Origin of the sequence: Aequorivita sp. KMM 9714, from assembly GCF_011065475.1 — a bacterium.
Classification (GTDB): Bacteria; Bacteroidota; Bacteroidia; order Flavobacteriales; family Flavobacteriaceae; genus Aequorivita; species Aequorivita sinensis.
Genome location: NZ_JAAGRO010000009.1, coordinates 1 through 56,301, shown reverse-complemented (window position 1 = coordinate 56,301; position 56,301 = coordinate 1). Strand labels below are relative to the sequence as shown.

General features: G+C 33.7%; 48 protein-coding genes, 1 tRNA gene and 1 riboswitch. Of the genes, 26 read left to right on the top strand and 23 right to left on the bottom strand.

The features are described 5' to 3' along the window. The first annotated feature begins 1,092 nt into the window (after positions 1 to 1,092). From thrS to G3A46_RS13680, 5 genes are all read left to right on the top strand, one after another. Entirely contained in the window at positions 1,093 to 3,039 is a 1,947-nt protein-coding gene (gene thrS / locus G3A46_RS13700) for a threonine--tRNA ligase (RefSeq protein ID WP_165150672.1), read from the top strand. A 58-nt stretch (positions 3,040 to 3,097) separates the two neighbouring features. Further along, positions 3,098 to 3,610: a translation initiation factor IF-3 gene (infC, locus tag G3A46_RS13695; RefSeq protein ID WP_262710122.1), complete on the top strand. Its 513-nt coding sequence runs from the start codon at positions 3,098 to 3,100 to the stop codon at positions 3,608 to 3,610. A gap of 104 nt (positions 3,611 to 3,714) precedes the next feature. Then, the gene (rpmI, locus tag G3A46_RS13690) at positions 3,715 to 3,912 is read left to right on the top strand and encodes a 50S ribosomal protein L35 (RefSeq protein WP_139856717.1); all 198 of its coding nucleotides are present in this window, start codon (positions 3,715 to 3,717) and stop codon (positions 3,910 to 3,912) included. A gap of 129 nt (positions 3,913 to 4,041) precedes the next feature. Beyond that, positions 4,042 to 4,386: a 50S ribosomal protein L20 gene (gene rplT, locus G3A46_RS13685; protein ID WP_139856715.1), complete on the top strand. Its 345-nt coding sequence runs from the start codon at positions 4,042 to 4,044 to the stop codon at positions 4,384 to 4,386. 106 nt (positions 4,387 to 4,492) lie between these two features. Then, on the top strand, positions 4,493 to 5,431 hold the full coding sequence (locus G3A46_RS13680; RefSeq protein WP_165150670.1) for an OmpA family protein: 939 nt from the start codon (positions 4,493 to 4,495) through the stop codon (positions 5,429 to 5,431). Between the two features lie 19 nt (positions 5,432 to 5,450). On the opposite strand, the gene G3A46_RS13675 is transcribed toward G3A46_RS13680, so the two are convergent. From G3A46_RS13675 to tgt, 6 genes are all read right to left on the bottom strand, one after another. Next, positions 5,451 to 6,710 carry an asparagine synthetase B gene (locus tag G3A46_RS13675; RefSeq protein WP_165150668.1) on the bottom strand — a complete coding sequence of 420 codons (1,260 nt, stop codon included), beginning with the start codon at positions 6,708 to 6,710 and terminating at the stop codon, positions 5,451 to 5,453. Between the two features lie 240 nt (positions 6,711 to 6,950). Further along, complete coding sequence (gene dnaB, locus G3A46_RS13670; protein WP_139856709.1) at positions 6,951 to 8,504, bottom strand: replicative DNA helicase; 1,554 nt, start codon at positions 8,502 to 8,504, stop codon at positions 6,951 to 6,953. A 168-nt stretch (positions 8,505 to 8,672) separates the two neighbouring features. Continuing rightward, entirely contained in the window at positions 8,673 to 9,626 is a 954-nt protein-coding gene (locus G3A46_RS13665) for an acetyl-CoA carboxylase carboxyltransferase subunit alpha (protein WP_139856707.1), read from the bottom strand. A 52-nt stretch (positions 9,627 to 9,678) separates the two neighbouring features. Further along, positions 9,679 to 10,581, bottom strand: coding sequence for a DMT family transporter (locus G3A46_RS13660; protein WP_165150666.1), 903 nt, complete (start codon positions 10,579 to 10,581; stop codon positions 9,679 to 9,681). Beyond that, a complete protein-coding gene (locus tag G3A46_RS13655) occupies positions 10,568 to 11,647 on the bottom strand; it encodes an LptF/LptG family permease (protein ID WP_139856703.1) in 1,080 nt (359 codons plus the stop codon). Before G3A46_RS13655 ends, G3A46_RS13660 begins: the two co-directional genes overlap by 14 nt. Before the next feature lie 3 nt (positions 11,648 to 11,650). Further along, complete coding sequence (gene tgt / locus G3A46_RS13650; protein WP_165150664.1) at positions 11,651 to 12,781, bottom strand: tRNA guanosine(34) transglycosylase Tgt; 1,131 nt, start codon at positions 12,779 to 12,781, stop codon at positions 11,651 to 11,653. Positions 12,782 to 12,956: 175 nt separating this feature from the next. Here tgt and G3A46_RS13645 point away from each other — a divergent pair, with 175 nt between their 5' ends. Next, a complete protein-coding gene (locus tag G3A46_RS13645) occupies positions 12,957 to 13,802 on the top strand; it encodes a transketolase (RefSeq protein ID WP_165150662.1) in 846 nt (281 codons plus the stop codon). Positions 13,803 to 13,819: 17 nt separating this feature from the next. Beyond that, the gene (locus G3A46_RS13640; protein ID WP_139856697.1) at positions 13,820 to 14,773 is read left to right on the top strand and encodes a transketolase family protein; all 954 of its coding nucleotides are present in this window, start codon (positions 13,820 to 13,822) and stop codon (positions 14,771 to 14,773) included. Positions 14,774 to 14,921: 148 nt separating this feature from the next. On the opposite strand, the gene G3A46_RS13635 is transcribed toward G3A46_RS13640, so the two are convergent. Then, positions 14,922 to 15,839 carry a hypothetical protein gene (locus G3A46_RS13635; protein WP_241836905.1) on the bottom strand — a complete coding sequence of 306 codons (918 nt, stop codon included), beginning with the start codon at positions 15,837 to 15,839 and terminating at the stop codon, positions 14,922 to 14,924. A gap of 76 nt (positions 15,840 to 15,915) precedes the next feature. Between G3A46_RS13635 and G3A46_RS13630 the strand changes: the two genes are divergently transcribed. Together G3A46_RS13630 and G3A46_RS13625 are read left to right on the top strand one after the other, a co-directional pair. Next, positions 15,916 to 16,299 carry an RNA-binding S4 domain-containing protein gene (locus tag G3A46_RS13630; protein ID WP_165150658.1) on the top strand — a complete coding sequence of 128 codons (384 nt, stop codon included), beginning with the start codon at positions 15,916 to 15,918 and terminating at the stop codon, positions 16,297 to 16,299. 26 nt (positions 16,300 to 16,325) lie between these two features. Beyond that, positions 16,326 to 16,829, top strand: a complete 504-nt coding sequence (locus G3A46_RS13625; RefSeq protein WP_165150656.1) for a phosphoribosyltransferase family protein — start codon at positions 16,326 to 16,328, stop codon at positions 16,827 to 16,829. Here the strand turns inward: G3A46_RS13625 and G3A46_RS13620 are convergent. Next, positions 16,821 to 17,342: a shikimate kinase gene (locus G3A46_RS13620; RefSeq protein WP_165150654.1), complete on the bottom strand. Its 522-nt coding sequence runs from the start codon at positions 17,340 to 17,342 to the stop codon at positions 16,821 to 16,823. The genes G3A46_RS13625 and G3A46_RS13620 overlap by 9 nt on opposite strands. A 228-nt stretch (positions 17,343 to 17,570) precedes the next feature. On the opposite strand from G3A46_RS13620, the gene G3A46_RS13615 reads away from it, so the two are divergent. Then, a tRNA-Lys gene (locus G3A46_RS13615) sits at positions 17,571 to 17,643 on the top strand. Positions 17,644 to 18,115: 472 nt separating this feature from the next. Then, a complete protein-coding gene (locus G3A46_RS13610; protein WP_165150652.1) occupies positions 18,116 to 18,862 on the top strand; it encodes an N-formylglutamate amidohydrolase in 747 nt (248 codons plus the stop codon). Between the two features lie 58 nt (positions 18,863 to 18,920). Here the strand turns inward: G3A46_RS13610 and G3A46_RS13605 are convergent, their stop codons facing one another. The 13 genes from G3A46_RS13605 to G3A46_RS13545 form a co-directional block, all read right to left on the bottom strand. Continuing rightward, a complete protein-coding gene (locus G3A46_RS13605) occupies positions 18,921 to 19,499 on the bottom strand; it encodes a hypothetical protein (RefSeq protein ID WP_165150650.1) in 579 nt (192 codons plus the stop codon). Positions 19,500 to 19,589: 90 nt separating this feature from the next. Further along, positions 19,590 to 20,585, bottom strand: coding sequence for a hypothetical protein (locus G3A46_RS13600; protein WP_165150648.1), 996 nt, complete (start codon positions 20,583 to 20,585; stop codon positions 19,590 to 19,592). 119 nt (positions 20,586 to 20,704) lie between these two features. Continuing rightward, positions 20,705 to 21,379 (bottom strand): HEPN domain-containing protein, encoded by a 675-nt coding sequence (locus G3A46_RS13595; RefSeq protein ID WP_165150646.1) that lies wholly within the window; start codon positions 21,377 to 21,379, stop codon positions 20,705 to 20,707. 26 nt (positions 21,380 to 21,405) lie between these two features. Beyond that, complete coding sequence (brxL, locus tag G3A46_RS13590) at positions 21,406 to 23,454, bottom strand: protease Lon-related BREX system protein BrxL (protein WP_165150644.1); 2,049 nt, start codon at positions 23,452 to 23,454, stop codon at positions 21,406 to 21,408. A gap of 12 nt (positions 23,455 to 23,466) precedes the next feature. Beyond that, entirely contained in the window at positions 23,467 to 25,701 is a 2,235-nt protein-coding gene (locus G3A46_RS13585; RefSeq protein ID WP_165150642.1) for a hypothetical protein, read from the bottom strand. A gap of 2 nt (positions 25,702 to 25,703) precedes the next feature. Next, complete coding sequence (locus tag G3A46_RS13580; protein WP_206736027.1) at positions 25,704 to 27,797, bottom strand: DUF262 domain-containing protein; 2,094 nt, start codon at positions 27,795 to 27,797, stop codon at positions 25,704 to 25,706. Then, positions 27,784 to 31,476, bottom strand: coding sequence for a BREX-1 system adenine-specific DNA-methyltransferase PglX (gene pglX / locus G3A46_RS13575; RefSeq protein WP_165150640.1), 3,693 nt, complete (start codon positions 31,474 to 31,476; stop codon positions 27,784 to 27,786). The genes G3A46_RS13580 and pglX overlap by 14 nt, the downstream gene beginning before the upstream one ends. Before the next feature lie 6 nt (positions 31,477 to 31,482). Then, on the bottom strand, positions 31,483 to 35,079 hold the full coding sequence (brxC, locus tag G3A46_RS13570; RefSeq protein ID WP_165150638.1) for a BREX system P-loop protein BrxC: 3,597 nt from the start codon (positions 35,077 to 35,079) through the stop codon (positions 31,483 to 31,485). A gap of 3 nt (positions 35,080 to 35,082) precedes the next feature. Further along, complete coding sequence (locus G3A46_RS13565; protein WP_165150636.1) at positions 35,083 to 35,646, bottom strand: hypothetical protein; 564 nt, start codon at positions 35,644 to 35,646, stop codon at positions 35,083 to 35,085. Continuing rightward, on the bottom strand, positions 35,624 to 36,403 hold the full coding sequence (locus G3A46_RS13560) for a BrxA family protein (RefSeq protein WP_165150616.1): 780 nt from the start codon (positions 36,401 to 36,403) through the stop codon (positions 35,624 to 35,626). The genes G3A46_RS13565 and G3A46_RS13560 overlap by 23 nt, the downstream gene beginning before the upstream one ends. 252 nt (positions 36,404 to 36,655) lie before the next feature. Then, on the bottom strand, positions 36,656 to 37,018 hold the full coding sequence (locus G3A46_RS13555; RefSeq protein WP_165150615.1) for a hypothetical protein: 363 nt from the start codon (positions 37,016 to 37,018) through the stop codon (positions 36,656 to 36,658). Positions 37,019 to 37,061: 43 nt separating this feature from the next. Next, positions 37,062 to 37,775, bottom strand: a complete 714-nt coding sequence (locus tag G3A46_RS13550) for a hypothetical protein (RefSeq protein ID WP_165150614.1) — start codon at positions 37,773 to 37,775, stop codon at positions 37,062 to 37,064. Between the two features lie 137 nt (positions 37,776 to 37,912). Next, positions 37,913 to 38,074, bottom strand: a complete 162-nt coding sequence (locus tag G3A46_RS13545) for a hypothetical protein (protein ID WP_165150613.1) — start codon at positions 38,072 to 38,074, stop codon at positions 37,913 to 37,915. A gap of 195 nt (positions 38,075 to 38,269) precedes the next feature. On the opposite strand from G3A46_RS13545, the gene G3A46_RS13540 reads away from it, so the two are divergent. The 4 genes from G3A46_RS13540 (at position 38,270) to G3A46_RS13525 (ending at position 43,104) form a co-directional block, all read left to right on the top strand. Then, the gene (locus tag G3A46_RS13540; RefSeq protein WP_165150612.1) at positions 38,270 to 39,181 is read left to right on the top strand and encodes a WYL domain-containing protein; all 912 of its coding nucleotides are present in this window, start codon (positions 38,270 to 38,272) and stop codon (positions 39,179 to 39,181) included. Between the two features lie 22 nt (positions 39,182 to 39,203). Then, positions 39,204 to 40,514 carry a hypothetical protein gene (locus G3A46_RS13535; RefSeq protein ID WP_165150611.1) on the top strand — a complete coding sequence of 437 codons (1,311 nt, stop codon included), beginning with the start codon at positions 39,204 to 39,206 and terminating at the stop codon, positions 40,512 to 40,514. 158 nt (positions 40,515 to 40,672) lie between these two features. Then, complete coding sequence (locus G3A46_RS13530) at positions 40,673 to 42,595, top strand: DUF2779 domain-containing protein (protein ID WP_241836904.1); 1,923 nt, start codon at positions 40,673 to 40,675, stop codon at positions 42,593 to 42,595. A gap of 14 nt (positions 42,596 to 42,609) precedes the next feature. Next, the gene (locus G3A46_RS13525) at positions 42,610 to 43,104 is read left to right on the top strand and encodes a YqiA/YcfP family alpha/beta fold hydrolase (RefSeq protein WP_165150609.1); all 495 of its coding nucleotides are present in this window, start codon (positions 42,610 to 42,612) and stop codon (positions 43,102 to 43,104) included. Positions 43,105 to 43,363: 259 nt separating this feature from the next. On the opposite strand, the gene G3A46_RS13520 is transcribed toward G3A46_RS13525, so the two are convergent. After that, positions 43,364 to 43,774: a hypothetical protein gene (locus G3A46_RS13520; protein WP_165150608.1), complete on the bottom strand. Its 411-nt coding sequence runs from the start codon at positions 43,772 to 43,774 to the stop codon at positions 43,364 to 43,366. A gap of 47 nt (positions 43,775 to 43,821) precedes the next feature. Beyond that, positions 43,822 to 44,433, bottom strand: a complete 612-nt coding sequence (locus G3A46_RS13515) for a CHAP domain-containing protein (RefSeq protein ID WP_165150607.1) — start codon at positions 44,431 to 44,433, stop codon at positions 43,822 to 43,824. Positions 44,434 to 44,615: 182 nt separating this feature from the next. Continuing rightward, positions 44,616 to 44,712, top strand: a riboswitch (TPP riboswitch). A gap of 126 nt (positions 44,713 to 44,838) precedes the next feature. Between G3A46_RS13515 and thiS the strand changes: the two genes are divergently transcribed. From thiS to G3A46_RS13460, 11 genes are all read left to right on the top strand, one after another. Further along, the gene (gene thiS / locus G3A46_RS13510; RefSeq protein ID WP_206736026.1) at positions 44,839 to 45,045 is read left to right on the top strand and encodes a sulfur carrier protein ThiS; all 207 of its coding nucleotides are present in this window, start codon (positions 44,839 to 44,841) and stop codon (positions 45,043 to 45,045) included. A gap of 44 nt (positions 45,046 to 45,089) precedes the next feature. Then, positions 45,090 to 46,949: a phosphomethylpyrimidine synthase ThiC gene (gene thiC / locus G3A46_RS13505; protein WP_165150606.1), complete on the top strand. Its 1,860-nt coding sequence runs from the start codon at positions 45,090 to 45,092 to the stop codon at positions 46,947 to 46,949. Positions 46,950 to 46,952: 3 nt separating this feature from the next. Continuing rightward, positions 46,953 to 47,549: a thiamine phosphate synthase gene (locus G3A46_RS13500; protein ID WP_165150605.1), complete on the top strand. Its 597-nt coding sequence runs from the start codon at positions 46,953 to 46,955 to the stop codon at positions 47,547 to 47,549. Next, on the top strand, positions 47,536 to 48,300 hold the full coding sequence (locus G3A46_RS13495) for a hydroxymethylpyrimidine/phosphomethylpyrimidine kinase (protein ID WP_165150603.1): 765 nt from the start codon (positions 47,536 to 47,538) through the stop codon (positions 48,298 to 48,300). The genes G3A46_RS13500 and G3A46_RS13495 overlap by 14 nt, the downstream gene beginning before the upstream one ends. Next, the gene (gene thiE / locus G3A46_RS13490) at positions 48,297 to 48,920 is read left to right on the top strand and encodes a thiamine phosphate synthase (RefSeq protein ID WP_165150601.1); all 624 of its coding nucleotides are present in this window, start codon (positions 48,297 to 48,299) and stop codon (positions 48,918 to 48,920) included. Before G3A46_RS13495 ends, thiE begins: the two co-directional genes overlap by 4 nt. A gap of 26 nt (positions 48,921 to 48,946) precedes the next feature. Continuing rightward, positions 48,947 to 49,720: a thiazole synthase gene (locus G3A46_RS13485; RefSeq protein ID WP_165150599.1), complete on the top strand. Its 774-nt coding sequence runs from the start codon at positions 48,947 to 48,949 to the stop codon at positions 49,718 to 49,720. Next, positions 49,713 to 50,831 carry a 2-iminoacetate synthase ThiH gene (gene thiH, locus G3A46_RS13480; RefSeq protein ID WP_165150597.1) on the top strand — a complete coding sequence of 373 codons (1,119 nt, stop codon included), beginning with the start codon at positions 49,713 to 49,715 and terminating at the stop codon, positions 50,829 to 50,831. Before G3A46_RS13485 ends, thiH begins: the two co-directional genes overlap by 8 nt. Before the next feature lie 3 nt (positions 50,832 to 50,834). Continuing rightward, positions 50,835 to 51,908: a molybdopterin-synthase adenylyltransferase MoeB gene (gene moeB / locus G3A46_RS13475; RefSeq protein WP_165150595.1), complete on the top strand. Its 1,074-nt coding sequence runs from the start codon at positions 50,835 to 50,837 to the stop codon at positions 51,906 to 51,908. Between the two features lie 133 nt (positions 51,909 to 52,041). Further along, positions 52,042 to 52,260, top strand: coding sequence for a hypothetical protein (locus tag G3A46_RS13470; protein WP_139856339.1), 219 nt, complete (start codon positions 52,042 to 52,044; stop codon positions 52,258 to 52,260). A gap of 523 nt (positions 52,261 to 52,783) precedes the next feature. After that, positions 52,784 to 54,343 (top strand): helix-turn-helix domain-containing protein, encoded by a 1,560-nt coding sequence (locus G3A46_RS13465; protein ID WP_165150593.1) that lies wholly within the window; start codon positions 52,784 to 52,786, stop codon positions 54,341 to 54,343. A 241-nt stretch (positions 54,344 to 54,584) separates the two neighbouring features. Beyond that, a partial coding sequence (locus G3A46_RS13460) for a hypothetical protein (RefSeq protein ID WP_165150591.1) occupies positions 54,585 to 56,301 on the top strand: 1,717 nt, incomplete at its 3' end.

The following is a 56,301-nucleotide window of genomic DNA, read 5'->3' as shown; positions in this document are numbered from 1 at the left end:
TCCTGAGCCAGGATCAAACTCTTCATCGTATAATCTTCAATAATATTGCGACCATACTTCCATAAAGAGCTCGACTCTCAAAAAAATCTCAGAAAATCTCACTTAGTTTAGTTTCTTTGTTGACTAACTTCCTTTCGAAAATTAATCTACGCTGTCAATTTCAATATCTCAATGAACTTACCTTTATCCGAAAATAAAGATTCAATTTTTGGTGATGGATCGGAGTCGAACCGATGCTTATTTAACCTCTCATCCTGTCTATGAACTCGCTTATTCGCTAAGCGGGTGCAAATATACAACTCTTTTTTAAACCTACAACACTTTGTAGAAAATAAATTAAAAAAGATTTGAAAGAACTTTTACGCTTCACCCTAAAACTAAAAAAAACGTTTTCCAAAGCGGGGTGCAAATATAAAACCATTTTTGATACCTGCAACACTTTTGAAAAAGTATTTTTATAAAATTTTAAAGAGCGATTTTTTAACACTTAAAACAAGCAATTCTGTTTCGTTAAGCGGGTGCAAATATAACCCCGTTTTTTAACCCCACAACATTAATTTAAACTTTTTTTAATACCAACTTAATAATAAATCATAACACACTGAAAACTCAGAACTTAAAATGAAAAATAAATTTCACCCACTTATACCTTAATATATATACTATTGAAAATACCATCAAAACCAAACGCCCCTAAAGCCCCATTAACCCTAGTAATTACAAGTGAAATCACATCACCTAAACTTCCGAAAAATAGGATAAATAATAATCAGTTTCTTATAATTCATACAGCTAAACTAAATAGATCACCATTCTATAACAGACAGAGAATTGCGAAATTCACTTCGGTTATAAACCAACAATTCAGAAAATTAAATTACTATTAGATTCTACTCATTAAACAATTCCCAAGAAAACACCTAATAACTAGTTTTTAATTCAAAATAATGATTTGATTATTCTCTGTTTACTTCGACACAGCAAATAGTAACGCTACATCAGAATACTACTGTTTTCTCACAAGAAACCATAAAACGAATATTGCAAAACGGTTAAACTAATAGTATCTTTGCAGCCTAAAATTTTCAACATATGATAGCCATTACCCTACCAGATGGAAGTGTAAAGCATTTTGAAGCAGGAGTTACTCCAATGGATGTAGCTAAAAGCATAAGTGAAGGATTTGCACGAAATGTAATTTCGGCTTCCTTTAATAAACAAACCGTAGAAACTTCCACCCCGTTAACACAGGACGGAAACCTTGTACTATTTACGTGGAAAGACGACCAAGGTAAAAAGGCGTTTTGGCATTCTACAGCACATATTCTTGCACAAGCACTAGAACAATTATACCCTGGAATCAAACTTACTATTGGTCCAGCAATTGAAAACGGATTTTATTACGACGTAGATTTTGGAGACATTACTATTTCCGATAAAGATCTGAAAGGGATTGAAAACAAAATGCTTGAAATTGCTAGAGGAAAGCACGAGTTTTCAATTCGCGAGTCTTCTAAAGCCGATGCGTTGGAATACTATAAAAAACAAAACAACGAGTATAAAGTAGAGCTTATTGAAAATCTTGAGGACGGAAGTATAACCTTCTGCGATCACGATAACTTCACCGATTTATGCCGCGGGGGACACATTCCAAATACTGGAATTGTAAAAGCCATTAAATTAATGAGTATTGCAGGAGCGTACTGGAGAGGTGACGAAAACAACAAACAGCTTACTCGTGTTTATGGAATTAGCTTCCCTAAACAAAAGGACTTAACTGAATACCTTCAGTTACTGGAAGAAGCTAAAAAACGTGACCACAGAAAACTTGGAAAGGAATTAGAACTTTTCACCTTTTCACAAAAGGTTGGACAGGGTCTGCCATTATGGCTTCCAAAAGGAGCAGCTTTACGTGAAAGACTTGAGAACTTCCTAAAGAAAGCTCAGAAAAAAGCTGGTTATGAAATGGTAGTTACACCACATATCGGTCACAAAGAATTATATATGACATCCGGTCACTATGAAAAATATGGTGCAGATAGTTTTCAGCCTATACTAACTCCGCACGAAGGGGAAGAGTTTTTGCTTAAACCAATGAACTGCCCTCACCACTGTGAGATATTCAACAGCAAGCCGTGGTCTTATAAAGATTTACCAAAGCGTTTTGCAGAATTTGGAACAGTGTATCGCTACGAACAAAGTGGAGAACTTCACGGTTTAACCCGCGTAAGAGGATTTACTCAAGACGACGCTCACATCTTCTGTACACCAGATCAACTTGATGAAGAGTTTAAAAAAGTAATCGACCTTGTACTTTACGTATTTGGTTCGTTAGGATTTGAAAACTTTACAACACAAGTATCGTTAAGAGATCCAGAGAAGCCTGAAAAATATATAGGAAGACCTGAACTTTGGAAAAAAGCAGAGCAAGCTATCATCAATGCTGTTAAAGACAAGAATCTGGATTACGTAATTGAAGAAGGTGAAGCTGCGTTTTACGGACCTAAACTAGACTTTATGGTTAAAGATGCTTTAGGAAGAAGTTGGCAGTTAGGAACTATTCAAGTAGATTACACACTACCAGAGCGTTTTGAATTAGAATACAAGGGAAGTGACAATGAAATGCACCGACCGGTAATGATTCACCGCGCGCCATTTGGTAGTATGGAACGATTTGTGGCAATTTTATTAGAACATACGGGTGGAAATTTCCCTCTTTGGTTAATGCCAGAACAGGTAAGTATCTTATCTTTAAGTGAAAAATATGAAAAATACTCCCAAAAAGTTTTAAATTTGCTTGAAAATGACGAAATTCGCGCCCTTGCTGACAACAGAAGTGAGACCATCGGTAAGAAAATTAGGGAGGCAGAAATGAATAAAATCCCTTATATGCTGATTGTAGGAGAACAAGAAGAAAAAGATGGTACGGTTTCTGTACGAAAGCATGGGGAAGGTGATTTAGGGACAATGTCTATAAAAGCCTTTTCAGAATTGATTCAGAAAGAAATAAAAGAAGAATCGATAGAATTTAATGTTTAACTAAATATTTTAAGCCATAGCAATACGAAGAAAAAGAAGTAGAGGACCTGCAAGGGTAATTAAGGAAGATCAACACAGAATCAACGGAAAGATTCGTGCTGAAGAAGTACGCCTTGTTGGAGACAATGTAGAGATAGGAGTTTATCCTTTAAAAAAAGCTCGTGAGATAGCAGCAGAGCAAGAACTTGATCTTGTTGAAATTTCACCAAATGCAAATCCACCTGTTTGTAAGGTAATAGACTATAAGAAGTTTGTTTATGAACAGAAGAAACGTGAGAAATCCTTAAAAGCAAAAGCGTCTAAGGTTACCATTAAGGAAATTAGATTTGGACCAAATACGGATGATCACGATTACGAATTCAAAAAGAAACACGGTATTAAGTTTTTGGAGGATGGTGCTAAGCTAAAAGCTTATGTATTCTTTAAAGGCCGCTCAATTATTTATAAAGACCAGGGTGAGATTTTACTTTTGCGTCTTGCGCGTGATTTAGAAGAATACGGTAAAGTTGAGCAAATGCCAAAACTTGAGGGTAAACGAATGATTATGTTCATTGCTCCTAAGAAGAAATAATCAATATTAAGTATTGATTTAAATTAAGTGACGTAAAACTTCGGTTTTTTTTTAATATAAACCGAATGTAATAATAATGCGAAATAATAATTAAATAAGAAAACATGCCTAAACAAAAGACAAAATCTAGTGCTAAGAAGCGTTTCAAGCTTACAGGTACTGGTAAAATTAAAAGAAAGCATGCGTTTAAAAGCCACATCTTAACAAAGAAGAGCAAAAAACGTAAACTTGCATTGACTCATGACGCGTTAGTGGACAAAGCCGATGAAAGTAACATTAAGCAAATGCTTCGTTTGAAGTAATAAGCTTAACCGGTTAAAACAAATTATTTAAACCCTGGAGTAGTGCTTTTATAAAGAATTCAAAATTCAGTCCCGATAGTTATCGGGATCAGAATTAAAGAATCGCCTGCTACAAAAAAAATTAAAATTATGCCAAGATCAGTAAATTCAGTTGCGAAGAGAGCCCGCAGAAAAAAGGTTCTTAAACAAGCCAAAGGTTACTTTGGAAGACGTAAAAACGTATGGACTGTTGCGAAAAACGCAGTAGACAAAGCAATGCTTTATTCATACCGTGACCGTCGTGTTAAGAAGAGAAATTTTAGATCTCTTTGGATTACTCGTATTAATGCGGGTGCAAGACAGCATGGAATGTCTTATTCACAATTTATGGGAAGTTTAAAGAATAGTGGAATCGAATTAAACCGTAAGGTTTTAGCAGATTTAGCTATGAATCATCCTGAGGCTTTTGCCGCAATCGTAAAGAAAGTAAAATAAGACAATAACTATATTATTTCGTATGAAAACCGCTTCAGCAATGAAGCGGTTTTTTTATTTTCACAGCTATTGTTTTATAATGTTTATCTTAGCTAAAAGCATTTTAATGAAACTTTTTGTCAAGATACTTCTTCTCTTCTTCCTGTTTTCGTACACCGAAATAAATGCTCAATTTAAAACCACTTATCACGACTCTAATGGTTCGAGTGTATATGTTCCGTTAGGCCAAATTTCTTTTGCTGATGAAGTCGTGTCCTTTACACTCGGCAATCCAAAACCATTTAAGGAGTTTAGAGACAGTTCTCAAGCCCTTCACGAACCAAATTACACCAAATATGAAAAAGCAGACTTTGTGTCTTTAGGATGCGGAGGTGTGTTGGTGGTAAAATTCACTAACAATGGGTTTATGAATCTAGAAGGAGACGACTTGTATATTTTTGAAGTTGGACCTTCCAAAGAAACTGCTACGGTTGAAGTTTCGTCAGATGGGGAGAATTGGATTTACGCAGGTAAAACAAAAGGCGGAAAATCTAGCATCGACCTATCCGATGAAGGGATAGACAACAATACTATTTTCTATTATTTACGGTTGACAGACCTTAAAGATTTATGTAGAAGTAAAACCGCCGGTGCTGATATTGATGCTGTAGCCGCGATAAATAGCGTTGTAAAATTAGATATCGCAGCTGATGTACTTTTTGGAGTGGATAAATTTGATTTAAAAGAATCAGCCACTAAAACCATAGATTCTATTTCTAAAGTTTTAGATGAAATTCCAAGTGCTACTATTTTAATTGAAGGACACACTGATAGTGATGGGACTGATGAGTATAATATCGAATTATCGAAAAACCGATGTATGTCTGTTAAAGATCGTTTAAAAGCAGCAAGTAAAAACTACGATAGATTCAATTTTGAAGTAAAAGCTTACGGAGAAAGCAAGCCACGAGTTCCAAATGATTCCCCAGAAAACAAACAACTAAACCGTAGAGTTGAAATTATGGTTCTTCCTCCTAAAGAGTATTATGAATCACTTTCAAAATAAAACTCTCTAAAAAACTATATTAGGTTTTCTGTTTTTTCTTCTTTGCTGCAGGAAATAATACGTTATTCAAAATAAGTCTGTATCCAGGAGATTTAGGGTGTAATGCTAATTCTGTAGGTGCATCCCCTACTCTATGTTGATAATCTTCGGGATCGTGACCTCCAAAAAAAGTGAAAAAACCTTTTCCTTTTATTCCGTGTATGTAACGCGCTTCCCCATTCGATTTATTTTCGCCCATTACAAGCACGTTGGATTTTATTTGATCTCTTGCAAAAGCCGTAGTTTGCCCCATAAATCCTTTCACTAAAGAGGTGTGGTTTTGACAAAGCATGGTTGGAATTGGATCCCACTTTGCTGAATAATCCATAAGGGAGAAATAATCTGTTTCCTTTTTAACCTTGCGCTTGGCAGTCATATCAATACTAGAAAACTCATAAACCATAGGGCTGCGCTCTAATACAAAATCGGTAAAAGCAAAGGTCTTACTATAATCAATTTTACTTTGATATCCTGGTTCGCTTGGATCACCATCAAACATTGGCTCACATATATCTACACCTTCAGCAGAAAGTGCTATATCAAAACTATCAGTAGCACTACACATTGCAAACATAAATCCGCCACCTATAACGTAATCTCTAATTTTTTTAGCGACAGCCAGTTTTTGTTCAGACACCTTATTGTAGCCTAATTTTGCTGCAAGCTCTTCGGCTTTTCTCTTTTCTTCTATATACCAGGGAGCAGAACGATACGCTCTATAAAACTTTCCGTACTGCCCAGTAAAATCTTCGTGGTGTAAATGCAGCCAATCGTAAAGTATCAATTGGTCGCTTAAAACTTCTTCGTCATAGACAGTGGTATAAGGAATTTCGGCATAAGTGAGCACCATAGTTACTGCATCATCCCAAGGTAAATTTCCTTTGGGGGTATAAACTGCAATTTTTGGAGCTTTCTCAAGGACCACAGCGTCCATGTTTTTTGAAGGGCTACTGATGTCAAGCAGAATTTGTTCTGTTTTACTGTCGGATAATACTTCATAAGAAACCCCTCTAATCTGACATTCTTTTTGAGTTTCTGCAGTATCGGGAAGTAAAAAAGATCCTCCTCTATAGTTTAGCAACCACTTTACTTTTTGTTGTTTTTCGAGTACCCAATAGGTAATCCCATACGCTTTTAGGTGTTCTTTCTGACTTTCGGCATCCATAGGAATAAGGATATAAGATGCAAAAGCATTTATAGAAAATAAAAACAGAAACAGAAAAGAGATTTTTTTGATCATAGCTCAAATATAGTAACAAATTTTAAGCCAGAGAGTTGATAAAATATAATATCGTATAGTTTCAAGAAAGAAGCTTTGTGTCTAAGGAAATTGAATTTCAGACTAAGCAGCTATCTTTTTACTATTAGTAATCTATGAAAGTCGAAGCGCGGATATTAATTGGGTACCCTGAAAAGAAAAAGGATGGAACATAAATTGTGTTCCATCCTTTTTTGTTTGTTGTAAAGTTTTTAATAAGTCTTAAAAAGGAACGTCATTATCTTCTAAAGAAGAAAAATCATCGTTCATCGAGCTACCAAAAGCTTCATTAGGAGATGGAAGGTTTTGTGGATTAAAACTATCGTCATTTGCTGCATCGTTCATTCGCGAATGAATTTCTGTAGGTGTGATAAACGACTCTAGATTCTCAAACTTACCAAGATGTCCTACGAACTTAAGACGAATTTCATCTAAACCACCGTTACGGTGCTTAGCCACGATAAATTCGGCCTGTCCTGCAGTTGGAGAATGCTCATCGTCATCCCATTCGTCAATTTTGTAATATTCTGGACGATAGATAAAAGATACAATATCGGCATCCTGTTCAATCGCTCCAGATTCACGTAGATCGGAAAGTAAAGGACGTTTACTACCTCCACGTGTTTCAACAGCACGAGATAGCTGAGAAAGTGCAATTACAGGAACGTTCAATTCCTTAGCTAATGCTTTAAGGTTTCGAGAAATTGTTGAAATTTCCTGCTCACGGTTCCCTCCTTTTTGAGTTCCCCCGGCAGTCATTAATTGCAAATAATCTATTATTATAAGTTTAATTCCGTGTTGAGATGAAAGTCTTCTAGCCTTCGCACGCAAATCGAAAATAGATAATGAAGGCGTATCATCAATAAATAGCGGTGCCTTCTCTAATCCTTTTACTTTTACGTTAAGCTGTTCCCATTCGTGTTTTTCAAGATTTCCTGTTCTTAGTTTTTCTGAACTAAGTTGTGTTTCAGAAGAAATAAGTCTTGTTATAAGCTGTACAGACGACATCTCCAGCGAGAAAAAGGCAACAGGTATATTGTGCTCAACAGCCATATTTCGTGCCATAGAAAGCGTTAGTGCCGTTTTACCCATACCAGGACGAGCTGCAATAATAATTAAATCACTAGGCTGCCAACCCGAGGTAAGTTCATCAACTTTTGCAAAGCCAGAAGGTACACCAGAGAGTCCTTCTTTATTTGCTATTTCTTCAATTCGTTTTTTAGCTTGTATCACAAGGCTCTGAGCAGTTTCGGAAGAACGCTTAATATTACCTTGAGTTACTTCGTATAATTTTGCTTCCGCAGTATCTAAAAGATCAAAAACATCTGTACTCTCGTCGTATGATTCTTCAATAATTTCATTTGAAATTTTAATCAAGCTTCGCTGAATATATTTCTGAAGAATAATACGTGCATGGAACTCAATATGTGCCGAAGAAGACACTTTTTGAGTTAGTTGAATGAGGTAATATTCGCCTCCAATCATTTCTATTTTTCCATTCTTCTTAAGTTGGCTAGAAACGGTTAATAAGTCGACTGGCTGACTGTCTTCAAACAGTTCATATATAGCTTCAAAGATAAATTGGTGGGCTTGTTTGTAAAAAACATCTGCGTGAAGAATATCAATAACCTCATCGACTCCTTTTTTATCAATCATCAAGGCGCCCAGCACAACCTCCTCTAAATCAACAGCTTGTGGCGGTATTTTCCCCTTTTCAAGAGAAATCACTTGAGCAGATCGTTTTGAAAAATTAGTTTGAGATTTGATTTGTTCCATTATGCGAATGTAAATAAAATGTTAAGAGAAAGGAATGATTTTATAAGGTACGATATTAACTGTTCATCAACAATTTAACTGTTGAAAACTATGTTTTGTTGTTGATAACCCGTAAAAAAATCCGAAGATTGCACTTCGGATTTACGGTATGCTAAGCTATAGTTAGTTTTAACTTTTAAACTCACCCATTTCTAAATATTTATCCATTCTCTTTTTTACCAAATCGGTTGGGGATAACATTTTTAAACCATCGTAAGTCTTTACAATTGCTTCAGAAACGGTTTTAAAAGTCTCTTTTCGATTACTATGTGCGCCACCTAAAGGTTCCTTCACAATTTCATCGATAAGTTTTAATTTTTTCATGTCTTTGGCTGTAAGTTTTAAAGCATCTGCTGCTTGTTCTTTAAACTCCCAGCTTCTCCATAAAATAGAAGAACAACTCTCTGGAGATATAACAGAATACCAAGTGTTTTCAAGCATTAATACTTTATCACCTACTCCTATTCCTAAGGCACCACCACTTGCACCTTCACCTATAATAATTACGATGATTGGCACTTTTAGGCGTGTCATTTCTAAAATATTTCTAGCAATCGCTTCTCCTTGACCTCTTTCTTCAGCTTCAAGTCCTGGAAATGCTCCTGGAGTATCTACAAAACAAACTACAGGTACATTAAACTTTTCGGCCGACTTCATAAGTCGTAAAGCTTTTCTGTATCCTTCAGGATTTGCCATCCCAAAGTTTCTATATTGACGTGTTTTGGTGTTGTAACCTTTTTGCTGACCCACAAACATAAAACTTTGGTCGCCTACTTTTCCTAAGCCACCTACCATTGCTTTGTCATCTTTAAAGCCACGATCACCGTGAAGCTCTAAAAATGTATCACCGCAAATAGCATTTATATAATCCATTGTATATGGACGATCTGGATGACGAGAAAGTTGTACACGCTGCCAAGGCGTAAGGTTTTTATATATTTCTTTCTTAGTATCGTTTAGTTTCTTTTCAATCTGCTTGCAAGTATTGGATACGTCTACTTCGCTCTCTTCTCCAATAAGACAGGCTTTTTCATACTGCTCTTGCAATTCTTTAATAGGGAGTTCAAAATCAAGATATTCCATAATATATTTCCTTCTTTTTATAAAGGTTGGTGTACAAAGATAAAATTTTGTTTTAGAGGTTAGACAATCTTCGTCTTTTTCTTTCTTGTGTTATTTTAATGATGCCATTTGCAACTACTGTAATTAAGATAATTAAAGCTCCATAATAAAACTGAGGGCTCATATTTTCTGAATCACCTAAAATAATGAGTGCTAGAATAATACCGTATACTGGTTCCATATTAATGCTAAGCATAACCGTATATGGACTTATCCATTTCATTACGTGTACCGATGCAATAAAAGCATACGCTGTACACACTGAAGCTAAAATTAAAAGGTACATCCAATCGTAGGCAGATACCTTGAAAAAATCGGCTGTAAAACTTCCTGAAAAAGCCAAATATATTGTTATTCCTAAGACGCCAAACATCAACTCATAAAATGAAATAGCCGATGCTTTGTGTTTTAGTACAAATTTCCCGTTGATAACCGAAAACAGGGCACTTAGAAATGCTGAGATTAGCGCCAATACAATTCCTAGTGTATAGGAAGCTTCCACATCGAAAATAACATAAAGTCCTGCTACAACTACCAACCCGAATAATACTTCGTATAAAATTACTTTTCTACCATAAATTAACGGCTCTAAGATTGATGCAAAAAAAGCTCCAGTTGAAAGCACAGCAAGCGTTACCGATACATTCGATGCCTTTATCGCTCCAAAAAAAGTGAGCCAATGCAAGGCTATAATTACACCTCCGAGTGCAAAGCCTGAGAGTGTTTTAAAAGAAAAGTTGAGTTTTTCTTTTTTAAACTTCAGAAAAGCAAAAATTATTAGCGTAGCTAACAACATTCTGTACCATACTAGTGGAATAGCTTCTAAGGAAATCAAAGCTCCTAATACAGCTGTAAACCCCCAAATAAATATTATAAAATGAAGATGGAGGTAATTAAGTAGCTTATCGTTTCGCATTTCTCAACAGATAAATGGCCAATATTGCAAATACAAAGTTTGGAAACCAAGTGGCGACTAAAGGAGAGAAATCACTTTGCTCGGCCATAGTACCAAACACCTTATCGAAGAAAACAAATATCATCCCGATACTAATTCCAATTGCGAGGTTAAGCCCCATTCCTCCACGTCTTTTTACAGAGGAAACTGCTACAGCAATAATGGTTAGGATATAAGCTGAAACTGGTAAACTCCAACGTTTGTAACGCACTACTTCATATCGATTAATGTAGGAAGAACCACGTGCTTTTTCCTTCTCTATAAAGTCGTTTAGTTCGAAGAAATTAAGTGTTTCTGCTATATAGGTTACAGGCGTTAAATCTTCCATAGTGAAAGAGAAAACCGTATCTAATTTATGTTCCGTTTGTAGGATGTCTTCATTTTCTCCTATTATACGTTTTCGGTAGTTAAACAGAGAGTAAGTACTATCTTCTTCATTGTACTTAATTTGTCCAGCCGAAATTTTGTAGGTCATTTTATTCCCTTCAAAATGCTCTAAAGTGAAGTTGCTACCAATCTTTTCAGCAACATTAAAGTAGCTTACATAGATGTATTCGTTCTTGTTTATTTGTGTGTAAACATTGCTTTGATCTCGATCTTTTCTTCCTTTCTTCAAGTATTCATAAGAAAACTCATTGAATCCCTTACTCGCTTTTGGCGCTAGGTACATACTAAACCCCAAGGCTGCGATACATACGATTGTTGCACCAATTAAATAAGGTCTTAGAAATCTAGAATACGAAACTCCACTACTTAAAAAGGCAATAACCTCGGTATTATTGGCAAGTTTTGAGGTAAACCAAATTACTGAAAGGAATAGAAACAGCGGAAAAAGTAAATTGGCAAAATAGATTGTAAAGTTATAGAGATAGATTAAGACCTCCATTAGAGGCACTTCATTCTCTAGAATTTTGTCAATTTTTTCAGCCAGATGGACTGCAATACCGATAGGGATAAATAGCAATAAAAGGAGCGTAAAAGTGCCCAAATATCTTTTAAGTATGTATTTATCCAGTATGCTAAGCATTGTTTAGAGTCTTTGAGCTAGTTTTTTAACCATACCGTTTTTCCAATCGGCAAATGTTCCCGCTAAGATATGTTTTCTGGCTTCGCGAACCAACCACAGGTAGAATCCAAGGTTGTGGATAGTTGCAATTTGTCGACCTAACATTTCATTTACAGTGAATAAATGACGAAGGTAAGCCTTGCTATATTCAGTATCTACCCAAGTGATTCCCATTGGGTCTACCGCTGAAAGATCGGCCTCCCATTTTTTATTTTTAATGTTTACTATTCCTTCAGAAGTAAAAAGCATTCCGTTACGGCCATTTCTTGTAGGCATAACACAATCGAACATATCGATTCCAAGGGCAATATTTTCTAATATATTTACTGGCGTACCTACTCCCATAAGGTAACGAGGTTTATCTTTTGGAAGAATATCGGTAACGATTTCGGTCATTTCGTACATTTCTTCAGCAGGTTCTCCTACCGAAAGACCACCAATAGCATTACCTTCTGCCCCAACCGAAGCAATATATTCTGCAGATTGTTTTCGTAAATCTTTGTATGTACTCCCTTGTACTATTGGGAAAAACGTTTGGTCGTAATCGTATTTTAAAGGAGTTTTATCTAAGTGTTTTATACATCTATCCAACCAACGATGCGTCATATGCATAGAGCGCTTGGCGTAGTTGTAATCGCAAGGATAAGGCGCACATTCATCAAAAGCCATTATGATATCGGCCCCAATAGTACGCTGAATTTCCATCACGTTTTCAGGAGTAAAAAAATGATAGCTCCCGTCTATATGACTTTTAAACTTAACCCCTTCTTCTTTAATTTTTCTATTAGCTGAAAGCGAATACACTTGATAACCCCCACTATCGGTTAAAATATTTCGGTCCCAGTTCATAAATTTATGAAGTCCGCCTGCTTTTTCAAGAATTGGCATTTGTGGACGTAAGTACAAGTGATAGGTATTACCAAGAATAATATCGGGATTTATATCTTCCTTAAGTTCACGTTGATGCACTCCTTTTACGGTACCCACGGTACCAACAGGCATAAAGATTGGTGTTTCAATAACACCGTGATCTGTAGTAATAGTTCCAGCTCTTGCGCTGCTTTGTGTATCTGTGGCTTCTAATTTAAACTGCATTCAGCTATTTTTATTGAGGATGCAAAGATAACTTTATAATTCTGAAATCGGGATTCTGAATTCAGATTTGAATGGCATGTTAACAAAACTGCTAAATCGTTAATAAAAGGTTATACTACTATTTTGCTTCCCTTATTATATAGGTTACTTTTGAAGCTGAAAATTAAACTATGTTATGGCAGATTACAAAGCACTTGAAGATTTAGTAATTCAGGTACGAAGAGATATTCTTCGACAGGTACACAAAGTAAATTCGGGACATCCGGGAGGTTCATTAGGGTGTGCAGAATTATTTGTTGCACTTTACAACGAATTAATGGATCACAATAATGATTTTTCTATGGACGGTGAAAACGAAGATATCTTCTTCCTTTCAAACGGACATATCTCTCCAGTTTTTTATAGTGTCTTAGCGCGTTCTGGGTATTTCCCAGTAGAAGAACTAAACACTTTCCGCCTTTTAGACTCTCGTTTACAAGGTCACCCAACTACTCACGAAGGGTTGCCAGGTATTCGTATGGCTTCTGGCTCTTTAGGTCAAGGGATTTCAGTTTCTATTGGAGCTGCTCAAACTAAAAAGTTGAATAACGACAATCACATTGTTTACACACTTTGCGGTGATGGTGAGTTACAAGAAGGTCAGAACTGGGAAGCTATTATGTATGCTGCAGGAAATAAAGTGGACAACCTAATTGTTACTATCGATTTAAACGGACAGCAAATTGACGGTTCTACAGAAAATGTACTTCCTTTAGGAAACATGAAAGCTAAGTTTGAAGCTTTTGGCTGGGATGTAATGGATATTGAAGAAGGAAATAACATTGAAGCTGTAATAACTGGAATGAAAAAAGCCAAAGAAAAAACTGGAAAAGGAAAACCAGTATGTGTGCTTTTACATACAGTAATGGGTAATGGTGTAGATTTTATGATGCACACTCACGATTGGCACGGGAAAGCGCCAAACGACGAGCAATTAGAAAATGCACTTTCACAGAATCCTGAAACCTTAGGAGACTATTAAAATTGAAAAAAATCGAGATGAAAAAATATACAGATTCAGGCAAAAAAGATACACGATCAGGTTTTGGTGACGGACTTACCGAGCTTGGAAAGAAAAACAAAGACGTAGTTGCGCTTTGTGCAGATCTTACAGGTTCACTTAAAATGGATGAATTCAAGAAAAATCATCCTGAACGTTTCTTCCAAATAGGAATTGCTGAAGCTAATATGATAGGAATTGCAGCTGGAATGACTATTGGAGGCAAGATACCTTTCACTGGAACTTTTGCTAACTTTTCTACAGGAAGAGTTTACGATCAAATTCGTCAAAGCGTTGCCTACAGTGGTAAAAACGTAAAAATTTGTGCTTCACACGCAGGTATTACTTTAGGTGAAGATGGGGCAACACACCAAATTTTAGAAGATATTGGTTTAATGAAGATGCTTCCCGGAATGACTGTAATCAACACTTGCGATTACAATCAGACCAAAGCAGCTACTATTGCCGTTGCCGAACACGAAGGACCTGTTTACCTTCGTTTTGGAAGACCAAAAGTGGCCAACTTTACTCCTGCCGATCAAAAGTTTGAAATCGGGAAGGCTGTTCAGCTACAAGAAGGAACCGATGTAACTATTATTGCTACAGGGCATTTAGTATGGGAAGCTTTACAAGCTGCTGAAACCTTACACGAAAATGGTATATCTGCCGATGTAATAAACATTCACACCATCAAGCCTTTGGACGACGAAGCGATTTTAAAGAGCGTTAAGAAAACGGGCTGTGTAGTTACTGCAGAAGAGCACAACTACCTTGGTGGATTAGGAGAGAGTGTTGCTAGAGTTCTTTCAACTCAGCATCCAGCACCACAAGAGTTTGTTGCTACTCAAGACACTTTTGGTGAGTCTGGAACTCCAGAACAACTAATGGATAAATACGGATTAAACGCTTCAGCAATTGTTGCTGCGGCTAAAAAAGTTATTGCTAGAAAATAGCAGTCGATACAATCAGAAACAAAAAATCCCCACTTGCTTAAAGTGGGGATTTTTTTATTTGTAATTGTCGTTAGAAAAAGACGTGAAACTTGATGTTACATAAAGAAGCTATAAGCATCTATTATCTTTGTCTAAACAATTCGTTGTTTTAGATTGTTGGATCTAAATAATCTGGGATACCATTTCCATTAGTATCTGGGAAAAAGATTTCGCCATCAATAATTTCAATCTCGTACTCTGTAAGTCTACCGTCGCCGTCATCGTCATTATCTAGATAATTTGGAACTCCGTTGTCGTCAGTATCGTCATCAGTTAAAATCTGATTGTTGTTTAAGTCTTCCATATACGAAGGGATTCCATCGTTATCGTGGTCTGCTACTTCAGAAGCAAATAATTCAAATGAGAAAATTAATTGCTCATAAGGAAGTAAATCTCCTGCTGGTGGATATTGAAAGTACCCTAATCCAGAAGGTACAAACACAGCTCCAATACCATAGTCTTCAAAAGTAAGCGTTCCGTCAGGGTTTGAAATTATATTTCCAGCCCCTTTAAACTCGATGATAGCCTGTTGTAATCCTCTAATAATCCCTGGACTGCTTGGACCATCTACTAAGCTAAAACGCACAGGAATTACTGAGTTATCAAACAGCTCAAGATTTAAAAATCTTCCATCGTAAGTATTGATAGTATAATCTGAGAAGTTTGGTCGCTCCCCTGCTCCTTCACGAACTTTTAAATAGTATAATTTATACTTTACGTCCATATCCACAGCATCAGTTACTTCTTTATATGAAACTTGTTCAATTAAAGGAGTTTTTGAAGCGTTATCACCAGCGATAGTATCAAAAACTAATTTGAAGTTTTCTGGATCGGCTTGAAAGTCTTCGTAGTTATAAAAGTGTGTTTCTAGAAACTCTTCTATTTCAGCTTGTGCTCTAACAGCTTCCTCTCCACGATCTCTTGGCGGAATTGGCTGTGGGCCATCGTCTTCATCTTTTTTACAAGAAACAGTAATAGTTAGCATTGCAATTAAAATTGCAAGTCCGTATTTTATTTTTGTCATCATCTAAATTTTGTGGGCGCAAGATACAATTTTCCCCTATTTTTGTATATCATATTAACGTTGTTTTTAGGATAAATGTATGCGGATTGATAAGTATTTATGGTGTGTTCGGTATTTAAAAACCAGAAACATGGCTACTCAAGCTTGTAAAAAAGGAGCGGTACGTGTAAATGGTGATATAGTAAAACCCTCTCGGGATGTTTATCCGGGGGATGTTATTACGCTACGAAAAAATCAGATAAACTATCAAATTGAAGTGTTAGATTTACCCCCAAATCGAGTTGGGGCTAAGCTTGTAGGACTTTATAGAAACGACACCACCCCAAAAGAAGCTTTTGAAACAAATGAATTGCTTCAATACGCTAAGAGTTATTACAGAAAAAAAGGCGTAGGAAGGCCAACTAAAAAAGACAGAAGAGATTTAGATGATTTTATAGAATCCCCGGAGGACGAAATAGAATAGTTATAATTTTGAAAAACAAATAGTAGATGCAAGAAATAGATACAGTTATTTTGGATAAGAAGCAGATTGCTCACAAAATAAAAAGAATAGCATATCAAGTATATGAAACCAATGTAAATGAAAAAGAAGTGGTGATTGCTGGAATTATGAGCAATGGGTATGTACTTGCAAAAAAAATAAAAACCGAATTAGAAAAAATCTCTCCTATAAAAGTTATTTTATGCGAAGTGAATATCGATAAGAAAAATCCTATTTCGAAGATTGAAACTTCATTAAAACCAGAAGAATATAAAGACAAGTCGCTTTTGCTAGTTGATGATGTATTACACTCTGGTACAACACTTATTTACGGGATAAAGCATTTCTTAGAAGTGCCTTTGAAGCAATTTAAAACTGCAGTACTAGTAGACAGAAACCACAAGAAGTACCCTGTAAAGGCAGATTTTAAAGGAATTTCGCTTTCAACGTCTTTAAATGAAAATGTTTCTGTGATTTTTGAAAAGAATAACGACAGAGCTGTTTTAGAATAAGGTTGAAGTTATTTCTTTAACCACTTCATCTATACTCCTATTTTCAACCTCCACTATTTTGTTGGCTTGATTGTAGTAATACACTCTTTCAAAAAGGTGTTTACGAATAAAATCGTTTAACAATTCTTCTGTTTCGAGGTGCGACAATAATGGGCGACTGTCTTTTTCTAAAAATAAACGCTTAGTAAGCACTTCTAAGGGCGTTTTTAAATAAACCGATGTTACATCATCTTGATTTGTAAGAACCGCAATAGAGTCGGCGTAACAAGGCGTACCTCCGCCAGTTGCCAAAACAAAGCTTTCATCTAGGGCTAGGATCTCTTTTAAGATAGTATTTTCAATTTTTCTGAAATAGATTTCTCCTCTGCTTGAAAATATTTCGGATACGGTAGTTCCTTCTCTATTTTCGATTTCAGCATCTAAATCTTTAAAGGGAACTTTTAAAACTTCTGCTAGTTTTTTACCAATTGCAGATTTTCCACTTCCCATATAACCCATTAAAACAATTTTCATTTGCTTTTTAAATTTAATAATTAGCATTTTCAAGGGTGAAAAACGTTCAAAATTTAGGTTTCCCACTTTGAATCGACAAAATTAGATTAAAAAATGCATTTGTGAGCCTCTGAATTTCAGGCATTTTAAAATTTATTTAAAATTTTATTCGATTTCGTTTTGAAAGTACAAATTAATGATAGTATATTTGCACCCGCCTACCGAAAGAAAGGCAAACAACAAAAGGACGACTTGGTAGCTCAGTTGGTAGAGCACCTCCCTTTTAAGGAGGTGGTCCTGGGTTCGAGCCCCAGCCAAGTCACAAATTAAAAAAGAAATCTCGATGTAAAGTCGGGATTTTTTTGTTTATACAAATATCTATTTGGCGAGAAGTTTATCCCGAGCGAAGTCGAGGGAAGCCCCAGCCAAGTCACAAGTTAAAAAAGAAATCTCGATGTAAAGTCGGGATTTTTTTGTTTATACAAATATCTATTTGGCGAGAAGTTTATCCCGAGCGAAGTCCAGGGAAGCCCGCTACCGCATGAAATGAAATTCGACGGAGTCAATCCTCTCGTGTGGTTTCCTGCAATTCAATAGAAAGATCAACTACTCGACCGAAATACTGAAAAGCAATAGCGGATATCGAATAAACAAAAGATAAAAATTATATTTTTACTACATTAAAGCCTAGGAGACCAAGCGATGCATTCGCGCAGGAAAATAGGGAATCAGTGCAATAGCCCTTATGAATTTCAGTTTATTGAGTATTGCACGAAGATTAATTAATTGTATAAATGATTTTTAAAAATTTAGAAAAGCGCCAATTTTTATTTCATATTCCACACAGCTCTATATCCATACCGAGTTATGATGGATATATTTCTGAGAGTATTGTAAATGGAGAATTAATTAAATTAACAGATTGGGCCACTGATGTTATTTTTGAAGTAGATGGTATTGACAGAATTCGCACACCATTTAGCAGAGTTTTCTGTGATGTAGAAAGATTTAATAGTGAAGAGGAACGGATGAATAAGTTTGGTCGTGGAGTTATATATACTAAAACTGAACAAGGAAAAAATTTAAGGTTATCTCCTGATAAAGAGTCCATACTTCAATACTATCACCAACATCATATAAAGCTAGAAAGAATGGTGGATGAAAAATTGAAAAAATATAATCAAGTTTTCATTATAGATTGTCATTCATTTCCTGACGAACCTATTACTGGGGAAATAGAAAGTTTTAATCTTAATATTAAAAGACCCGACATCTGCATCGGTTTTGATATGGAGAATTGCGAGGAAAGATATTCTAAAAGTGTAATTGAGTACTTTCTTAGTCTTGGCTATAGTGTTTCGGTAAATACGCCATTCAGTGGAAGCATTGTGCCTCTAAAACACCTTGGCAATGCCAAAGTTCAATCTCTGATGATAGAGATCAACCGAAAGTTGTATATGGAAAAGCACTTCATTAATACTGAAAAATTAGTGAAGTTAAATAGAGAAATCAATAAAGCCTTTGGAAATTCACAAGGGTAAATGGATGCAAATTTTCCTATGAATTATAGTCTCTATAATAGAAAATACTAAGCTTTAATTATTCAATTGTTTTAAGCTTTACCAGTCTAAGCTCCTCAACTCTGTATAAGAAATGCTTTGTATCTGCAACATTACCATCAGGAACACTGCGAACTTGCTTTTTAGCTTTATTAAAATCCTTAATTCTTAAATAGTCCCATTCTTTCTGATGTGTAAAGATTTTGGTTTTAGGATTATATAGGTAGTATTTATCATAACAAGATCTACCACAACTAATCGGAACTGTAAAGTCTAAATAGCCATCCATATTGTAATCGAAAAAAGTAAGATGAACATAGCCTAAAGCAATATAATCTACAATATTCTTAATTGTTTGAATATGTGTTTGTCCCTTATAAACGTGCAGTTCTGAAATTCCACCGTATGCATATTCTTCATTAGGGAGATCCAAAGCCTCCTGCCAAACTGCTTTAAATGTAAAGCCATTAATACTTTTCGAAATATCCGTATTAGTAAATTTAAGAGTGACAGTCATGTCATCTTCTAAATTAACCCACCCTGACTCCTTACTTTCCTGAGAATAAAGTGACAAATTGAAAAGAATAAACAGAAATGCTAAATTAAATCTTGATTTCATTGGTTTGGCATTTAAAGAGTTTGGGAAATATCGGTTACTAAAACTCTATTTAATTCAGCCGCTATCTTCTAGAGTTTAAACATTTAAATTTTAGAATGCAGAATCGCCATATTTATCTACAATATCTATATATTTATTCTGTAACCTTAAGAAGCTTTCAAGTTTATATTGAACGGCACCATTGGGAGCCTGTTCAATATGTTCTGGAAGAGGTTTATATTTTTCCATAAATTCATGGTACAACTCATTCAAATGCTTAAAATAATCCAATACATATTCATAACCTGAAACATCAATATCAATATTTAAACATTTAGATGTATATGTTATAAATGGATCTTTTTTTAGGTCATTAGGAATTGATATGTGGGATAAACATAAACTTTCTTTTCTATTCTTAAAGTACCAAATTAGTTTCTCTCTTTCAGTTTTAGCTTTTTGAAAATCAATTATTGCGTCAATTGCAATATGTTCTTTTCCCTTTATTTGGAATAGATCCTCGATTTCCATTATCAAATTGTATGCTTTACTGTATAGCCTGTATTCAAAAGCTATAAAAAGACCGAACTTATCTAAAAGCTTTTCAAGTTTTTGATAAGTTGGATACAAACGCTCCAAGCCATCAAGATTTGTCGTTGGCTTCAGAAGTTCAATTTCAGCTAGTAATTGGTTGTATTCATCGCGTATAGCTAAATAATCTAAATTCGGGATAAAGCCAATTTTTTCATCATGGCAGAAACAAAATCCTAAATCATATTCTTTATCAAGCTCAATGAAGTTAACCAAGTCATGACATACATAAATGTCGTTTACAGCGCCATTCTTCTCTTCTATATAAAGATCTAAATAAAACCCTTGGTTGGTAATAAAAGTCATTCCTTCCCCTTTCTTATAGCACGATCGAGATGCGCCAAAAAAAACATCATCGAATGCGTTATAACCTTCTTCCCTAACAGCTTCAAATGATTTCGCTAAGCGTTCTAAGAATTGCGGTTTAGAAACTTGCATATAAGACTTACCGTCCTCTAGCAAAGTATCTAGCTGGTTGATATCGAGGTTTTTAATGGCTTGGATTATTTTTTGCAACATTATATGATTTGAAACGTGTTATTATTAAGAAATGTTCAGATTGTTATTTTTTTAAACTTTAAAAGACTTTCAATTTTAATTCAATTTGCCCGAAGATTCGCTATAGCGAATTAACTCTAATCAATAACCGGATAGTTTATTACTCCCCAATCTTCTCCACCGTTGCTTATCATGATATCTATGATAATTGGTAAAAGAAATTCTAGTATCTGACTAGCATCCTTAACCTGAGAGCGATTTAGTTTGCTTTGATAGGTAGCTCCACCGTGAATTAATTGGTTTCGAACTGTATATAATCTATCTAAAACTAACTCCAATAGTTTAGACACCTGTTGGTGTGCTAGATAATTTCTTGAATCTATTTGAGATTGTTTAAAACGTGACTCCCAATCTATTGAATCTCCACGTTGTGCGTCCCAAAATTGCTTGTATGCATATTTATTATCAATTAACAATCTTACAGGGCCTGGGAACTTATACCATAAAATTTTAAAGAATCTTTCTTCAGCATCGAAATCCACCAGCTTAGAAATAAAATCTCTAAACCGTTTCTTTTCAGACAACTCAAAATCATGTGCGTCATTATCGGCATAACAAGCATTAAAGGCAATCCACAACGTAATAAATTTTAAATCTGGATTGTTGGCTTGTTCTTCAGCACACTTCACCCAACTTATTGCACGATGTAATCGAATGGCATTATTTTCATCTAAATCGCCTGATAAAGATTTAAGTTTATTTTTTAAAAGTGATGCTTTTATTATCTGTATTTCGGGTGCTTTACCTTCCATTAATTTTTTATTACAACCAATTTTATCTAATCCAGTATTCCTTTTTGCATCAACATTTGATTATTTGAATAAAAAGGCACATCTGTATTACCTAAAATAGATGCAGGTACATTTGTTAACTCGTTGAGATTATCCATAGGAACTATTACTGTTTTAGCTCCATTTTCAGATAACATAGTAATTTTATCTGCAAAATTAATCGCTCGCTCTACTGCACCTCCAACCGATAAATTTCCTAGAACTGCTAAACCTGGCTTTAAATTCTTTTTATAAATAGCAGACACAATAGCTAAGTAAACAGCCGACCCGATTCCTGTAGATATACTTGCTCCAAGCATATTTGTTACTTGAATAGTAACATCAAAGTTTTTTAACGAATGTTGTTCATTTAAAATGCTCTTTTCATTTGCCTTGATATACTGAAATGTATTTTTAACATTTTCTTTGACTTGGGTGTTACTAATCCCTGAAATATTAAGTTTACCTGATCCTGAAGTAATAACAGCTTCTATCCTTACTAAGGCCATGCTTTCCCCATCACTAGTAGAAGTATAACAAACTCCCGGAGGTAATGGGTTATTATCTATTAAATGAGATCCTTTTTCTTCAGGAAGTCCTACGTAATGTTCCTCTTGTGTATCTTTATCAATATACGAGAAGTTAGTATCCCAAAACTCCATACCTCCAATCTTCTTAAGCTGTTCTTTCACCCTTCTCCTCATTTCAATAGCTAACTCTAGATATTCACGAACATCTTCTTTCGTGTATACACCATCAGGATGCATAAGCTTTATAAAGCCCGAGACTGTTTTCTTAACTGGCTTTGTATCTCTTTGCTTTAAATGTGATCCTAAAGTAAAATAATCTTCAATTACGTCTGTGTAAGTTGTCTTTCTAAATGATTTTAAACATTCTGAAAAATAGTCAGTACTAAACCCAAAACTACTAGTAAAATTACTAGGTGAAAATTTAATCATTTCCCAACCTGGCAAATAAAAGTGTATTCTATCTAAAAATGCTGTATCATTGTTAACTTCATCAGACAGTGCACTAAATAAATGGCTTGTTTTTAAAACTGTTTCTATAGGTTGATTTATATTCCCATTTAGAATAATTGATGCTACTCCGGTAATTTCACCACCAGCCCCTGCTCTTGAAAAAGAACCTGACTCTAAATAATCTTTCATTAAGGGTATTGCATCCTTTTCTTTAAATATCTTATCTGTAGCCTCATCAAAACAGATTGCATCCCATTGTCCTACTGCTCCTACTTTGCCGGTACCACCATGCACAAACAATTTAGCCACAGTACCTTGACCACCTGAAATTAACACTGCATAAGGGGTTAGTTCTTTATATACGAAAGATTTACCTGTGGAACGTGGCCCTAATTCAATAAAATTGAAGTTTGACTCCACCATTGGAATCAATCTTGAAAGCAAAAGCATTTTTAATCGATCCGTCATACCTTCAGATTCGGGTTCATAACCACAACTTCTTAGCAAAACATTTAACCACTCTTTTTTGTCGAATAGATGACGATTTTCTATTATTCTTGAATTATCAAAAGTTGATAACTGAATTGGTTTAATATCCTGAATTATAAAAGGAGTTCCTTTAGTACCATCTTTAGAAAAAGCATCATATTCAATATCTATAATTGCCCAAATACCACCCATTAACATTTTATCGTGAGTGGTAACCATAGCATCAGAAATAACACCTTTTTTAATATTACTATTCTGCAGTTGTGCCCAATACACGTCTTTAGAGGTGTCTAGTTTAACCGATATTTTATCAATAATCTTATATGTTCCTTTTTCCCGAATTTTAGATTGAATTAAATCACTCTCTTCAGGATTTACATAATGTTCAGAAAGTATCTTCTTAACATTATTCATCCCTTCTTTTATCTTACCCTCGTCATCTGTAGAACATGAATTGGCTATAAGATATTCTAGAACGAAAACAGGTACATTTGCACCAATCTTAACCTCTCTTACGAGATCCTTTTTCACAACGTAACCTCTAAAGATATCTAACAATTTATTATCCAGATCATCTAATATTATCATAACTATTGGGTATTAAAGTAAACCTCCTAAATCGCGGGCTGCACTTTGTGAGACAGTTGCTTTATCTAATTGTTCTTTTGTAGTAGCATCTAAAACTTTAATTTCAATTGTTGAACTGGAATCAAATTGATACTCCTTTTTAATTTCTTTATCTTTTTCGATTGTAATAATATCACTTTTATTTACTTCTTTACCGTTTGCAAAAAACAGTAATAACACTTTTCTTTGAGAAGCAAACAACCCATCGGATTGAGAGTTACCCTTAAGTTTTATTGAATAAAAATTACCTGTAATATCTTTTAAATCACTTTTGTTTGAAATTACAACCTCAAGCATCTCATTGGAAGACTCTGTGTTCGACCATTTAAAATATGGAATAATCGTTTCTTGTGGCGACATTCCTCCATGACTAAAACCATAAACCCCAGGTGACTTAAAAGGCCCTAATCGCTTAGCAAAATAACAATAATCATATTCCTTATATACAACCTGCCTTTCTATCATCAAATCAGTGTTAATAGTCTGTTTATCCTTGCTTCTAATATATCGTTCACTTTTACTTATAGCTCCTTTAAAATCGACTTCTATTTTATCTGAATTTTCAAGCACTCCCGTCAGGGTATAACCATGATCCGTAATTAAGTAAACCTGCTTATATCCATTATTCAATAATTGCTTTATTTTATTGGAATAAGTTTCAGCGACTTGACTAAAGTATTTTAATGCTTTTTGCTGATAAGTTTCACCTAACTTATCTGGATCTTTGTAACTACAAATAAGATAATCCGCCGAGTCTGTTGTTTCATTAACATTTTCTAAATCAATAAAACCAATATCTTTATTCGAATTAGTAAGAGTTAGATATTGTTCTCGCTCTTTTTTAGTTGCTAAAACCTCTCCTGTATTTACATACAATTGACTCATATTGTGCTCCGTTTCTGAGGGCAACCCGGCAAACAAATATTCCTTATGAAGCTTATAGTTCGACTTTCCAAAAGCTGAAATAATGTCCTGTGCAAATTCCCAAGAAACACCATCTCCTACTATGATCGCTGTTTTATTATTATGTTTATTTAAAATATCTTGAATGATTCCTGTTTGATTGCTTTCATAAGTATCAATATACTTAAACCACTTATCTAAGTATATAGTTGATAGATTTTTGTAGAAGTTCTGGAAAGGTTCAATAATCTCCTTTTGATTTAAGAACAAACCATATAGTTTACGAATTGCCCCATCAACTTTATAAAAATGCTTTATATAAAAATCAACAGCTTGATCAAATGAGCTAATTTGATTAATGTTTTTTTCATCAAATTCTAATAGCACTTTAACCTCATGCCAAAATGTAATACCTATAGCTAGTGCAGCCTTATTTGAACTTCGTTGATTTATTTTAGGTAATATGCTCGAAAGGAATTTTTTATCGTTAATTTTCAATCCAATTTCTTTCAGCCAAATTTCATCTATACTCTTAAACGGATGAGATGCGTGGATTTCAAATGCGTTAGATTTTTTTCCCGGTTTATATTTATCTAAATAAGTAAAAAAGGAAGCCTGATAGCTTAAACTATCCAACCATGTTTTATAAACATTGAGCAGCAATTCACTAATATTATTATTCCATAATCCATCTAACAGCTTATTAGCAACTTCTCCCGCTAAAGTTTGAGCCGGCTTTTCTATATAGCTTTGACCAATAAGTTCTGATACTTTTTTATAAAATATTTCTTGAGTCCCTTTATCAAACTTCTTTACAAATGCCTTAGGATTATCCAGAAAAGGGAGTAGTTCTTTCTCTAAATCAAAAATCTCTGAAGCTCCTTTATGACTTAAATCCATCCAATACGTTTGGTCTTTACCAACACTTACCTTTGCTGCAGAAATCAACTCTTCTTTAGGTAAATTGATATTTATATTAAGAAACTGGTTTACTTTTTTCTTTATATAGTGATCAAAATACTTTATTTCTACACTACCATTTGTTTCACAATATTCTCTAATGAATTTAAGTTTACCCTTAGGAGTATTAGTATAAATTAGAAATTTAAGATCATTTTTATCTAAGCCCTCAATATCGTATTTAACTTTTAACTCCTCTATTTCATTAGCTGTTCTATAAACTTGAATATCATCATCTAGTTTATCCAATAAAAAATTAGCATCTCCTGATTCGTCTACAAAAACTACAATTTGATGATTTTTATATATTTTTTCTAAATCTTTTTTAAACCAGTTGTCTATCATTGTTAATTTTCTATAATATTTGATTCTTCAATTTCTCGAGTCTTTGGTTCGAGCATAAATTCAAGCCCTAATACTTTATATTTCGTTTCTTCACTAATTGAGTTAAAATCTTCTCCAATATGCTCACATAAAAACTTGAGTATTTCCAAACCTCGCTCTAGAACTTTTTTAGGTGTCCAATCTTTTTCATTTGCTACTAACATCGCACTCATAGAGTCATATTTATAACCTCGCTTTAGATACCCCTCTCCTTTATTGCTTTGATCTACTTTATACAAAAAAGGATCGTTTTGAAGTGATGAATTATCACTTTTAGATAATGCTAAAAGATTTCCTAAACTATTCGCTAATTTTCTACGTTCTTCAGGTGTATACTGGGCAAAATCGCTCCAATTGTTTTGAATTTTATTATAATCTTCCTGTACTTCACTTTCTTTCTTCCCTCTGTTTTCAGCATACGCTTTTAAACTAACTGCGGCACTTTTGGGGTAGATATGCTCAATACTATCATTCTTAACGAAATCTCTCCAAGATATGGCAGAGCTCTCTGTTGAAGTTTTGTTTACCTTTCGTAGATATATGTCGTACTGATATAGTAAATAAAACCTGCCAGACCATCTATAAAAACCTTCTTTATGCCCTAATTCAAACATTTCATAGGTTTGATTTACAAACAAATTGAACCTGTAATACCAAGAGGTATAGGTTTCAATAGAAGCTTTGGTTTGCTCAGGAGTTTTGCTGCAAATATATACTTGATGGGCAAGTTCATAAATTTTACTATCTCCAGTATTTCCTCTTTTACCTGATAAATTGAAAAGTTTGAAACTAAATTTTTCTAAAGCTTTAATTGCTTCTACAAATTCATTTCTGTCTTCTCTGGATAAAATGGCTAATAGCAATGGTTTAAATGAAGCTTTAAGTCCAACATGATGAATACCTTGAATTGCCTTACTTATAACTTTTTCAGATTCGTCAAAATAATGTAGATTATGTAACTTATTAAACCAAATAGCACATTTCTGAAGAGATTTTATATAAGCCTTTATATCTTCTCTACTTAAATTGCCATTATATACGTTATCCAAACTGAAGTATTCATCAAATAAAAAATTGGCATATACATTGGCTTCTTTTCTGCTATATTCATCAAAGTATGTTATCCAATGATTCTTAATAAAGTCTTCATCATCTAAAGGACGTGTTTTATTTTGACCTAAAGATTTATATATGGTTATCCAGGCAATGTTTATTGCTTTTTCCAAGTCTATTTTTTCAGCATCATTTAAAACTTCACCTTCTGCTGAACCATCATCTACAATATATTTATCATTTAGATATAACAATCTATTCTTTAACTTTTCTAATTGAGAAAGTGGCTTCCCTCTATTATTCATAGTTTCAAACACCACATATTCATCTAATTCTTCGGGAAGAATATATTCATTAAGTTTGAGCTGGCTTGTTACTCTATTGAAAAGTAATTGGAGGTCGTGTTCCTCGTATTGAAGATATAGCGACACCATATCTTCAAAGAATATTTTTGCTTTTAATAAGTTTTCTGTGTAGATGCTTTCTTCGCTATCATCCTCTATTTCATCTAAAGCTAAAATATGTTTTCTAAAAAATTTATCGCTAGGATTATCTTTATCATAACCAAAGATATAAGCATTTACACTTTTATTGATATATAAATATTGCATTTCCACATCACCCTCTCTAATACCTAATATTATATTTGAATCTTTGGCTCTTTTAATGATAACACTTAACAATATTAGAATTGATGTGATTCTTTGCTGTCCATCTACAATGGAATATTGTTTATGATTTGGCAACCAATTGTACTCACAAGGCTTCACCTCAACTAAAGTTAACAAACCCGTATAATGCCATTTGCCTTCTGGAATATTAATAAGATCATTCCATAAGTCTATTAACTGTCCTTTAATATTCTTGAGCGGTTCATTCTGCTCTATATTGACTTGTTTATTATTAGACCATGCATAACCTCTTTGATAAGCAGGAATCCTTAATATCCTATTTGTAAATATGTCGTGTATTGACTTTAAATCCATAACCCTACCAATCCGCATTTAAATACTTCTTTAACTGTCCTTTGTTTAAAACCTCATAAGCTAGCATGCCTTTATTTTGTAGCGGAGCTATGTTTTTTCCTACTCCATCATCTAAAATAGGATCATAACCTTCTGCCAACAACTCATCTATCTTTTGTTTAAAGCTTTCTATTTCTTTTAGCTGCTTGTAGATTTTATCCAACTCGTTTTGCTCTGAAGCTGTAAGTACAGATTTTGCTCTTAAGTCACTTTGGCGATTCTCTAAAGCGCGTTCTCGTTGCTCAATATAGCGTGAGCGGATACTTAATAACTTATCTCTGTTCCATTTGTAGATAATAATGTAACAATCAAAACCTTGTTCTGGACCAGACGTTAAATGCCAAATAAATGGTGTTTTTGGCAAGTACATAAATAAGTTTAAGTGGTCTGAAAATGCTTTAAAGAAGTGATTGTTAATGTACTCGTTCAATTCTCTTCCTAACACAGAATCAAAAGAAGAATATTGTGCCATAGAAAAACCTTTTTCTATAAACTTTTCTTCTATACGATCAAGCAACACTTTTTCTCCAGCATTTGGTATTAATGGAATAATACCATCTTCATCTTCCATCAATATCTCACGCAGCATATCAGCTAGAAACTCCATGGCCAAATCATTCATACGTTGTTTTGGGATAACATTACTTTCTTTAAACCAATACCAAACATTGATGGGATTAATTTGATGACGAATACAAAATTCTTCTAAATCATTATTGCTTTGGTAAAGCTGTGGAAACCCACTTTCTATTACCTCTCGTTCTTCCGATGTAAATTCTTTTTCTGGTAAGTGTTGTATATAGTCTCTCATATGAGCTAAAGGAAAATCCTCAACTTCGCTTTCTAAATAGGCTTGTTTTGCTTTTTTACTGACAGCTAAACCTCCAATACTTTCACCTTCTTTAGCCAATACCATAGCTTTATCGGCTTCTGTCAACTCATATACCTCAAATATTTTTTCGTTGATGATAGCTTCGTTTATTAGTACTTGTGTAGTTAAAGAATTTTCATAAATAAAGAATTGCTTTAATGAATTGTTAAAGGCTAAATTTGGGTTTGTTAAAATAAAAGAGCTATTAAAATTTTCTTCATAAATTATATAACTACAAAGCTTTTTCTTAATGTCAATATTTCTATTTGCCAATTCACTAACTTTACTCTTAATATTATCTGAAGGTAACACAAAAGGTATTCTTTTTAAATCACCAGGATTTGTATTAACAGTTGGATTGAGGCAATCAATTATATAATAGCATAAACTTGAATTAAGCAGAGCTAATGCATAATTGATGTCCTTAAAACTCTTTTCCAAATAAACCCCTGAACCTGCTGCATCTAAAGTATAATTTTGAGGCATATATCTAAAAGAAGCTCCTTTAGAGCCAGCAGAAGAATAAGTCAAGCCTTCATTGAAGTACATTTTCTCATTTCGGATAACTGAATTGGGAAGGGCTTTGATTTCAGCTGCATTATTTTCCCAGTTTATTACTGTCCAATTATTTCCGTACCACTTTTCAAAAGGACCTCCTTTCGTGTGCCTTGTCCATTTCAGCCCATCTTCTTTGTAATCCTTTGAAATTGAATTTTCATCTATTTCCCACCAAAAACGAATAAATCTATTATTATCGCCGGATTTGCTTCCTGTGCAAAAATTTAAAAATTTTTCTGCACTATCTTTCATAAACTTCTCTCTAAACTCATCACTAATCCAATAAATAAATGGATAAGATTTAATGATTTTTAGTTTGGATTGAGAAATAGAATGGTTATTTATATTGTTATTACCGGCAACATAATCATTAAGAGCTTGTAGCGTAAAATCTTTTTTGAATTTTTCTTTAGGTGTTCTAGTATATTGATCTAATGAAACAAACCACGAATCCTTTGTGCTCTTAATTTCCTTTTCTAGCACATAGAATGCTGGGTCAACCATTATAGGTCCGAAAATATTCCCCAAACTAAAGTCTATAAAAGCATTTATATGCGTTTTTTCAAGAATAAACTTTCGAACATCTTCAAATGTTTTAATAAACATAAAAGTTCGTGGATGTATCAAAGCCAATTTTCCATCCACTTGTGTTAACTCATAACAGCGTTTAATAAATGTAGCATATAAGTTAGTGTGAAACTTATATGGCTTCTGATAATTGCTATTGATAAACTTTTTCAATTCAGGTCCAAAATCACTACTATCTGTGTAGGGAGGGTTGGCTGTAGCCACGTCATACTTTTGAGTAATTAAACGTAGGAAAGTAATAGCATCTTTTGTTTTATCGGTTAAAAAAGAGTTGCCTTGTTGCGTAGCATAACGTAAAAAGGCTTTTTCTAAATTGGATAAAAACTTTTCTTTAAACTGTGCGCTTTGCTGTCCTTCTTGTTCACTGAACAATTGAGCATCACTATTTTTTAAGGCGGAAATATGTGCATTAACTTTTTCGTTAAGCCTTACTAAACTTCCAAACTTATGGGCGTTTTGTAAATCGCTCCAGATAGATTCAATGGTTTCCATTTCCTTGCTATCTCTAATGTCTTCTTTGAAAATAGGGTAAACAAAATCAAAATCAGGTAAATAGAAATCAGAAGAAACAACATTAAAGTTTAGATTACCAATGCTTCTTCGTTTTTGTTTGGCTTTAATCCATAAGCCAAGCTGTGCTAATTGTATGGCACGGTCGTCTAAATCTACTCCGTGTAAATTGTTTTCTATAATGAGCTGCGCAATATCATCTTCATCATAATCAGCACCATAATTATCTATTTGATCTTCGTACAATGTATAGAAAAACTCAAACGCATATAATAAAAAGTTACCCGAGCCCGATGCTGGGTCTATGAGTTTAATTTCGTGTAAAGGTTTGGGGTCTCTTATGCGTTTCTCAGGGGCATTAGCAATTTTATACTTGTTCTTAATATCAGAATCAGGGTACATTTCCAGGTACATTTTACCCAAAGAATTTTCAACCAAAAATTCTACTACCCAACGTGGTGTATATACCTGCGATTGTAAACTTACTTTATGATACTCCGTTTTAGCCTTACTATCTTTGTGTTCTTGCTTTTTTACATTGTTATAGCTTTCATATAGCCATCCTAAAATATCATCACTTTGCCAGATATCATCTTCCACCTGACTGTCTTCAGCTACAGCATTAAAAGCTTCTACAATCTCATTCAATTCTATCACATAAGGTAATAATGCATAAGGATAATCTTTATGAAACAATGGAATAGACGCTCCTAATTGGTTGAACTCATATTTAAAATACTCACGCAAGCCTTCTAATTCCTCTTGGCGCATATTTGGGTTTTGCTCTAACCACATTTTATGTCCGAAAGAACGATCACCATGTTGTTCTTCCTTAGTTACAACGGGCGGAAACAATTGATGTGCTTCCATCACTTTAATAGCTGCCAAACGATTGAACAGTGTAAAAGTAAGTTCGTCCAATGCTTTTTCTCGGGCCTCAGCATAACTCCCTGTTTCATCGGTATGGCTATTGACTAATACCTCTATTTTCTTACGTTTACTTTGTAAGTCCGCAGGTATTTTGTCTAGATCCAATATCTTGTTTGCCCCAAATCCTAAACGAGAAAACTGATTGTTAAAGGCTTTATATATATTAGAACGTATATGTTCTACGTGATCGCTTAATTTCATGGATAATTAGTTGTTTAGTGTTACTTCCACTTCCTCATCATCAGGCATTCCCGCCATTGCTTGTATTTGTGCTGCTAATAATTTTCTATACTCTCCTGCAGACATTACTTTCTTAGTAATACCCAATTGTAATTTTTTAGGCTGCTTAGGCTCACCTTTTTTTGGTTCTTCCTTTAAAAAGCTATTCTTAATCATTTGTAGCTCTGCATCCTTGGAAGGTGCCAAGTCTATATAGTTTAAAATATCAGACAAAGAATATTTCGAAATTTGACACTCCGTATGATATTCTAACCGAACACCATCTACAATTTTATTGCTAGCATACTCCAATAAATTCAACAGTTTTTGTGCACTGCTTTTATTTAATTCAGAAGGATAGTTGCTTTTAAGCTCATGCTGTGATACCTCTATGTCAGATTTTAGTGTTTTATAAGCGTTGCTCATTATGACTGCGTTCTCACTCATTAAATCGTAATAGGCATCTTTAATAGCTTGTGCTGCGGATTGAATGTCTTGAAATTTTTCAATTACATCAGTTTTCATCGCAGCGTTAAAGTCATCCGTTTTGCTACTAATAACAGTGTTCTGGATTCCGGCTTTTTGTAATTCTCTATTCACCGCAACAACAAATCGTTGAAAACCATTTATCTTACTTAGATTCTTCTTTATGAATTTCTCAGCTTTTACAATTGCTTTTATTGCTAGCCTATATTCCTCTTTAGAGTTTAAAAAATCTTCAGCCTTTTCTATATAATTGGCTTCCGTAGTTTTTGCGGTGTAGCGTTGTAGAATATCTTTCTTGTCTCCGACTTTTGAAAACAATCTGTCGAAGTCCTCTTGCGTATTTTTTAAAACATTTAAAGAAGTTATAAAGTGTTCAGCTAATTGGGTGATAGCATTAGATGCTTCAAAATCACTAACATTCCATCCTAATTTCTTATCTGTATGCTTTTCAAAGTCAAGATCTAACAAGGTCTGTATAAGTTCGTTTTTTTGTGAAGCACTTAATGACTTTGTAATTGACTTGTAACGTGCAGATCTAAACTTTGTACTTGAAGTAAATACTTCATGAGCTGCTCTATCTGTATAAGAAAAATATTCCGTATCATTATGTTTTATAACTAGACGTCCAGCTCTAAATAGAACCGCTAAAGCTGTTGAGATAGTACCATAAGAATATCCCCATGGTGCTATTGATAATTCTTCTTCTAAACTTTTACCATCAATATACCTCGATTTAAATTTAGCCGTTATTTCTTCTATTATTTTTAAATGATCACCAGTAAAGTTTCCTTTGGTGTCGAAAAATTTAAACTCATCTCCTGAAAAATATTTGTGTAATTTTTCATCATTAGTCTCAGTTACTAATTTAGTACCAATTGCTTCAGACAATTGACTAGATAATCGTTTCGTGTATATGTTCTTAATAAGTTTTCTCTGAATTTCATTGATGGAACCTTTAAAACTATCTTTATTTAATAGGTTTTCGTCAAATAAATAAATTACAGAACCGTTTGTATAGGCCGCTTCAATTAAGTTTAAGAGATCTTTTTCCTTCTCTTCTTTAATGATTACAAACTCCCTAATAATTTGACGCTTATTGGCATCATCATCATTAGCATATTTTTCTTCCATGTAACCATAACGCTTTACTTCATCCAAAAGCTTGTCAATTTTACTAAAACTGCTGTTATCTGGCACTAAAGTGATCAATTCTTTGGTGTATTGCGTGTCTAATTTCAGGCCCTCTATAAAATCTTGCCTATCTTCATTGATATTAAATAAGCTATAAACCGTAAGTCTTAAATTTCGATTGTTTGAAGCTATTATTTCATCATCTAAATCTGTAAGTATATTAAAATTATAAGCGACAGAATCTTCATTGATTAATGCCACTTGGCGGAATATAGATAGTTTTTTAAGGTAGCTTACTAGCTCTCTTTTTTTGATAAACAATTCCACATCAAAATCTTTCATCTCCTCTAATAACTTACCTTCTAAATTTGAAGTGATTTTGTAGTTATTATTAGATAAAAGGAGGATTTTAGCCTCTACCAACAGGTTCAATGCTGCCTCAACTTTTGGTTTTACATCGTAATACGTAGATATATCTTCAATGTAAGCTTTGGTTATATTCTCAATAGTTGGAGAAGCCAGTTCAGATTCATTAATAAAATGAAGGGTTTTCATCAATTTTTCACCATTTAAACCTACTATCTTATTTTTAACTATACTTTCGGCTAAACTATATTTGTTAACTAAATCAACAGGAGGTGCTGCTTGAGCATTTTCACATAAATCATGAGAAGTCGTAAACTTATATAATTCACGATCTCTCAAAACTTTTTTTAATACATCAAAAGTTGTAATTATCATTCCACGTGCAGCAACTTGAGATGCAGCTAAAGCATTTGAACTAAAAAGAAACTTCTGTAGTAAATCAAACTGATATTTATGAAATGGATAATAAGTAGCAAATTGCTCTGCTGATTCTGTTTTTGTAGGAAATGACGACTTTAAATTAGTAACATCGCTAACTAAGCCATCATTATTTTTGTAATATAAAAGTAAGTCTGTAAAAGACTTATTCTTTTTCAACAATAGTCTATTGCGAATAATAACATCTACTTCTGTAGATTCTAAGTGTATTTTGGTTTTGAATCGATCAGTAACTTTAGTTAATTGACTCTTTTTTGCATTGGCATTAGTTATAACGGAGTCTAGTTTTTCTTGAGCAATTGCAATTGTCCATACTTTATTTTGAATACTTGACAAACTTTCCGCAAGACCCTCTAAATCTAAAAGGTTAAATTTATTTTGACTTATTGCTTCACTAGCTTCATCAAAAACAAATACCAAATTCTCATCTTGAAATTTATTTATATATTTTTCTAATTCTACTTTAAAACTTCCTGCATCAAAATTTTTTATAGCGAAACTATAGGTGTTCTGAGTATCCGCAAATTCAGCATCAGTATAATCCATTGCTGAATAAATTCTTCGCATAACTTTTGCTATCTCTCGATTACTTTTCTTTATCTCATCCCATTCTTTTCCAAATAACTCTTTTGCTTTTTCTTGTAAAAATTCATACTTGTCATCGATAAAAAGATCATACTCCATATAACCATAACGATCTTCACGAAAACCAAGCTTTTTTAAAAAATTAGAAAACAGAGTAAATGCAAGTCCATTGTCTGTGTTTTGTTTAGCAACATCTAGAAAAATCACATTACTCTTAATAGAGTCTAGCTTTCTAATATTATTTTCTATTATACTTTGATTAGCAACACCAGCTAATCGAGGTATAAAACGATCTCTTGCGCTTGTTCCATTTATAATAGGGTTTTCAATTAAATACCCTAACATTTTCCCGAAATAGGATTTACCAGACCCGTAAAATCCTGACAACCAAACCCCTGTTTCCTTTAGATTCCCTGTGTATTCAGAGATAAACTTAGACAAATGCTTCCCTAAGCCATCTGTTATAATATAGGACTCTATCTCAGACTGTATTTCATCGTGAGATTTATCTTCTAAATTAATAACATTTTTTATGTCCTCGTTTAAGTCGAGTTTTAATATATCTTTAATTGTTTTCATATTTTATTCTATTACAATACATCTGTAGTTACTTGCCAACTTAAAATTTAAAAAAAGAAGAGTATCTGTATCCTTTATATATTTACTTGGATAACCAATAACTAATGGTTTTTCAAGTTTTTTAACTAAATCATGCTCCATTATATTATGACTGTCAATCCCAGTTCCATAAAGCACACCTGTTCTTATTAAAAAAGGAATCTTATTATTCTCTGACACTTTTTTTATTTCACTAATAATTAAGTCCATCAAATCTGGACTAGGATCTTCTGATTTAAAAACTAAATGTGGTGTATCTTTAAAATCTAAATAATAGCTTTTAAAATCATCCCAACTATCTTGATTAATAAAACTCACTAACAAATCTGCTATATTTATAAAAGTAAACTCATTAGAATCTAATTCATCTTTTAATTTTTCTAAATACAGGCTTTCCTCACTTGGAGGATAAGTAAATAAAACACTCCTACCTCCATTTGCAGAAATTGATAATTGTGTTTGATTCTCTGATAGTAGAGCTATTTTCAAATTTTGAATTTTCGCTTTATGATCTTCTAAATAAGCCATCTATTATATTTTTTGATTTGAATGCACTTTCAACTCTTAAATCTGTTCCATTATAATTTATATATACCCATTCCTTTTTAGCTATTTTCTTAACCCTTTCTAATATTGATTCTTTTGAAATAAACATCCAATTTGCAAAATTATGTTGAAGAAAATTAAATTCTTGTTGATCTAACAAGCTATAAAGATGTATCAAGCAGACAATTAATTCATCTGAAACTCGAACAAAACAGAATGTTTTTTTTCTACTACCTTCTAAGAGATTTAATTTCTTTAATACTGTAAGGTACTTAGAAGCTATTGTCTTTATAGTTACTTCTGACCACTTACCTTTTAATTCGGGAGTTCTACTTATCAAGTCCTTTAAATATGCTTGAACATCAGACGAAGGTAACTCTGCCCTCCCTTGATAATAGTTTTTCAAAAAAACTTTATTATTTAATTCATTAAACAATTTATTATTGATGCTGAAAAGCCAAAATAGAACGATTTCTTTTGACCTATCATCTATTCTATCATCTATCAATAATTTACCTGCAAAATCATTCAACTTTTGATTTTCATTTACGAATGCTGATGATAAAACAGAAAGAAAACGTTTTCTAGATTTTTCAGTCCGTAAATTAAATTCATTATCTGTGATTAAAATTTTATTTAATTCATCATCCTCATTATTATAAAGCAAAGGAAGCGCCTTAATTATTAAATGATAATCTGGTATACTTCCTACTATATTTATGTCTGTATTATATTTCAAAATTAAAATTGCTGTTTTTCATTTGAACAATGTATATTAAACTCTAATACGAATTTCTACGCATAGAATGAGTTTAAAATTCTAGGAGAATTTCAAATATAACATTTATTTAAGGTTGTTTTGAAACAGTTAAGTGTCAATCGAAAATTTTAAATTTTGGAATATTTTTAACACCGCTCAAACTTTCATTCTTTGTTTACTTTGCGTATGTACAGTAGTACCTATGAATCTGAATATTAAACAAAAGTTCTATTAGTTACAGGCACACTGATAATTAAATATGTACTTATGAAATCTTTCGCCATAAGAATCGCTATCTCCATAACCACCATTTTTAAAATTGGACCAATTACTAATTGGGATATTACAAAATATATATGATTTTGAGCCGTAGCTATATTTGTTGGCTTTAATCTCGGCAATTACATAATACTTCAAATCATAACTATATAAAGTTACATTTTTAAGCCAACTGGAGTCTAGTGTATAACTACTTATGCCAGAGCTATACATCCCTTCAGATTTAATAAAGCCCATAAGCTCTCCACAACTAACAGTTTGTGCAGAGGCAAAACAAGAAAACGAAAATAGAAATACAAGTATATATCTTCTCATACTTTTAAATTTAATAGAATAATTATAATGGTAAAACAGAATATTATTCAGAATAGAAGAAATCATGGATTTTAATAATATCGTTACGTCCTATTTGTACCAAATCAGACGTTTGTTTTAAATATATTCCTAAAGAACGTTCATTATATACAAGTTTCATTGATTCATTATAATCTCTAACAGTATACATATCTCCATCTAGCTTATAGAAGGATATCGATTCATTAGTACGACTATTAACACCTCTATTTACAATTTTACCAGAACGCAAAGTTTCTTTGATTGAGGTATCATCTCTTTCACTTGAAGCTGTTTTTACGTAGGCAGTCATCATATTCATCCATTCATGTGAATCTATTAAATACCATCGTACTTTACTAAAATTAGCGCCATACTCATTTATCCATCCGTGACTGGTGAAACCAAATAACACGTATTTCTTTCCATCCAATTTAGGTTTTTCCGCTAGCTGAAATTCTTGTATTTTATAAGTAATAAGACTAACGGCTGACATATCCTTTGCTTTTTTACCGTCAAAATCCAATGTTTTTAAAGAGAAGCTTGTTATATCTGGACGATTATTCATAAGCCATTCTGTAGCTGTTAGTTCAGCTTGTTCTTTCATGTTATCAACACTAACAATAGCCGCTCCTACAGCAGCTAGTCCAGCTGCAGCAGCGACTAGCCCATCATTTTGAGCAAAAGTTTTAGGGACAAAAACAAGAGTAACTAAAGAAAATAGTAATAGTTTTTTCATAAGGTAAATTTGTTGTTAATTAAAATTTTACAGAATACAGGTATCGTAATCTTGTTACAGTCTCTAAGTAAGACAAGATTAAAATTCTGGGGAGAGTTTCAAATATAATATTTATTTAAGATTTTTTTAAGAAAATTTTAATCACTTGATAAATTCTTAGTTTGGCGTGTGGTAGTTGTTCCGAAATATCGATTCAAGATATGAATTGTTTGGTCTGCTTCAATTTTCTCTAAATCTAACTTACACCCTTTTAAAATCTCTGAAGCTTTTATAAAGGTTTTTATTATTAAGGTTTTCATAGTAATAATGTTTTAAGCAAATATAATTTAGGTATTCGCCACATTATGTCGGAGTTAAAAACAGAACTGGAAAGGAAAATTATTGGAGGTTCAAAAAATATTCTTGGTTATTCATATTGAAATGTACTAAAGTCTTTATCTTGGTCCGACATAATTTGGCGGACACATACTTTAACTTTACAATATCAAATACAAATGGCAGGATATAAACCTTTGAGAAGATTAGAAATAATAATAAGCATTTTACAACAACAGCCAGGAATATCGAAGGCTTTAATCTTGGACAGATTACGAAACCGCTACGACAATATCACAAGCGAACGTACATTAGAGCGCGATTTTAAAGCCTTAAATGATGAATTTGGGATTGATGTAAAATATTCAAAAGAGGTAAATGGATATTCCCTTGACACAGAAAACCAAGAACGGGTACAGAGCCTTTTAAAGTTTATTGAATTGATCCACATTGGGGAGCTTTTTAAAGAAGGTTTGGACGATTTTGATTTATTAAAAGATAAAATTGAATTGGAGGATTCTTCAAAATTTAAAGGTATAGCGCATTTAAAAGATATTCTATTGGCTATTAAAAAGAATAGACAAATTCAATTTACACATGAAAATTATTGGAAAGAAACAGAAAAAGAATACATCATTAGTCCTCTCTTATTAAAAGAATATCTAAACCGCTGGTATGTGGTTGGAGTTCCCTTAGGTGGTGATGAAATTCGCACTTTTGGCATTGATAGAATGAAGAATTTTAAAATTGGAAAAGTTTCGAAAGTAAAAAAGAAGAATTATGAAAAACAACTGGATCAGTTTGTAAATATTATCGGTTTAAATTATACGGCACATCCTAAAGTAGAAAAAATCACCTTAAAAGTTTATTCAAAACAAATAAAATATCTGTCGAGTTTGCCCCTACACCATTCTCAAAAAATTAAGATTGATGAAGGAGCTGAATATGGTTTAGTGACCTACCATCTTATTCCTAACTACGAATTTGAGATTGAAATTTTAAAAATGAATAGTATGGTTGAGGTATTAGAGCCTGCTTGGTTTCGAGACCGAATAAAAAATATGATTGCGAGTATGCTTTCTAATTATTAATCAAAAATAAAATAGCCAACTTATGAAAAGTCATTTAAATATTTTTAATACACACACCAACGTTAACCAAATCTTTCAACCAGAAAATGATTTAACTAAAGCTTTTGCAATTTCACTACAGGAGGACCCTTTATTTTTTCACGAAGTATTTAAAGAAATAGTAAACGATACAAACATATATAACGAACTATTTGAATCGTTAAACAGTGAAACCTTCATCAACATCGATATTCAAAAAAGGGCTAGCCAAATATTAAACTTCGACCACATTTTCGCGATTTCGTTAAGCGATTCGGAATTTGGTGATTTTTGGGAACAAAATTATAACCAATCTTTTGATCCAATATGCGATTTGGTAATTCAAGTTAACAATATAGTACTAGTTTTCGAAACGAAAAGAGATAATATTAACTGTACGGCACAGCTTTACAATCAGATATTAAATATTATAAATTCAGAAAACGCAACACAAGATTTCAATAAAAAAAACTATGGAAAAATAATTACACCTATCGACTTTAACTGGTCAAAACTTATGGCTATCGCCTATAAAGTTTCCAATTTTGAAAGAACTATGAATAGCCAAAACAGGTTTTTATCTGATTTTATTTCCTTAGTAAAACATCATAATTTTCGATGGTTACCAGAGCAATCGATTTCTACTCTAAAACCGACAAATAAAAATGCGATAGAAAGAAGACTTGAATCTACTATTGAAGAAGTTGCAAAAACCACTGAAATAAGGAAGCTAAATTATAATGATAGAATAGGACTTGAATTTTACAAACCGTGGGGTAAAGAAATTCTCTTCAGTATAAATTACGAGGGAAATTTAGGTGTGTATATTTATCCAGGAAACACGAAAAAAGAGGGTTATCACTTATTCGAAAATAATCCGAAATTTAGTGAGACGCTAAATATTTTTGGAACTGATTATAAGGTGAAATATAATTATCACATTAAATTCACGAGTTTTCAAAAATATTTTCAGGGCCTTTATTTTTCAGAAACCGACTTAAAAAAACCAATTTACACCACGGAAAACTTTAGAAAATATACGGGGAGGAAAAAAAGAGGAAAACAATGGGACCAGTTGGAACTATTGTTCGATAAAAATCTTAATTACAATTGGAAAAAACAATGCGATTGGAAAAATTCAATTGTTGATTCGGGTAAGAATCAATTCGACATTTCATTCGGGTACGAGGTTTATATTCAAATTCCCTTTCAAAAACTACAAGAATTAGATCAAAATCAATATGATTTGACTAATTTGATAAATTTAGTGTTGGAAATTCATCAAAGTTTTAGCAATGATTTATTATTGAAATAAGCAATAAATCCAACTCATAAATAAGTTTACGACAAGGCGAAAACTATATTAATCTATAAAATGACTATTTACACTTGCAGGTAAAAAATCATTAAAATTATAAAAGCACTAACTAACAAATGTCCAAACCACGCTACCTGACCAAATCCCGCTTTAAGTTGGCTCTAGATTGCCCCACAAAGCTTTATTACACCCGCAAACCCGAATACGAAAACCAAAGTGAGACTGATACTTTTTTACAAGCTTTAGCTCAGGGTGGATTTCAAGTAGAAGAACTTGCGCGAATGCAATATCCCGAGGGAATTGCCATTTTGGGCGATGATTATAATTACGATTTACTAGCAACTCGTACCAACGAACTATTAAAACAAGAAAATGTCGTGATTTTTGAACCGGCTTTTTTAGTTGATGGGTTGTTTATACGGGTAGATATTTTAGTGAAAAAAGGAAATGCTATTCAGCTGATTGAAGTGAAAGCAAAATCCATCAAAAGTGCACATCACACTTCCTTTATCAATAACGAAAAACTAGCAGGAGGCTGGGATGCTTATTTGTATGATATAGCTTTCCAAAAACATGTAATGCAGTTGGCATATCCAGAATGGCAAATTTCATCGACACTGCAATTAGTGGATAAAGATGCCATCTGTACTGTAGACGGATTAAACCAATTTTTTAAGATAGTTGAAAATAGTGAAAATCGAACGGGTATTGTAAAGAAGGATGGAATTACATTAGCTCATTTAGGAGAACCTATTTTATGCAAGATTTCGGTTGATGCCGAAATGGATCTAATTCATAAAACAAATCCTATAAAACCCGAACAATCTTTTGATGAAATGGTCAATTATTATAGAGATCACTATGCCACAGACACTAAGATTTTTTCCGAAATAGGAAAACATTGTAGAAATTGTGAATTTAGATCTGATACGACCGATTCTAATTTAAAAAGCGGTTTTCACGAATGTTGGCAAGAGCAAACTAAACTCACTATTTCCGAAATAAACAGGCCCAAGATTTGGGATGTTTGGAATTTTAGACGAAGTACCAAACTCGCAAAGGAAGGAAAGTATTTTATGTGCGAAGTCACTGAAGCTGAAGTGGGGGTGCAAGCAGAAGCTGGAAAGATGAGTAGAACCGAGCGCCAGTGGGCCCAAATAAAAAAGCAAGTTTCAGGAGACCCCACACCCCTAGTAGAAGTTGATGATCTTCGCAATGAATTATCTTCGTGGAAATTTCCGCTCAATTTTATAGACTTTGAAACCACAGCGGTAGCAATTCCCTTTACTGCAGGACGAAAACCGTATGAGCAATTGGCATTTCAGTTTAGTCACCATATAGTTTATGAAGATGGAAAGGTGGAACATTACAATCAGTATCTAAATACTGCCATAGGAGTGTTCCCAAATTTTGATTTTATAAGAGCATTAAAGGCTTCGTTGGAAGTAAATGACGGAAGTATATTTAGATATCACAATCACGAAAATACTATTGTAAATGTTATCTACAATCAACTCAAGGTTTCCAACGAATTAGACAGAGACGAACTAATGGATTTTATAAAAAGCATTAGTCATAACACTGGAAGTAATGCCGACAGTTGGACAGGTGAAAGAGATATGATTGATTTATATCAAGTGGTAATGAAATATTATTACAATCCAGCTATGAGGGGCTCCAATTCAATTAAAGCGGTATTGCCAGCTGTGTTAAACTCAAGTGACTACTTAAAAGAAAAATATTTAAACCCCCTATCAAATATAAACGTAAGCAGCTTAAATTTTGAAGCTGACTATTGTGTTTTAAAAAATAAAAACGGCAAAGTCATAAGTCCTTATAAATTATTACCTCCCATTTTTGACGGATGGGACAAAGAGAGTCTAGATACCGCAATTACCGACATCGAAGGCATAAGTGATGGTGGCGCTGCACTAACTGCATATGGAAAACTTCAGTTTGAGGAGGTCTCAGAAGATGAAAAGGAGGCTATCCGTGAAGGCTTGTTGCGCTATTGCGAATTGGACACCCTTGCAATGGTTATGATCTATGAATGCTTTAAGGAACTTTGTAAAAAATAAAAAATATAACTGAAATGAACATACTATACCTACACGGACTGGACAGCAGTCTTAATGTTGAAAAACGAGCTATACTTGAGAAATATGGAACAGTTTATTCCCCTCAAATCGACTACCGAAATGATGAAAGTAGTATAGAAAGTTTAATTAATCTATACAAAGACAAAGACATCGATTCAGTTATTGGTAGTAGCATGGGAGGTTTTGCGGCATATTATATAGCAGACAAGTTTCAGCGCCCGGCATTACTATTTAATCCTGCCCTCGCCTACCGTTCTGTTCACCAAAATATTCCTGACATTAAAAACCCTCTATCCAACTTAAAACATCTGGTTTTAGGAGCAAAAGACGAGGTTGTTGATCCAAAGTCAACTTTAGAGTTTTTATCGAACTCAATTGGGATAGACAATTATAATATTAAAATCAGACAAGATTTACAGCATCGAATACCTGAGGAAATATTTGAAGTTGAAGTGAAAGCATTTTTTAAGAAGTTGCTATTGAAATAAAGAAGTATATAATATCAATACTAGAAGTTCTTTGCTATTATCTTAATACAAGCCATAACGCTTTTTCAAACTTCGCAACCTAAATTTCAGGAATACAGCAATTACAGGTAACACAATAATTAGGAAAGGAAAAAGTACACAGAAAAAGAAAAAATTAATTTCGTAATACGAAGTTCCAGTCAAATTTGCGAGATTAATTGTGAAGTCTGTGCAATAGGCATAAATCACACCGCCTATATACATTATCGTCTGATATAGATTATTTAGATTTTCCATTGTACTGTTTTTTTAGTGCTTTAATTTCTAAAGTGTAATCAATAACTTTCACTAATGAATACCACATTATAAGTGGAAATAGGATGACTAAAAAAATCACATTGGCAGCACCATAATTTCCAGTGGAATGCAAAGCACCTATCGCTCCAAAATAGATTTTATCAGTTATATCCATATGATTCTTGAGTAGTTTTACGTGGTTTTGCTTACAATATGCAGTATCGCTATGTGCCGCCCATGTACATTTATCAGGCGTTCTTACATCTGAATTTATAGCTGTAATTCCTCTCAACGAATAGGGAGTTTCTTTTATCGTCGGGCGATAGGCTTCATTGATAATTATCATCAAGAGATATGGAAGTAAGAGAAGTGCTATATTTCTAAAAAATCTCATTTACTAGTAATATTAGGTTATCAAATCTAAAAAACAAAAACCAACGGTTACTCCTTTCGCAACCATCCCATGGCTTTATTAGTATCAATTTTCCACTTTCCGTTGCTGTGTTTCAGTTTAAAAGTTTCTCGTGAGGGGCCATAGGGTCCCGGATTTTGTTGGATAATTTCTATTTTAGAATCTGTTACTTTTGAAATAATAGCTACGTGTCCGTATTTATTGGTAGTTGTGCCATCAAAAACTAAAAGATCATCCACTTTAGGTTTACTATTGCTTGGGTTGGAATATTGAATTAAATTTCTTCGCTTAGTTCTTTTTCCATCTCCTAATCCCTTCTGATAAAAATCTTTTGCATGCCCATAACTATCTGGCATTTTATGATTTAAATGTTGGTAGTAATACCGTTTTACAAATTCAACACATTGGTATTTAAGTCCGATGTTGTATCCATCGGCAGAAGTGTTCCTTCCTTTTACATTTCCAACATTGGCGTTGTAGAAAACATAAACGCCATTTAGGCTATCTACTTTATCACCAACCTGCAATCCATTAGAATTCCATTTACGATATATGCGTTCGCAGGAAGTAAATATCGTCAGTCCAAATATTAATAGAAGCGATAGGCAAATTGCTTTATTGAATTTAGAATATGTTTTCATGAACTGCTTTTTGAAATTCGATATTTAGGTAAAATTATTTCGAGACTCACAAAAGTAACTTCACTTTCCGATTCCACAAAAAATCATTCTATAACTAAATGCAACCTTTCACACTACACCGGTTTAAAATATTTTAAACAAGCTTAGTTAGTTTTAAAAAGAATTTATTGATAAGTTTGTGGGGTAAACTTTAGGGGTGTTCTAAATATTTAGAACTGAGAAAGACCCTTTGAACCTGATCTGGTTAGTACCAGCGAAGGGAAAAGTTAGCAATACATCAACCAAATCGGTAGATGTATTTATACACTTTTTATAAAAGTACAGTGTCTTTACCTGTGCTTTCATTTCAAATAATTCCCTTCTCAAAAACCTTTATCGTTTACAGCATAATTAAAACGATACTGTATGATGATTACTATTTTGGTTAACGAGAAAGCTATTGAAATCAATCCCGATTTCAATATCCTACAACTGCTAGATAAAATAAATTCACCTCAAGATGGTATTGCGGTAGCAGTAAACCATACCATTATTTCAAAACATTTATGGAGTGCCACAAGCTTGTCTGCCAATGACGAGGTTTTAGTTATTCAAGCTACTCAAGGTGGATAATCTCTTCAATTAATAAACTAACACAACTGCAAAAACTTTTCGATATGAAAAACAAGGACACTGCTCCAAAACAAGGAACAATCACAAGACAACCATTTCCAAATTCAAAAAAAATATACGTGCCGGGCAAATTGCATCCACAGATAAAAGTTGCTATGCGTGAAATTTCCTTAAGCGATACAAAAGACTCCCTAACAGGAAAAATAACCCCTAACGAACCTGTTACTGTTTATGATACTTCCGGACCTTACACCGATCCAAATAAGGCGATTGACGTGCATAAAGGGATTGAAAGAATTCGCGTACAATGGATTTTAGACAGAAATAATGTGGAACAGCTAGAAGATTTCTCATCAGAATACGCTCGGGAACGATTAAACGACAAAAGTTTAGACCATATGCGTTTTTCTAGCTTAAAGAAACCGTTGCGAGCAAAAAAAGGTCAAAATGTTACGCAATTACATTATGCTAAGCAAGGCATTATTACACCAGAAATGGAGTATATCGCCATTCGTGAAAATCAGCGTATTGATGAAATGACCGAAATTAGAAAGCAACATAAAGGGGAGCATTTTGGTGCTGCTATTCCTTCTAAAATCACTCCGGAATTTGTACGAGATGAAGTTGCTAGAGGTCGTGCTGTAATTCCATCGAATATCAATCACCCAGAAGCAGAGCCTATGATTTTGGGGAGAAACTTTTTGGTAAAGATTAATGCCAATATTGGGAATTCTGCCACTACTTCTTCCATTGAAGAGGAGGTTGAAAAAGCAGTATGGGCTTGCCGTTGGGGTGCAGACAATATTATGGATTTATCTACTGGTAAAAACATACACGAAACCCGCGAATGGATTATTCGCAACTCTCCTGTTCCTGTTGGAACGGTTCCTATTTATCAAGCTTTAGAAAAAGTAAACGGCGTTGCAGAGGATTTAACTTGGGAGATTTTCCGAGATACTTTAATTGAACAAGCCGAGCAAGGAGTAGATTATTTTACCATCCACGCAGGGGTTCTACTGCGTTATGTTCCTATGACGGCAAACCGAGTAACTGGTATTGTTTCTCGCGGTGGTTCTATCATGGCTAAATGGTGTTTAGCGCATCATAAGGAGAGTTTCTTATACACACATTTTGAGGAAATTTGTGAGATTTTAAAGCAATATGATGTAGCTTTTTCATTAGGAGATGGTTTGCGTCCAGGTTCTATAGCCGATGCAAATGATGAAGCACAGTTTGCAGAGTTAGAAACCTTAGGCGAACTGACAAAAATCGCACGAAAACACGAAGTACAGTGTTTTATTGAAGGTCCTGGTCACGTTCCTATGCATATGATTAAAGAAAATATGGAGAAGCAAATCGAAGTTTGCGACGAAGCTCCATTTTATACTTTAGGACCTTTAACTACAGATATTGCTCCAGGCTACGACCATATTACATCTGGAATTGGTGCTGCTATGATTGGTTGGTACGGATGTGCCATGCTGTGCTATGTAACGCCAAAAGAACATTTAGGCTTACCAAATAAAGAAGATGTTCGTGTTGGAGTAATAACTTACAAGCTAGCTGCTCACGCTGCCGATTTGGCTAAGGGGCATCCGGGAGCACAACATCGAGACAATGCTTTGAGTATGGCTCGTTTTGAATTCCGTTGGGAAGATCAGTTTAATTTAGGACTTGATCCTGAGCGCGCCCGAGAATACCACGATGAAACCCTACCTGCTGCGGGAGCTAAATTGGCTCACTTCTGTTCTATGTGTGGTCCTAAATTTTGTTCTATGAAGATTTCACAAGAAGTACGGGACTTTGCTGCTGTAAACGATATTGTAGATAACGAAGTAATTAAAAAAGGGATGGAAGAAAAAGCGGAAGAGTTTAAAAACAAAGGTTCTGAAGTCTATTTATAATTTATGGTAATTATTATTGCTCCCGAAGTAGATATTTCTGCTGAAACAAACACGCTAAACCAACTTTTTGAAGCTGGTTTAGCCTGTTATCACCTCAGAAAACCTAAGAAGAGTTTCGAGGAACATATTGCTTATTTGAATGAAATACATCCAAAATTTCACAATAGAATTGTAGTGCATTTATTTCATGAACTAGCAAGCGAATTTAATCTTAAAGGTCTTCATTTTCAGGAACAGAAAAGAAAGACATTACTAAGAAACAAAACGGCAAGCTATTTTGATAATCTTAAAGTTAACGGTTTCACTATAAGCTCATCTTTTCATAGTCCCGAGGATATTTCAAATTGTAATATAGATTTCGACTACCATTTTTTAAGTCCTGTATTTACTTCTATATCAAAAACGGAATACACCGGTCGCGGATTCGATGTAAATAGTATAAACAAAACCGTAATTGGACTAGGTGGTATTAGTGCTGAAAACATTAAAAAAATGAAAGCACTCGGTTATAATGGTGTTGGCGTGTTAGGAGGTGTTTGGAACACTGATAACCCTTTACAATCCTTAAAAAAAATAAAAGACAGTTTTGAACAATCATAAATACATTCTTAGCATTGCAGGTCACGACCCCAGTGGAGGTGCTGGAATTACTTCAGATATAAAAACATTTGAAGCCCACGGACTTTATGGACTAAGTGTTTGCACAGCAATTACTATACAACATGATAGTGATTTTAAACATTGTATTTGGCTTGATACGGAAATTATTTTGGCGCAAATAGCTATTCTTTTTGAACGCTTTACTATTGATACCGTAAAAATTGGGTTAGTAGAATCTTGGCAGTCATTGCTTCGTATTTTAGAAAAACTTCACAGTATCAACCCTTCAATAAAAGTTGTTTTAGATCCTATTTTTAAAGCAAGTGCAGGGTTTGACTTCCATTCAGAAGAAGATCAAAATAATTTAGATGAAATATTAAAGCACTGCTTTATTATCACGCCAAACTACAATGAAATTATAAGCTTATATCCAAATTTAGATTATGAAGAAACGCTTCAGTATATGAAGAAATTCACAAATATCTATTTAAAAGGAGGGCATAGATTTGACAAAAAAGGTTGGGATGAACTGCATCAAGCAAATCAAAAAACATATCACTTCCCTCCTATTGCCGATAGTATTTCTGAAAAACACGGAAGTGGCTGTGTGCTTTCTTCGGCTTTGGCGAGTAATATTCGTTTAGGAGATACTTTAAAAACTGCTTGTGATAAGGCAAAGTGGTATACCGAACAATTTTTAAACTCATACCCTTCATTATTAGGAGTACACAACAAAATCGAAATTAAATGATTCCTAATTTACACTATATCTCTCAAGGCGAAACTGCAGGACAACACCAAGAGAACATTCTAAAAGCTTGTTCGCAAGGAGCTGAATTAGTCCAACTTCGACTTAAAAACGAAGATGAGAACACTTTGTTGAAAACAGCTGAAAGGGCAAGGGAAATCACTAAGAAATTCCAAACGAAATTAATTATAAACGACCATTATAAAATCGCGAAAGCTGTACAAGCAGATGGCGTGCATTTAGGCAAAACAGATGCTTGTCCTACTGTAGCGAGACAGCATTTGTACGATTGGCAAATTATTGGCGGAACAGCAAACAACCTACTAGACTGCCAAGAACTTATGGATAAAAAAGTGGACTATATAGGATTAGGTCCCTTCCGATTTACAAGCACGAAAAAAAATCTGAGTCCGATATTAGGCTTAGAGGGTTACGGATCGCTTTTAAATGAATTGCATTCAGAAACTCCCATTATCGCCATTGGCGGCATCACGTTATATGACATTCCAGAATTATTAAAAACAGGGATATATGGAGTCGCAGTTTCGGGAGCAATTACAAATGACTTTAATAATATAAAAGCCTTCCAAAAAATATTAAAAACCCCTGTTGACCAGGTGTAAAATTTAAAACTTAACAAAGCACAAAAATGACAGACACGCTAAAAATAGCAGGTAAAACTTTCCGTTCAAGATTATTTACTGGAACGGGAAAATTTAGCAGTTCCAAATTAATGCAAGAGGCCATTATAGCTTCAGAAAGCGAATTGGTAACCGTGGCTTTAAAACGGGTAGAACTCCACAAAGAATGTGACGATATATTAACCCATCTGAAGCAAGATCACATTAATCTATTACCTAACACCTCGGGAGTACGCACAGCTAAGGAAGCTATTTTTGCTGCGCAATTGGCAAGAGAAGCATTACAAACAAATTGGATAAAGTTAGAGATTCATCCAGATCCAAAATATCTATTACCCGACCCCATAGAAACACTAAAGGCCACCGAAATTTTGGTAAAAGAAGGTTTCATAGTAATGCCATATATACACGCAGATCCCGTGTTGTGTAAACGATTGGAAGATGTTGGGGCGCAATGTGTAATGCCACTTGGAGCTCCAATAGGCAGTAATAAAGGACTTATAACTAAAGATTTTCTGAAGATAATTATTGAACAAAGTAAGGTCCCAGTAATTGTAGATGCGGGAATAGGCGCACCTTCACATGCAGCTTATGCAATGGAATTAGGTGCCGATGCAGTTTTGGTAAATACAGCAATAGCAGTTTCTAAGAACCCAGTGCAAATGGGGATTGCTTTTAAGATGGCAGTGCAGGCTGGAAGGTTGGCATACCAAGCAAAATTAGCCGCAGTTAATCAATATGCAGAGGCAAGTAGTCCTTTAACTTCTTTTCTAAATGAGTAATTTTAAAGACATATTCAATCAATATAATTGGGATACTGTAAAGCAGAAAATCTATAGTTTTACTGCTACCGATGTTCAACACGTATTACTAAAAGACGAAATAACCTTAGAGGATTTTCAAGTATTAATTTCACCTGCTGCCAAACCTTTTATCGAAAACTTGGCGAAACGAAGTCGAGCGCTAACAAGAAAGAGATTTGGAAACACCATACAAATGTATGTCCCGATGTATCTCTCTAATGAATGCCAAAACATTTGTACCTATTGCGGGTTCAGCTTAACTAATAAAATCCCCAGGAAAACCCTTACTGACAAGGAAATTCTCAAGGAAGTAGCATATATTAAACAGTTAGGCTACGACCATATTTTATTGGTAACCGGAGAAGCTAATAGCACCGTTGGAGTTACTTATTTAAAAAACGCCATAAAATTAATTCGAGATCACTTTTCTAATATTAGTATAGAAGTACAGCCACTAAATCAGGATGAATACGAAACTTTGATTGACGAGGGACTTTACGCAGTATTGGTTTATCAAGAAACTTATAATAGAGCTACCTACAAAACCCATCACCCAAAAGGGAAAAAATCTAATTTTGATTATCGATTAGACACACCCGATAGATTGGGGAAAGCTGGTATTCACAAAATCGGTTTAGGCGCTTTGTTTGGCTTGGATGATTGGAGAGTGGATAGTTTTTACACCGCCTTACACCTGAAATATTTACAGCAAACCTATTGGAAAACCAAGTATTCTATTTCATTTCCAAGACTGCGACCACACGAAGGAGAAGTACAACCCAAAGTGGAAATGACCGATGCGGATTTTGTTCAATTAATTTGTGCATATAGATTATTAGATGAAGATGTGGAATTATCTATGTCTACAAGAGAGAGTGAGACTTTTAGAAATAACGTCATAAACTTAGGAATCACTTCTATGAGTGCTGAATCTAAAACAAATCCAGGTGGGTATGTTGTGGATCCGAAATCGTTGGAGCAGTTTGAAATTTCGGATGAACGGGGTACGAATAAAATTAAAGCTATGATACAATCTCAAGGTTATGAAGTAGTGTGGAAAGACTGGGATAAATCGTATTCTAAAAAGTAAAAAATGAAATTAACCGCAGAAGAATCATATCAATATAGCAGGCATCTTAGTCTTGAAGAAGTTGGAGAAAGAGGTCAATTAAAGCTGAAGCAAGCAAAGGTTTTAGTTATTGGTGCTGGTGGCTTAAGTTGTCCGGTGCTGCAATATTTAGTTGCGGCAGGGGTTGGCACCATAGGGGTTGTTGATAATGATAGCGTGGATCAAACCAATCTGCAAAGACAAATTCTTTACACAATTGAAGATATAGGCAAGTATAAAGTGGAAGCAGCTGTGTCCCGATTGAAAAAATTAAATCCTTTTACTCAACTAAACAGTTACATTACGAAATTAGATAGTGATAATGCCCTTGATTTATTTGAAAACTACGATATCATTGTAGATGGCACCGATAATTTCCCTACTCGTTATTTAATAAATGATGCTGCCGTAATTTCGGGAAAAACGGTAGTATTTGGGTCGATAAACAAATTTGAAGGACAGGTTTCTGTGTTCAACTATCGTAACGGACCCACATATAGATGCCTATTCCCAACCCCACCTTCGCCGGAACTAGTTCTTAACTGTTCAGAGGCAGGAGTTTTGGGGATTTTACCAGGTATTATTGGAAGCTTACAAGCAAATGAAGTATTAAAGATCATTTTAGGCTTAGGCAATATATTGTCCGGGAAGCTATTAACTTTTAATGCGCTTACATTAAAACAAGAAATATTTCATTTTAAAAAGAATCCTTCCCTTGTAATAGGATCTTTAGCGCAAGATTATCAAACGTTTTGTGGTCTAGATGATGGGTATGAAGAAATAACATATCAAGATTATCTGCAACAGGCAGATACTTTTAATGTACTAGATGTAAGAAACAAAGAGGAACGAGAGGAACTTTATATCGAAAGCATCCATATTCCTTTAAATGAATTGGAAGTTAGATATACCGAACTAACAGCTAACAAACCCTTATTGGTCTTTTGTAAATCTGGAGTACGCAGTAAGCTTGCAATCAAAGTTCTTAAAAGTAAAAACTTCGAGAATAAACTAGTAAGTCTAAAAGGTGGCATTAACAATGCAGTTATTAATTCTTAATGGAACAGTTTTAGCATAAAAATTATAGCAATAGAGAATGTATATCCTAAAATAGAATAATCAATTACACTCAACAATCTTTCTATATCTTTGCAGATGTACAACAACCATTAAGAAAATTAAAAATTGCTTTATGTTTAAAATTAAGAATATTAAGAAATTAGGTTTCCTTTTAGCAGCAACCGTTTTATTAGGCTGTGGTTCTGATGACAACTGCAATTGCAGAGGAAAATTTCTTGGAAATGAAGGCGTTTTTTATGGCGATGTCGTTAATTGCAGCGACGGAGAGCCTGTACTTTCACAACAAGCTAGCGAGGGAAACAACGTAACATATTTAGGTTGTGACGATTAAAAGAAAGTTTAAATCTGCTCTAAAACTGGATTTCTTAGCTACTTCACAAAGCTATTATTGCTAAGATTTTCTTCTTTAAATTTTTCAGGAAAATAGTTGAAATCGATTAAATAAATTTAGTAAGTTTGCCGTATGGGATTAGGTTTATTAGCAATATGGACTGTTGGACTTTTCTTAGCTCTATTCATTATTATGGAGCTACAAGAAAGACTATAACGGTTTTATATCTACGATTTTATATTAAGTGACAGGCTACTAGAGATTTTTCTTCTAGTATACCTTCATTTATCTATTTATATAGGATTATCAGCTACATACATCCTTATATTAGCTATATCTTACTTATACCCACTTTACAAAAGCTTTTAATTTTACATAAATTTATTAATTTATTAACCTTATTAATAAAAGCTAGCTAAAATGTAATTGTTAAATTGGCCATTAATACTGAATAATATAACTATCACTCTTACAGGATAATATTATTAAAATTTAGTGTATTTAACCAACTAACCTATCAATTTTGAGCTTTTTTAAGAATATAATATATATTTTATTCTTTACTATAACTTTTTGTTATGGTATGAATGACCAGGATTTTAGGGACAGTAAAAATTATTCTTACCTTATTAGTATAGCAGATAGCGACCTTGATAAAGCACTTAATATAGCGAACGCTTTGTTTCTAAAGGCTGATACTTCTCGTGAAATTATTGAAGCAAAAATGATTTCCTCTGTTGTTTGGTATAAGTCTGGTGCAATAGATAAAACCCTTAGTGATGCAATCATAAGTCTTCAAGAAGCTTCAAAATCGGATGATTATTATTCTCAAGCCATAATACAATTGTATTTAGCCAAACGAAATTTGGATGTTGGATATTTAGAAATGTCCAATCTATATCTGGATATGGCAGAAAAAACTATTCTATTATTACCAGAAACAGAAGCTAAAAATTATGTCAGAGTAGAATTATATTTATTAAAAGGAAGTATATTTCTTTCAGAACAAAAGTTTGCTAAATCAATTAATGCTATTGAGCAAGCTGATTCCATAATTAATAATATAATAAGTTCATCTAATAAGAAAAACACGTATTTAGCTAAATTAAATTACCAGTACGGAGCTTATTATTTCTACCTAGAAAAGTTTTCAGAATCTTTACATCATCTTGATAAAGCTTTAAACTTTACAACTCAAGATGAAGAATTGAGCGATTTTGACTTAAATAATATATATAACGCTTATGCAGAAATCTATTTAAAAACGAAGGACCTCAAACAGTGTAGTATTTATTTATATAAAAGTCTTAATGTTCTAAGAAACACAAATTATGTAATGGGTAAAATTCATACATATACAAATGTTATAAATTATTACAATACAATTAAGAATCACGATAGCATATCACATTATAAATCCAAATACATCGCAACTTTATCAATTTTAGATAGCCATCAAAATAGAAAATTGAATTTTGAAGATGTTTTTAAGATTGAGGAGGAAGAAGAAAACGATGTACCAGCAAGCTTCATTTACTTTGGTTTTAGCTTACTGGCTCTAATTTCAATTGGAATAGTTTATAAGCAAAACACACTATTATTTAAAAATTCTGAAAAACAACCAAGTAAAAATGATGCTGATCTTGAATTGAAAGAACCAGCTACTGCAACAGCAAAGAATAATGATTATTTACCGATAGATACTGAGGTAGAATTACTTTCAAAGTTAGATGAATTTGAAAAAAAGAAGAAATTTCTCAATAACAACATGGCTCTTAATTTAATGGCCTCACAATTACAAACAAACAATAAATACTTACGGTATATTCTTAAAAAACATAGGAACACCGACTTTAATAATTATATAAATGAATTGAGAATTTCATATATAACCAATAAGCTTAAAACCGACCCTAAATACCTACAATATAAAATTAGTTATTTAGCAAAAGAATCCGGATTCTCTTCCCATAGTAAGTTCACAAAAACGTTTAAAAGAATAAATAATTATTCTCCTTCAGAATTTATACAAAAATATCGGTCAGAATTAAGCAAAAATCAAGGAGAAAACTTCAAATCATAAATGATATATCCTCAAAGTTATACAAGAATACATTAAAACTTCACTACAAAAAACTCAAATTCTTCAAAGAATTAATTTTCCACCTTTCAACAACTCACCCCTCAAATAAGACACTTAAAACATTGATTATAAGTGGTTTTATGTATTGTTTTTTTCCACCAAATGACAAGACTACCATAATTTATTTTTATTAATTGGAAGTAATTTTGCATAAAATATAGAAATCAATCACAACTGTCTTATGAAAAAACTATTACTCTTACTTTTATTGTGTACAGGTAGTATATACGCTCAAGTAGGTATAGGTACTGACACCCCTAATCCATCCACTCAACTGGAGATTAAATCGGCAAATCGTGGGGTTTTAATCCCACAAGTACCTTTAACTGGTAAAACAGATCAGACTACTATAAATGCAGGTAATTTAGAAAGCTTATTGGTTTACAATACCAGCACAAATGAAACTCTTACCCCAGGATATTATTATTGGTTTCAAGAAAGTTGGCAAAGGTTAATTTCCGATGCAGACTTGCCAGATTTTATTGTTTTATGGGATGTGGTAAATAATCAATTTACCTATATAGATCAGAATGGAGATATTCAAACAATCGACATTTCAGATTTAGAAACATTGACATTTTTAGGGTTAAACGTAGATGGACATACCTTAGAATATACTGATGAAGATGGAGTTGTAACAAGTATTGACCTTGAACAAGTTATCAAGAACTTTGAAACAATCACCACACTAATAAAGCAGGGTGATGGAACTTATACATTCACTAATGAAGCTGGAGAAGTTACTGTTATCGATGTAATTGGTGATGTGGTAACAAACATCGAAAACCAGGGAGATATCTACAATGAAATTATTTCTATAATCACTGCAAATACAGATGTTTTTGTTGATAATGGCGACGGAACTTTCACTCATACCGCCGCTAATGGGGATGTAGTAACATTCGATGCAAATACAACCGCAATGGTTGATAATGGCGATGGAACTTATACTTTCACTAATGCCAACGGTGAAACTATCACTGTTGATGTAATTGGTGATGTGGTAACAAATATCCAAAACCAAGGAGATATCTTCAATGAAATTATTTCTATAATTAATGCTAATTCAGATGTATTAGTAGATAATGGAGATGGAACTTTCACTCACACAGCTGCAAATGGGGATGTAGTAACATTCGATGCAAATACAACCTCAATGGTTGATAATGGCGATGGAACTTATACTTTCACTAATGCCAACGGTGAAACTATCACTGTTGATGTAATTGGTGATGTGGTAACAAACATCCAAAACCAAGGAGATATCTACAATGAAATTATAACAATGCTTCAGGGTGAATATGGAAACGTTATCTACAACCCTACTACAAACAAGTTCTACTATATAGATGAAAATGGAAATCAACAAGAAATTGATTGGTCAGAATTCAATACAGTAAATACAAGCTTTACACTTGTTGGTGAAATGCTAGTAATCACAGATTCTGACAACAACACTGTAGAATTATCAGTAGATGAAATTGCAAATAATAGTACATTCATCAACACCCTTACTACTAATCAACAGTTTATCGATGAAATAATTAATCTAATCGAATTAAATGAAACTGTTACAAATTTAGTTGACAACGGCAATGGTACAATTACCTACACAAATGAGGATAACGTAAGTGTAATTATTGACCTATCGGCAGGACCACAAGGCCCTGCAGGTGAGGATGGAAAATCTGCTTATGAAATAGCATTAGAAAATGGATTTGTTGGTACTGTAACAGAATGGTTAGAATCTTTAAAAGGAGCAGACGGTGCTGACGGTGCTGATGGTTCTGTGGTAACTATTGTAAATGGAAACTGGTATATAGACGGTGTGGATACAGGCGTTGCAGCTGGTGGACAAAACGGTCAAGACGGATTAACGCCAGAAATTGGAACAAACG

Excerpts from the sequence above, each read along its gene's own strand:
- thrS (WP_165150672.1), top strand. The coding sequence starts at position 1,093 with ATGATAGCCATTACCCTACCAGATGGAAGTGTAAAGCATTTTGAAGCA.
- rpmI (WP_139856717.1), top strand. The coding sequence starts at position 3,715 with ATGCCTAAACAAAAGACAAAATCTAGTGCTAAGAAGCGTTTCAAGCTT.
- rplT (WP_139856715.1), top strand. The coding sequence starts at position 4,042 with ATGCCAAGATCAGTAAATTCAGTTGCGAAGAGAGCCCGCAGAAAAAAG.
- G3A46_RS13680 (WP_165150670.1), top strand. The coding sequence starts at position 4,493 with ATGAAACTTTTTGTCAAGATACTTCTTCTCTTCTTCCTGTTTTCGTAC.
- G3A46_RS13675 (WP_165150668.1), bottom strand. The coding sequence starts at position 6,710 with ATGATCAAAAAAATCTCTTTTCTGTTTCTGTTTTTATTTTCTATAAAT.
- dnaB (WP_139856709.1), bottom strand. The coding sequence starts at position 8,504 with ATGGAACAAATCAAATCTCAAACTAATTTTTCAAAACGATCTGCTCAA.
- G3A46_RS13665 (WP_139856707.1), bottom strand. The coding sequence starts at position 9,626 with ATGGAATATCTTGATTTTGAACTCCCTATTAAAGAATTGCAAGAGCAG.
- G3A46_RS13660 (WP_165150666.1), bottom strand. The coding sequence starts at position 10,581 with ATGCGAAACGATAAGCTACTTAATTACCTCCATCTTCATTTTATAATA.
- G3A46_RS13655 (WP_139856703.1), bottom strand. The coding sequence starts at position 11,647 with ATGCTTAGCATACTGGATAAATACATACTTAAAAGATATTTGGGCACT.
- tgt (WP_165150664.1), bottom strand. The coding sequence starts at position 12,781 with ATGCAGTTTAAATTAGAAGCCACAGATACACAAAGCAGCGCAAGAGCT.
- G3A46_RS13645 (WP_165150662.1), top strand. The coding sequence starts at position 12,957 with ATGGCAGATTACAAAGCACTTGAAGATTTAGTAATTCAGGTACGAAGA.
- G3A46_RS13640 (WP_139856697.1), top strand. The coding sequence starts at position 13,820 with ATGAAAAAATATACAGATTCAGGCAAAAAAGATACACGATCAGGTTTT.
- G3A46_RS13635 (WP_241836905.1), bottom strand. The coding sequence starts at position 15,839 with ATGATGACAAAAATAAAATACGGACTTGCAATTTTAATTGCAATGCTA.
- G3A46_RS13630 (WP_165150658.1), top strand. The coding sequence starts at position 15,916 with ATGCGGATTGATAAGTATTTATGGTGTGTTCGGTATTTAAAAACCAGA.
- G3A46_RS13625 (WP_165150656.1), top strand. The coding sequence starts at position 16,326 with ATGCAAGAAATAGATACAGTTATTTTGGATAAGAAGCAGATTGCTCAC.
- G3A46_RS13620 (WP_165150654.1), bottom strand. The coding sequence starts at position 17,342 with ATGAAAATTGTTTTAATGGGTTATATGGGAAGTGGAAAATCTGCAATT.
- G3A46_RS13610 (WP_165150652.1), top strand. The coding sequence starts at position 18,116 with ATGATTTTTAAAAATTTAGAAAAGCGCCAATTTTTATTTCATATTCCA.
- G3A46_RS13605 (WP_165150650.1), bottom strand. The coding sequence starts at position 19,499 with ATGAAATCAAGATTTAATTTAGCATTTCTGTTTATTCTTTTCAATTTG.
- G3A46_RS13595 (WP_165150646.1), bottom strand. The coding sequence starts at position 21,379 with ATGGAAGGTAAAGCACCCGAAATACAGATAATAAAAGCATCACTTTTA.
- brxL (WP_165150644.1), bottom strand. The coding sequence starts at position 23,454 with ATGATAATATTAGATGATCTGGATAATAAATTGTTAGATATCTTTAGA.
- G3A46_RS13585 (WP_165150642.1), bottom strand. The coding sequence starts at position 25,701 with ATGATAGACAACTGGTTTAAAAAAGATTTAGAAAAAATATATAAAAAT.
- G3A46_RS13580 (WP_206736027.1), bottom strand. The coding sequence starts at position 27,797 with ATGCGGATTGGTAGGGTTATGGATTTAAAGTCAATACACGACATATTT.
- pglX (WP_165150640.1), bottom strand. The coding sequence starts at position 31,476 with ATGAAATTAAGCGATCACGTAGAACATATACGTTCTAATATATATAAA.
- brxC (WP_165150638.1), bottom strand. The coding sequence starts at position 35,079 with ATGAAAACAATTAAAGATATATTAAAACTCGACTTAAACGAGGACATA.
- G3A46_RS13565 (WP_165150636.1), bottom strand. The coding sequence starts at position 35,646 with ATGGCTTATTTAGAAGATCATAAAGCGAAAATTCAAAATTTGAAAATA.
- G3A46_RS13555 (WP_165150615.1), bottom strand. The coding sequence starts at position 37,018 with ATGAGAAGATATATACTTGTATTTCTATTTTCGTTTTCTTGTTTTGCC.
- G3A46_RS13550 (WP_165150614.1), bottom strand. The coding sequence starts at position 37,775 with ATGAAAAAACTATTACTATTTTCTTTAGTTACTCTTGTTTTTGTCCCT.
- G3A46_RS13545 (WP_165150613.1), bottom strand. The coding sequence starts at position 38,074 with ATGAAAACCTTAATAATAAAAACCTTTATAAAAGCTTCAGAGATTTTA.
- G3A46_RS13540 (WP_165150612.1), top strand. The coding sequence starts at position 38,270 with ATGGCAGGATATAAACCTTTGAGAAGATTAGAAATAATAATAAGCATT.
- G3A46_RS13535 (WP_165150611.1), top strand. The coding sequence starts at position 39,204 with ATGAAAAGTCATTTAAATATTTTTAATACACACACCAACGTTAACCAA.
- G3A46_RS13525 (WP_165150609.1), top strand. The coding sequence starts at position 42,610 with ATGAACATACTATACCTACACGGACTGGACAGCAGTCTTAATGTTGAA.
- G3A46_RS13520 (WP_165150608.1), bottom strand. The coding sequence starts at position 43,774 with ATGAGATTTTTTAGAAATATAGCACTTCTCTTACTTCCATATCTCTTG.
- G3A46_RS13515 (WP_165150607.1), bottom strand. The coding sequence starts at position 44,433 with ATGAAAACATATTCTAAATTCAATAAAGCAATTTGCCTATCGCTTCTA.
- thiS (WP_206736026.1), top strand. The coding sequence starts at position 44,839 with ATGATGATTACTATTTTGGTTAACGAGAAAGCTATTGAAATCAATCCC.
- thiC (WP_165150606.1), top strand. The coding sequence starts at position 45,090 with ATGAAAAACAAGGACACTGCTCCAAAACAAGGAACAATCACAAGACAA.
- G3A46_RS13500 (WP_165150605.1), top strand. The coding sequence starts at position 46,953 with ATGGTAATTATTATTGCTCCCGAAGTAGATATTTCTGCTGAAACAAAC.
- thiE (WP_165150601.1), top strand. The coding sequence starts at position 48,297 with ATGATTCCTAATTTACACTATATCTCTCAAGGCGAAACTGCAGGACAA.
- G3A46_RS13485 (WP_165150599.1), top strand. The coding sequence starts at position 48,947 with ATGACAGACACGCTAAAAATAGCAGGTAAAACTTTCCGTTCAAGATTA.
- thiH (WP_165150597.1), top strand. The coding sequence starts at position 49,713 with ATGAGTAATTTTAAAGACATATTCAATCAATATAATTGGGATACTGTA.
- moeB (WP_165150595.1), top strand. The coding sequence starts at position 50,835 with ATGAAATTAACCGCAGAAGAATCATATCAATATAGCAGGCATCTTAGT.
- G3A46_RS13470 (WP_139856339.1), top strand. The coding sequence starts at position 52,042 with ATGTTTAAAATTAAGAATATTAAGAAATTAGGTTTCCTTTTAGCAGCA.